At 34.7% G+C, this 57,671-nt stretch carries 57 protein-coding genes and 1 pseudogene (1 of these 58 running past the window's edge); 41 read left to right on the plus strand and 17 right to left on the minus strand.

Going from position 1 to position 57,671, the window contains the following annotated elements:
- Window positions 1–222 precede the first annotated feature (222 nt).
- The 11 genes from DSM00_RS15060 to DSM00_RS15615 all read left to right on the plus strand — a co-directional run bounded on the left by DSM00_RS15060 (window position 223) and on the right by DSM00_RS15615 (window position 8,033).
- The gene (locus DSM00_RS15060; RefSeq protein ID WP_128758810.1) at window positions 223–879 is read left to right on the plus strand and encodes a CPBP family intramembrane glutamic endopeptidase; all 657 of its coding nucleotides are present in this window, start codon (window positions 223–225) and stop codon (window positions 877–879) included.
- A gap of 629 nt (window positions 880–1,508) precedes the next feature.
- Window positions 1,509–1,886: a hypothetical protein gene (locus DSM00_RS15065; protein WP_128758811.1), complete on the plus strand. Its 378-nt coding sequence runs from the start codon at window positions 1,509–1,511 to the stop codon at window positions 1,884–1,886.
- Between the two features lie 256 nt (window positions 1,887–2,142).
- The gene (locus tag DSM00_RS15070) at window positions 2,143–2,988 is read left to right on the plus strand and encodes an SDR family oxidoreductase (protein ID WP_128758812.1); all 846 of its coding nucleotides are present in this window, start codon (window positions 2,143–2,145) and stop codon (window positions 2,986–2,988) included.
- A 13-nt stretch (window positions 2,989–3,001) separates the two neighbouring features.
- Window positions 3,002–3,250, plus strand: coding sequence for an Atu4866 domain-containing protein (locus DSM00_RS15075; RefSeq protein WP_128758813.1), 249 nt, complete (start codon window positions 3,002–3,004; stop codon window positions 3,248–3,250).
- Window positions 3,251–3,267: 17 nt separating this feature from the next.
- Window positions 3,268–4,182, plus strand: coding sequence for a helix-turn-helix domain-containing protein (locus DSM00_RS15080; RefSeq protein WP_128758814.1), 915 nt, complete (start codon window positions 3,268–3,270; stop codon window positions 4,180–4,182).
- A gap of 286 nt (window positions 4,183–4,468) precedes the next feature.
- Window positions 4,469–5,899: an alpha/beta fold hydrolase gene (locus DSM00_RS15085; protein WP_128758815.1), complete on the plus strand. Its 1,431-nt coding sequence runs from the start codon at window positions 4,469–4,471 to the stop codon at window positions 5,897–5,899.
- 15 nt (window positions 5,900–5,914) lie between these two features.
- Window positions 5,915–6,391, plus strand: coding sequence for a DUF305 domain-containing protein (locus DSM00_RS15090; RefSeq protein WP_128758816.1), 477 nt, complete (start codon window positions 5,915–5,917; stop codon window positions 6,389–6,391).
- Window positions 6,392–6,516: 125 nt separating this feature from the next.
- Window positions 6,517–6,651, plus strand: coding sequence for a hypothetical protein (locus DSM00_RS15730; protein ID WP_262707492.1), 135 nt, complete (start codon window positions 6,517–6,519; stop codon window positions 6,649–6,651).
- A 264-nt stretch (window positions 6,652–6,915) separates the two neighbouring features.
- The gene (locus DSM00_RS15095; RefSeq protein ID WP_128758817.1) at window positions 6,916–7,500 is read left to right on the plus strand and encodes a peroxiredoxin-like family protein; all 585 of its coding nucleotides are present in this window, start codon (window positions 6,916–6,918) and stop codon (window positions 7,498–7,500) included.
- A gap of 88 nt (window positions 7,501–7,588) precedes the next feature.
- Window positions 7,589–7,753 carry a hypothetical protein gene (locus DSM00_RS15690; protein WP_241652435.1) on the plus strand — a complete coding sequence of 55 codons (165 nt, stop codon included), beginning with the start codon at window positions 7,589–7,591 and terminating at the stop codon, window positions 7,751–7,753.
- A gap of 118 nt (window positions 7,754–7,871) precedes the next feature.
- Complete coding sequence (locus tag DSM00_RS15615; RefSeq protein ID WP_206633818.1) at window positions 7,872–8,033, plus strand: hypothetical protein; 162 nt, start codon at window positions 7,872–7,874, stop codon at window positions 8,031–8,033.
- Window positions 8,034–8,103: 70 nt separating this feature from the next.
- Here DSM00_RS15615 and DSM00_RS15105 read toward each other — a convergent pair whose 3' ends face one another.
- Window positions 8,104–8,751: an SDR family oxidoreductase gene (locus DSM00_RS15105; RefSeq protein WP_128758818.1), complete on the minus strand. Its 648-nt coding sequence runs from the start codon at window positions 8,749–8,751 to the stop codon at window positions 8,104–8,106.
- Between the two features lie 178 nt (window positions 8,752–8,929).
- Between DSM00_RS15105 and trxA the strand changes: the two genes are divergently transcribed.
- Window positions 8,930–9,226, plus strand: a complete 297-nt coding sequence (gene trxA, locus DSM00_RS15110) for a thioredoxin (RefSeq protein ID WP_128758819.1) — start codon at window positions 8,930–8,932, stop codon at window positions 9,224–9,226.
- A gap of 130 nt (window positions 9,227–9,356) precedes the next feature.
- Here the strand turns inward: trxA and DSM00_RS15115 are convergent, their stop codons facing one another.
- Complete coding sequence (locus DSM00_RS15115; RefSeq protein ID WP_128758820.1) at window positions 9,357–10,475, minus strand: DEAD/DEAH box helicase; 1,119 nt, start codon at window positions 10,473–10,475, stop codon at window positions 9,357–9,359.
- 118 nt (window positions 10,476–10,593) lie between these two features.
- Between DSM00_RS15115 and DSM00_RS15120 the strand changes: the two genes are divergently transcribed.
- The 8 genes from DSM00_RS15120 to DSM00_RS15155 all read left to right on the plus strand — a co-directional run bounded on the left by DSM00_RS15120 (window position 10,594) and on the right by DSM00_RS15155 (window position 18,938).
- Window positions 10,594–11,451, plus strand: a complete 858-nt coding sequence (locus tag DSM00_RS15120) for a ChaN family lipoprotein (protein WP_128758821.1) — start codon at window positions 10,594–10,596, stop codon at window positions 11,449–11,451.
- Window positions 11,452–11,578: 127 nt separating this feature from the next.
- Window positions 11,579–12,253, plus strand: a complete 675-nt coding sequence (locus DSM00_RS15125) for a TetR/AcrR family transcriptional regulator (RefSeq protein WP_128758822.1) — start codon at window positions 11,579–11,581, stop codon at window positions 12,251–12,253.
- A 10-nt stretch (window positions 12,254–12,263) separates the two neighbouring features.
- Window positions 12,264–13,931 (plus strand): peptidase domain-containing ABC transporter, encoded by a 1,668-nt coding sequence (locus tag DSM00_RS15130; RefSeq protein WP_128758823.1) that lies wholly within the window; start codon window positions 12,264–12,266, stop codon window positions 13,929–13,931.
- A 6-nt stretch (window positions 13,932–13,937) separates the two neighbouring features.
- Entirely contained in the window at window positions 13,938–15,287 is a 1,350-nt protein-coding gene (locus DSM00_RS15135) for an HlyD family secretion protein (RefSeq protein ID WP_128758824.1), read from the plus strand.
- Window positions 15,284–16,690 (plus strand): TolC family protein, encoded by a 1,407-nt coding sequence (locus DSM00_RS15140; RefSeq protein ID WP_317127844.1) that lies wholly within the window; start codon window positions 15,284–15,286, stop codon window positions 16,688–16,690. Before DSM00_RS15135 ends, DSM00_RS15140 begins: the two co-directional genes overlap by 4 nt.
- A gap of 99 nt (window positions 16,691–16,789) precedes the next feature.
- Window positions 16,790–17,608 carry a type I methionyl aminopeptidase gene (gene map, locus DSM00_RS15145; RefSeq protein ID WP_128758825.1) on the plus strand — a complete coding sequence of 273 codons (819 nt, stop codon included), beginning with the start codon at window positions 16,790–16,792 and terminating at the stop codon, window positions 17,606–17,608.
- A 26-nt stretch (window positions 17,609–17,634) separates the two neighbouring features.
- A complete protein-coding gene (locus DSM00_RS15150) occupies window positions 17,635–18,174 on the plus strand; it encodes an HNH endonuclease (protein WP_128758826.1) in 540 nt (179 codons plus the stop codon).
- Complete coding sequence (locus DSM00_RS15155) at window positions 18,174–18,938, plus strand: class I SAM-dependent methyltransferase (RefSeq protein ID WP_128758865.1); 765 nt, start codon at window positions 18,174–18,176, stop codon at window positions 18,936–18,938. Before DSM00_RS15150 ends, DSM00_RS15155 begins: the two co-directional genes overlap by 1 nt.
- A gap of 2 nt (window positions 18,939–18,940) precedes the next feature.
- On the opposite strand, the gene DSM00_RS15160 is transcribed toward DSM00_RS15155, so the two are convergent.
- The 8 genes from DSM00_RS15160 to DSM00_RS15195 all read right to left on the minus strand — a co-directional run bounded on the left by DSM00_RS15160 (window position 18,941) and on the right by DSM00_RS15195 (window position 26,475).
- The gene (locus DSM00_RS15160; protein WP_128758866.1) at window positions 18,941–19,942 is read right to left on the minus strand and encodes an FAD:protein FMN transferase; all 1,002 of its coding nucleotides are present in this window, start codon (window positions 19,940–19,942) and stop codon (window positions 18,941–18,943) included.
- Window positions 19,942–20,304, minus strand: coding sequence for a Na(+)-translocating NADH-quinone reductase subunit F (locus DSM00_RS15165; protein ID WP_128758827.1), 363 nt, complete (start codon window positions 20,302–20,304; stop codon window positions 19,942–19,944). Before DSM00_RS15165 ends, DSM00_RS15160 begins: the two co-directional genes overlap by 1 nt.
- A gap of 121 nt (window positions 20,305–20,425) precedes the next feature.
- Complete coding sequence (gene nqrF, locus DSM00_RS15170) at window positions 20,426–21,733, minus strand: NADH:ubiquinone reductase (Na(+)-transporting) subunit F (RefSeq protein WP_128758828.1); 1,308 nt, start codon at window positions 21,731–21,733, stop codon at window positions 20,426–20,428.
- A 1-nt stretch (window position 21,734) separates the two neighbouring features.
- Complete coding sequence (nqrE, locus tag DSM00_RS15175; RefSeq protein WP_128758829.1) at window positions 21,735–22,469, minus strand: NADH:ubiquinone reductase (Na(+)-transporting) subunit E; 735 nt, start codon at window positions 22,467–22,469, stop codon at window positions 21,735–21,737.
- Between the two features lie 49 nt (window positions 22,470–22,518).
- A complete protein-coding gene (locus DSM00_RS15180; RefSeq protein WP_128758830.1) occupies window positions 22,519–23,166 on the minus strand; it encodes an NADH:ubiquinone reductase (Na(+)-transporting) subunit D in 648 nt (215 codons plus the stop codon).
- A gap of 2 nt (window positions 23,167–23,168) precedes the next feature.
- The gene (locus DSM00_RS15185; RefSeq protein WP_371456814.1) at window positions 23,169–23,906 is read right to left on the minus strand and encodes a Na(+)-translocating NADH-quinone reductase subunit C; all 738 of its coding nucleotides are present in this window, start codon (window positions 23,904–23,906) and stop codon (window positions 23,169–23,171) included.
- Complete coding sequence (locus DSM00_RS15190; RefSeq protein WP_128758832.1) at window positions 23,906–25,117, minus strand: NADH:ubiquinone reductase (Na(+)-transporting) subunit B; 1,212 nt, start codon at window positions 25,115–25,117, stop codon at window positions 23,906–23,908. The genes DSM00_RS15185 and DSM00_RS15190 overlap by 1 nt, the downstream gene beginning before the upstream one ends.
- 5 nt (window positions 25,118–25,122) lie before the next feature.
- The gene (locus tag DSM00_RS15195) at window positions 25,123–26,475 is read right to left on the minus strand and encodes a Na(+)-translocating NADH-quinone reductase subunit A (protein WP_128758833.1); all 1,353 of its coding nucleotides are present in this window, start codon (window positions 26,473–26,475) and stop codon (window positions 25,123–25,125) included.
- 244 nt (window positions 26,476–26,719) lie between these two features.
- Here DSM00_RS15195 and DSM00_RS15200 point away from each other — a divergent pair, with 244 nt between their 5' ends.
- The 5 genes from DSM00_RS15200 (at window position 26,720) to DSM00_RS15220 (ending at window position 31,813) form a co-directional block, all read left to right on the plus strand.
- Window positions 26,720–27,979, plus strand: coding sequence for a type IX secretion system plug protein (locus DSM00_RS15200; protein WP_128758834.1), 1,260 nt, complete (start codon window positions 26,720–26,722; stop codon window positions 27,977–27,979).
- A gap of 28 nt (window positions 27,980–28,007) precedes the next feature.
- Window positions 28,008–29,237: a DUF3667 domain-containing protein gene (locus DSM00_RS15205; RefSeq protein ID WP_128758835.1), complete on the plus strand. Its 1,230-nt coding sequence runs from the start codon at window positions 28,008–28,010 to the stop codon at window positions 29,235–29,237.
- 4 nt (window positions 29,238–29,241) lie between these two features.
- Window positions 29,242–29,628, plus strand: coding sequence for a Co2+/Mg2+ efflux protein ApaG (gene apaG, locus DSM00_RS15210; RefSeq protein WP_128758836.1), 387 nt, complete (start codon window positions 29,242–29,244; stop codon window positions 29,626–29,628).
- Between the two features lie 128 nt (window positions 29,629–29,756).
- Window positions 29,757–31,385: an L-glutamate gamma-semialdehyde dehydrogenase gene (pruA, locus tag DSM00_RS15215; RefSeq protein WP_128758837.1), complete on the plus strand. Its 1,629-nt coding sequence runs from the start codon at window positions 29,757–29,759 to the stop codon at window positions 31,383–31,385.
- A 149-nt stretch (window positions 31,386–31,534) separates the two neighbouring features.
- Window positions 31,535–31,813 (plus strand): hypothetical protein, encoded by a 279-nt coding sequence (locus DSM00_RS15220; protein ID WP_128758838.1) that lies wholly within the window; start codon window positions 31,535–31,537, stop codon window positions 31,811–31,813.
- A gap of 35 nt (window positions 31,814–31,848) precedes the next feature.
- On the opposite strand, the gene rsmG is transcribed toward DSM00_RS15220, so the two are convergent.
- On the minus strand, window positions 31,849–32,478 hold the full coding sequence (gene rsmG, locus DSM00_RS15225; protein ID WP_128758839.1) for a 16S rRNA (guanine(527)-N(7))-methyltransferase RsmG: 630 nt from the start codon (window positions 32,476–32,478) through the stop codon (window positions 31,849–31,851).
- 139 nt (window positions 32,479–32,617) lie between these two features.
- On the opposite strand from rsmG, the gene DSM00_RS15230 reads away from it, so the two are divergent.
- Complete coding sequence (locus tag DSM00_RS15230) at window positions 32,618–33,724, plus strand: fatty acid desaturase family protein (protein WP_128758840.1); 1,107 nt, start codon at window positions 32,618–32,620, stop codon at window positions 33,722–33,724.
- Window positions 33,725–33,739: 15 nt separating this feature from the next.
- Window positions 33,740–34,936, plus strand: coding sequence for a pyridoxal phosphate-dependent aminotransferase (locus DSM00_RS15235; protein WP_128758841.1), 1,197 nt, complete (start codon window positions 33,740–33,742; stop codon window positions 34,934–34,936).
- Window positions 34,937–35,007: 71 nt separating this feature from the next.
- Here the strand turns inward: DSM00_RS15235 and DSM00_RS15240 are convergent.
- From DSM00_RS15240 to trkA, 4 genes and pseudogenes are all read right to left on the minus strand, one after another.
- A pseudogene (locus DSM00_RS15240) lies at window positions 35,008–35,535 on the minus strand (fasciclin domain-containing protein).
- A gap of 123 nt (window positions 35,536–35,658) precedes the next feature.
- A complete protein-coding gene (locus DSM00_RS15245; RefSeq protein WP_128758842.1) occupies window positions 35,659–36,636 on the minus strand; it encodes a YpdA family putative bacillithiol disulfide reductase in 978 nt (325 codons plus the stop codon).
- A gap of 116 nt (window positions 36,637–36,752) precedes the next feature.
- Window positions 36,753–38,261 carry a TrkH family potassium uptake protein gene (locus tag DSM00_RS15250; protein WP_164916357.1) on the minus strand — a complete coding sequence of 503 codons (1,509 nt, stop codon included), beginning with the start codon at window positions 38,259–38,261 and terminating at the stop codon, window positions 36,753–36,755.
- Between the two features lie 4 nt (window positions 38,262–38,265).
- Window positions 38,266–39,615, minus strand: a complete 1,350-nt coding sequence (trkA, locus tag DSM00_RS15255) for a Trk system potassium transporter TrkA (RefSeq protein WP_128758844.1) — start codon at window positions 39,613–39,615, stop codon at window positions 38,266–38,268.
- Window positions 39,616–39,741: 126 nt separating this feature from the next.
- Here trkA and ubiE point away from each other — a divergent pair, with 126 nt between their 5' ends.
- The 3 genes from ubiE to DSM00_RS15270 are packed head-to-tail and all read left to right on the plus strand — an operon-like array spanning window position 39,742 to window position 41,925.
- A complete protein-coding gene (gene ubiE, locus DSM00_RS15260; protein ID WP_128758845.1) occupies window positions 39,742–40,470 on the plus strand; it encodes a bifunctional demethylmenaquinone methyltransferase/2-methoxy-6-polyprenyl-1,4-benzoquinol methylase UbiE in 729 nt (242 codons plus the stop codon).
- A 4-nt stretch (window positions 40,471–40,474) separates the two neighbouring features.
- Window positions 40,475–41,176, plus strand: a complete 702-nt coding sequence (porT, locus tag DSM00_RS15265) for a type IX secretion/gliding motility protein PorT/SprT (protein WP_128758846.1) — start codon at window positions 40,475–40,477, stop codon at window positions 41,174–41,176.
- Entirely contained in the window at window positions 41,176–41,925 is a 750-nt protein-coding gene (locus DSM00_RS15270; RefSeq protein ID WP_128758847.1) for a class I SAM-dependent methyltransferase, read from the plus strand. Before porT ends, DSM00_RS15270 begins: the two co-directional genes overlap by 1 nt.
- A gap of 2 nt (window positions 41,926–41,927) precedes the next feature.
- Here the strand turns inward: DSM00_RS15270 and DSM00_RS15275 are convergent, their stop codons facing one another.
- Window positions 41,928–42,644 carry a TrmH family RNA methyltransferase gene (locus DSM00_RS15275; RefSeq protein WP_128758848.1) on the minus strand — a complete coding sequence of 239 codons (717 nt, stop codon included), beginning with the start codon at window positions 42,642–42,644 and terminating at the stop codon, window positions 41,928–41,930.
- A 41-nt stretch (window positions 42,645–42,685) separates the two neighbouring features.
- On the opposite strand from DSM00_RS15275, the gene tamL reads away from it, so the two are divergent.
- From tamL to rpe, 11 genes are all read left to right on the plus strand, one after another.
- Window positions 42,686–45,244 (plus strand): translocation and assembly module lipoprotein TamL, encoded by a 2,559-nt coding sequence (gene tamL, locus DSM00_RS15280; protein WP_317127845.1) that lies wholly within the window; start codon window positions 42,686–42,688, stop codon window positions 45,242–45,244.
- Window positions 45,245–45,310: 66 nt separating this feature from the next.
- Window positions 45,311–46,378, plus strand: coding sequence for a class II fructose-bisphosphate aldolase (gene fbaA, locus DSM00_RS15285; RefSeq protein WP_128758850.1), 1,068 nt, complete (start codon window positions 45,311–45,313; stop codon window positions 46,376–46,378).
- 198 nt (window positions 46,379–46,576) lie between these two features.
- On the plus strand, window positions 46,577–47,434 hold the full coding sequence (gene accD, locus DSM00_RS15290; RefSeq protein WP_128758851.1) for an acetyl-CoA carboxylase, carboxyltransferase subunit beta: 858 nt from the start codon (window positions 46,577–46,579) through the stop codon (window positions 47,432–47,434).
- Window positions 47,435–47,527: 93 nt separating this feature from the next.
- The gene (rpsO, locus tag DSM00_RS15295; protein WP_128758852.1) at window positions 47,528–47,797 is read left to right on the plus strand and encodes a 30S ribosomal protein S15; all 270 of its coding nucleotides are present in this window, start codon (window positions 47,528–47,530) and stop codon (window positions 47,795–47,797) included.
- A gap of 200 nt (window positions 47,798–47,997) precedes the next feature.
- Window positions 47,998–50,232 carry a polyribonucleotide nucleotidyltransferase gene (locus DSM00_RS15300; RefSeq protein ID WP_128758853.1) on the plus strand — a complete coding sequence of 745 codons (2,235 nt, stop codon included), beginning with the start codon at window positions 47,998–48,000 and terminating at the stop codon, window positions 50,230–50,232.
- Between the two features lie 368 nt (window positions 50,233–50,600).
- Window positions 50,601–51,407, plus strand: a complete 807-nt coding sequence (proC, locus tag DSM00_RS15305; RefSeq protein ID WP_128758854.1) for a pyrroline-5-carboxylate reductase — start codon at window positions 50,601–50,603, stop codon at window positions 51,405–51,407.
- A 4-nt stretch (window positions 51,408–51,411) separates the two neighbouring features.
- Window positions 51,412–52,182: a glutamate 5-kinase gene (proB, locus tag DSM00_RS15310; protein ID WP_128758855.1), complete on the plus strand. Its 771-nt coding sequence runs from the start codon at window positions 51,412–51,414 to the stop codon at window positions 52,180–52,182.
- A 78-nt stretch (window positions 52,183–52,260) separates the two neighbouring features.
- Window positions 52,261–53,460, plus strand: coding sequence for a glutamate-5-semialdehyde dehydrogenase (locus tag DSM00_RS15315; RefSeq protein WP_128758856.1), 1,200 nt, complete (start codon window positions 52,261–52,263; stop codon window positions 53,458–53,460).
- A gap of 262 nt (window positions 53,461–53,722) precedes the next feature.
- Window positions 53,723–54,586 carry a sigma-70 family RNA polymerase sigma factor gene (locus DSM00_RS15320; RefSeq protein WP_128758857.1) on the plus strand — a complete coding sequence of 288 codons (864 nt, stop codon included), beginning with the start codon at window positions 53,723–53,725 and terminating at the stop codon, window positions 54,584–54,586.
- A 191-nt stretch (window positions 54,587–54,777) separates the two neighbouring features.
- Entirely contained in the window at window positions 54,778–55,185 is a 408-nt protein-coding gene (locus DSM00_RS15325; protein WP_164916358.1) for a BLUF domain-containing protein, read from the plus strand.
- A gap of 24 nt (window positions 55,186–55,209) precedes the next feature.
- Entirely contained in the window at window positions 55,210–55,866 is a 657-nt protein-coding gene (rpe, locus tag DSM00_RS15330; protein ID WP_128758859.1) for a ribulose-phosphate 3-epimerase, read from the plus strand.
- A gap of 390 nt (window positions 55,867–56,256) precedes the next feature.
- On the opposite strand, the gene DSM00_RS15335 is transcribed toward rpe, so the two are convergent.
- Window positions 56,257–57,671 carry the 3' portion of an SLC13 family permease gene (locus DSM00_RS15335; protein ID WP_128758860.1) on the minus strand. The gene runs 46 nt beyond the window's last position, so only the last 1,415 of its 1,461 coding nucleotides appear in the window; the start codon falls outside the window, past its right edge — the gene reads right to left on this strand; it ends in the stop codon at window positions 56,257–56,259.

The following is a 57,671-nucleotide window of genomic DNA, read 5'->3' on the forward strand; positions in this document are numbered from 1 at the left end:
GTCACAAGCTTCACCGTATAACTTAACCTTAATCCTCTCTTTGTTCTTTCTAATTATACTATCAATTTAAAGAGAATCAAACTTAAGCCGTATAAAATTAATTGCTAGTTCTAGCCTACTTACGAAAGTCCTTGCGGACTTTCTATCTGTGATTTATTCCCTAAATTTAGTGCTTAAAACACGCAACTAATCTTATACAAACACGTTGGCGTGCATTTGAAAATGAAGTTACAGAAAGCAATTTTACATACCTTTTTATTTATCCTTTTATTAGAATTTATAGGATTATGGATTCTACTAATTCCTGATGAAATGGAAAGTGTAAGTTTAATAAAAGCTTCCCATTTTGTTAATTCGATTATTACTTTAGTTTCTTTAGTGTTTATATTTAAATGGCTTAAACAATCAGATTTACTAAAGTTAGATAAACCAGAACCTAAATATTATTTTATTGCTTTAATATCAGGAATTGGATTTGTTTTCTTCCAATCAATTCTAAATATCTTTTATCATCAAGAAATTTCGTCTGAATTATTTGATTATGACTTCACTCTTGAGCGATTAACATCTTTAAGTGTAATATCTTCAATTATCTTCGTACCGATAACTGAAGAATTATTCTTTCGGAATTATTTGTTACGTAGGTTAATTGAAAAGCACAAACCTATGAAAGCAATAATTCTATCATCTTTGTTGTTTGCATTTATTCATGTTCCATTGGTTTCATTGTTTTTTGAATTTATGGATTTCAGCTTTCATCACGCCTATATCGCTATGTTTGGAGGATTTATAGCTGGAATACTATTTTATAAATCAAAATCAATTATACCATCAATAATATTTCACATATTTTGGAATTTAACAAGCTATATTGTGTGAAAAACGACACGCCAACAACGTGTATAATTAATTGCTAATGATGGTTAAGAGGAAGATCGTTTCTTACAATTTACTATATTTTATTGCGGAAATGAATTGTGTACTTTTGCGCAACTAATCATACACGAACACGTTACAGGTGATTTAAGAGCAGCTTTTTGCTGTCAGCATATTCCCCTACTCTTTTGCTGAATTATGAGACTTAAAGTAAGAAAAAAAGCCGCTCTAGTGACGGACTTTACTCGGATGTAAGCAGAACGGATGAATGCTTTTTTTTGGCGTATTTGCCTATTTTGGCTTGCGGATAGCGGACTCTAGAAAGGTGGGAATGGATTTAGTTGTTTGGTTAGTTCTGTAACTATTCGATGCAAAAAAAAAGCTCACGGGTTAAGCGGACTTTACTCGAATCTAATCGATACCTAAGCAGCGCTTTTTTTTCTTTTCCCCTTTTGCCAGATTCCGGCACACCTTTAAAAATAAAACGACCTGTAACAGAAGGTATGGGTCATTGCTGCGGATTTTTCTACCGAAAAATCTCGAGAGTTTCGTTATCTTCACACAACGCGGAACGGTCCTACGGACTTGTTCCGCAACGACACATACCTGTAACGTTGTAACCAATTTGAGCAATGAAACGCATACTATTCGGAATTGGAATAATCTTAATCGTCGGAATTTTAATATTGCGATGTAATATTCCTATGACGAAAAATAGTGTAGTCGGAATTTATGCAAATACCAATTACAGAAACGAACCTTGCTGTGTTGAAACACCTCATAAAGCGGACACTCTGAATTTAAAATCTGACGGAACTTTTTCGAGCGAATTTTACGGAGACGGAACTTATGATGTAAACTACGGATTGCTAAACTCTGAAATTGAACTACATTATGAATATGAAATGGGAAAAGCAGGATATCATACGTACTTCAGCAATAAGATTTTTGAGAAACCTAAAATTATTTTGAATTACGATTTGAATCATTACTATGAAAAAGTGGAATAAAAAACTGGTTACAACAATGTATAACCGCAATTACGGCGGATTCGACTACGTCCGAATCCACTCGGAATTGTTAACGTAATTTCTTAACCGAAAATCATTAACTTTAATCCCGTAACTGACGGTTATACGAGATCGTGAGTGGTAGTACGATCAAAAATCTACAGATAAAATAGATTTGACCATATCATTCTTAGATTTGGAAAAGTGAAAAGTACTGGAATAAGTCAATTTTGTACCATAATCTAAATTTAAGAATATGAACACAAAAAAAGTATGGTTTATTTCAGGAGCATCTAAAGGTTTAGGATTAATATTAACTAAAAAACTTCTTTTAAAAGGTTATAATGTTGCCTCTACTTCAAGAAACAAACAAGCCTTAATTAATGAAATTGGAGAAGAAAATGAAAAATTCTTACCAATTCAAATGGATTTAACAGAAAATGAAAATGTTAAGATTGCTATCGAAGCTACGATTAGTCATTTTGGTAGAATTGATGTTTTAGTTAATAATGCAGGTTACAGCCAAATTGGAACTTTAGAAGAGCTTTCAGCAGAAGAAGTAGAAGATAATTTTAAAGTAAATGTGTTTGGTTCTCTAAACGTAATTAGAAATGCTACACAGTACTTGCGTAAACAAAAATCTGGACACATATTTAATATCGCTTCTATAGGTGGTTATACAGGAAATTTTGCAGGTTTCGGTATTTACTGTTCTACAAAATTTGCTGTTGCAGGTTTTACAGAGGCTTTAGCAGAAGAAATGAAACCATTTGGAGTATATACAACTTTGGTATATCCAGGATATTTTAGAACCAATTTTTTATCAGAAGGTTCTGTTAAAACACCTAATAGTTCAATTGAAGATTATAAAACAGCTCGTGAAATGGAACAAGCGCATTTAAAAGAAATTAATGGTAATCAACCCAACGATCCAGAAAATGGTGCTGAAGTTTTGATTACTCTGAGTGAACAAGAGCATCCACCAGTTCATTTTTTTATGGGAGAAGATGCATATCATTATGCTAACCTAAAAATAGATATAATCCAGAAAGCTATGAACGAAAACAACACTTTAGGAATATCCACAGGATTTAATATTTAAATTTTAAATGCATATGACGATAGAGGAAACGAGAGAATATATAGGAATGTGGGTAACCAAGGATGGAAACATACGTCACGAATTACTGCCCAACAACCGTTATAATGAAGCCAGAGGAAACCGAAAAAGTGCCTACCAGGGTGATTATTGTATAACTGGAAACCATATTGAATATAAAGATGATACAGGTTTTACTGCAGATGGAGAATTTAAAAACGGTATTCTTTATCACGCAGGTATGATATTATATAAAGAAAAATAATAATTTATATTTAACAAATGATAAACACATTCCGTTTTAAAGCGATAAGCGATTTTCACAAATACTGCAATCTACCAAAACCCGAACACCCTTTGATTAGTCTGGTAGATTACAGTAACGTAAAATATCCCACAGACACAAAAGAGATTAAATGGATTCAGGAGTTCTACTCTATTGGTTTAAAACGGAATGTAAATGAAAAATTCAATTATGGGCAACAGAAGTATGATTTTGATGAAGGTGTTTTGTCATTTATTGCACCTAATCAGGTTTTACAAATTCAAATAAATCAAAATATAGAAGTCAATGCATCTGGTTGGCTTTTACTTGTACATTCAGATTTTTTATGGAATACAAAATTGGGAAAATCAATAAAAAAATATGACTTTTTTGGCTATGCAGTAAATGAAGCTCTCTTTCTTTCCGAAAAAGAAGAACTCAATTTAGAACAATTACTAAAAAGCATACAACAGGAATATCAATCCAATATTGACAAGTTTAGTGAAAGTATAATTATCTCTCAAATTGAACTATTCTTAAACTTTGCTCAACGATATTATGAGCGACAATTCATAACAAGAAAGATTAATAATCATCAAATTTTAGCGAAACTAGAAGAACTACTAAACTTATATTTTGATGACAATGGAATCCTGGACAATGGAATTCCTACGGTTACTCAAATTGCAAACGATTTAAATCTTTCACCTAATTACCTGAGTAGTACTTTAAAAATTGTAAGCGGACAGAGTACAAAACAACATATTCAGAACAAAATAATTGAAAAAGCCAAAGAAAAATTATCAACTACCCAATTAAGCGTGAGTGAAATTGCCTTTGAATTAGGTTTTGAGTATCCTGCTTCATTTAGTAAACTATTTAAGAACAAAACTAATATTTCCCCTATTGAATTTAGACATTCTTTTTATTGAGTAAAAAGTACTACCGCTAACACCACATTTACGGCGAAATCCACTATATCCTAATCCACTCAGAATTGCATAACCGAAAAATTTTTGTGCTTTAATCTTCCTCTGTTCCGTCGAGAAATTATTACGCATCTCAATTTGATTTCCTTAATAAACTGTGAAAGTTATTGATCTCATATAATTACTCAAGAGTTATAATCACCAATAATAAATAAAAATTACGATATTACACATTTTATAAAATTTGAAATTACATAGGATACCCTTATTTGTGAAAATTGGTATTAAGATGAAATTTAAAAAAAATAAAATGTTAAAAAGTACTTCTCCGGCACTGTTACTAGTATTATTACTTGCAATAAACGTAAACGCTCAGTTTACAAAATGTAATGATTATAATGACACAGATGCAATCAATTCTTCACTCTGTACCTCAGTAAAAGTTCCATTAAATCATAAAGAATCAGACAACGATTCCATTGAAATATTTATCAGGAAATTCCCGGCATTAAAAAAAAGAGCTGGTTCCATTTGGTTAATTTCAGGAGGTCCTGGGGAATCTGGAGCTAGTTTATATCCGTTAATCACATTATTTTCAGAAACTTTTCCTCATTTAGATATTTATATTCCAGATCATAGGGGAACTGGACTTTCCGGAAAAATTTGCCCTAAAGAAGAATCTGTAGATTCACCCAATGGTATCGCCCTTGCAAATGATGAATGGGGATCGTGCTTTAACCACATGTATACAAATACTCCTTATGTACAAGCCTTCTCGATAACTAATGCAGCAAAAGATCTGAGCTTTTTAATCAATGATTTAAGTGGCAGTGGCAAGCGCTATGTATACGGAGTATCGTACGGAACACAACTTATAATGCGTTTACTTCAACTGGACAATACGAGCTTAGATGGTGTAATATTAGATTCTTTTGTGCCCTTGCAGGATGATACCAATTATGATTTGAGCCACAGATCGTTTATAGTAAATGAGGTAGGAAATTCTGTTTTAAAACGTTTTGATACGCTGATTTCTCAAGATGATAACTCATTAACTTCCCAATTAAAAAGCATAATTGAGAAATCTAAAACTGAACCGGATTTTGCCGAAAAATTACCAAAACAAGAACTGTCTATACTATTTGGAATGATGCTCGATATCCCAAAAGTCAGAAATAAAATTCCTTTGATTATTGATGCTTTGAATCATGAGAATGTTGAACCTCTAAATGATGCATTAAAGGAAATCGAAGAATTTTATAAAGATTATGGCAACAATTACAAATCGTCTCCCAGCTCTATACCACTTGTTCAAATAATATCTTCTTCAGAAAATAATTTGAGACCAACATTAAAACCAAAGGAGATTGTTGCAGAATCAGAAAATCTTCTGTTTACAAGTATATTGCCTAAAATTATGGCAGATAATGCAATGCCTACCTATCAGAAAGACAATTACTTTGCAAATGTGCCCAAGAGCATGCCACCGACATTAATTTTACACGGAACGCTAGACCCCAAAACTCCTCTTTCTGGAGCAATCAATCACTTTAATAAACTACCAAAGGATAATCCTTTAAATTTAATCAAAATTAAAGATGCTCCACACTTCATTGCGTTGTTTGCTCCTGAAAGTTTCAGCTCTTTAGCTTCTAAATTCGTGAATGGAAAACCCATTAAAAGCACTATAATAAACGATAAAGACACACTTTTAAAATAATTAATAATTGAAACTATGGAAAATCAGAAAAACAAATCATCCAATATGTACACTAAATTTTTATTAATGTTAGGCTGCTCATTCGTTGCGATGTACATAACAATGTATCTTAACACGTATGATATAAATCACGTCTACTTTAGTCTTACACGCTTTTATATGACGTGCCTTGGAGTTTCTACAATGGCTGTAATAATGTGGTTTTTTATGCGCGGTATGTACACCGATAAAAAGAAAAATATCGCAATTATAGCTGGTAGCTTTTTATTATTTGTATCTGCCTTATTTCTCGTAAGAACTCAAAAACCCATCGTAGGAGATAAATTATGGATGGAAGCTATGATACCACATCATTCTATCGCTATTTTGACTAGTGAAAGAGCTAACCTAACTGATCCTGAAGTAAAGAAACTATCTCAAGATATTATCAAAACTCAAAAAGAGGAAATTCAGAAAATGAAAGATATGCTTGAACGATTAAAGAACGAATAGTCAACATCTATATATTTTAAGTATATTTATAAATAATAAATTGATACTAAATATATCTTAAAATTATTATTAGTTATATTTAGCCGAATTATATTCATTAACTTTTCGGGATCAAAAAGCCCCAAATGATGATGAATTCTGAACGCCTAGATAATATTGAAAGACGCCTAGAGTCTATAGAGCGGAAACTAGAAACTATAAATAGGAAATACAGGGAAATGTTGCAGTTTTTAAAAGAACTAATTTCAGATAAAAATTAGAATCAACTCAACCTTATGTATTTTTAGCTGTAATCACCAATCAATTTATTTAATAGTATTAAGCCATTCCACAATTAACCTTTACTTGCTATCTTGTCAAATAAGTTTCATTAATGATTTCTTATACTAGTTTAGATACTAGATCTTTTGCAGAAACACAATAATGATATGCGTTAAAGAATCTTTTGAATATAAAACTAATGACAAAGTTAAGAGAGCAAACATGCAAAAATAGCTGCAGGTAGAAAGGCTAAGCCGGAATTTATGAAAGGTGTTGATGAAATTATCAATGAAGCCAAGGAAAAAGATCTGGGCAATAAGGCTATACAAACAAGTCAACAAGCCCCTCATTTTGAACTGCCAGACCAGGAAGGTAAACAAATACTTCTAGATGACTTGCTAGCTAAAGGACCTGTGGTTATAACATTTTATCGCGGTGACTGGTGCCCCTATTGCAATTTGCAACTTAGAGCGCTCCAAGCTCGATTGAATGATATTCATCAGTTAGGTGCTACGTTAGTTGCCATTAGTCCGCAAGTGCCGGATGGTTCTTTAACAGAAAGTGAAATTGCCAAAATGGAATTTATGGTATTGTCAGATCAGGATGCAAAAATTGCTTCAGAATATGGCGTCACTTGGGAAGTTCCAGAATTTTTACTCGATCATATGCGCGTAGATCGAAAACTCGATTTAGTACAAATTAATAATGGTAACGGCCTCATATTACCCATACCCGCTACTTTTGTAATTGGTAAGGATGGACTCGTAAAATGGAGTTATGTAAATGTTGATTATAGAACGCGTTCTGAACCAGATGATATTATAAAAGCTTTAGAAACTATATCTTAAATCAATTTTTTATTTGACTATATAAGATTGTCGAAGACTTAATTATTTCTGTAAATTCAAATTATTAAACACAAAGAATCTTATTTATATGAGTAAGCTTTCAAATATTCTGCTAGAAATAGAAAAATATAAATCTGAATCTAATCTCACTGAATATCAAATTATTGATAAACTGAAAGATTATTACTTCAATAAAGATGTAAATGAAAATCTTAAGCTCTATAAAAAGGGAAGAAAAAGGTTAGTGATATAACTAAAGATCTAAAAATTTCACCACGGAAATTCTATGCGATTTTAGAGAAGAAAAAAATTCAGCATAAAAAATATAAAAAGGATCAACCTGAAAGTAATTAACACCTAGAAATATGCTTATGAATACACTACAACTTAAAGGAATATCCATTATAGTTCTATCCATAATTGGTTATTTTCTATTAGATAACAATCTTATGCAAACAGTAGCTGGAATTTTATGTGCGCTAGGTGTTGCATATGTTTTGAAGTGGCTTCCTCTAAAAAGGAAAACCCTATAATTACATATTCTGAAACATATAAAAGGCCCTTATCTAAAATAAGGACCTTTTTTTACTTTGAGCTCAAATACTAGAATTGCTTAATTGCATCTTCTATTCGCTCTTCACCTTCAGTTATTTCAAACACTGCATTTTGAGCAATGTCATCATTAAGTACATGAACCAGAGTATATGCGACATCGTCTCTGCTAATTTTACCGTGTTCGACTTTATGAGCGGCATTTATTTTTCGCGTTCCTTCTTCATCTTTTAACGTTCCAGGTCTTACAATACTGTATAATAACCCGCTTTTCTTTAAGTGATCATCGGCATTTTTCTTAGCTTCTAAATAATGCTGTAGCTCTCCTCCACTCTCTGGCTTATCTGCATTAATAGAACTTAACATTACAAACTTTTTAATGCCTGCATTTTTAGAAACGTCTATTAAACCTTTAGCTCCTTCCTGATCTACAGCTGTCGTTTTTTCAGGACCTGTTTTGCCGCCAGAACCTGCAGCAAAAATTACCTTATCTATACCTTTTACCACATGTGAAAGATCTTCTTCTAAGTCACCTAATACTGTGTCTATATCTTGAATTTTAAATTGCTCACGTTGCTCTTCTTTACGCACCATTGCAACCGGATTATAATATTGTGATTCCTTTAGATAACTCACAATTTTCTTACCCGTGGTACCATTTGCTCCTGCTACTAATATATTTTCTTTGCTTGTATTCATTATAGGTATAATTATTTAAAGTCTCTAAGAGACATTTATTTAGATTATTCATTTGCAAATTACCTTAAATGCTTAGGCATCAAAACTTTCTTAACGCCCTTTAACGCTAGCTTTAGGATAGTATTAAGATGTAGTTAAAGCATTTTGTGAATTAAAATAAACTCCTAGCTTTGCAGGTATGAAAACAACCTTTGGCAACTTAACCGAATCATCAACGCCTGTTTTGATTGATTTTTATGCAACGTGGTGTGGCCCGTGCCAGACCCTTGCTCCTATTCTTGAAGATGTGAAAAAAGATCTTGGTGAAAAAGTTAAGATCATAAAAGTAGATGTAGATAAGAATCAAGCACTTGCACAAAAATTTCAAGTACGAGGTGTTCCTACTCTTATGTTATTTAAAAACGGAAAACAACTTTGGCGACAAAGTGGGGTTTTAAGCAGATCTGATTTAAAGCGTGTGATCGAAAGCCACTAATCCAGTGCCGTCGCATAAGCGAATAAATTGCAGTCTATTAAAAATAAGTAAGTCTATTCATTACAGATTAGCAAAAACAAAAAAGGAGTTTCTTAAATGAAACTCCTTTTTTGTTTTACTTATTACTGGTTTACTTGCTCTTTAATTCACCAAAGCCTATTTGCAACGATTTCTCATAACCTCTCAAAATTCGCAGCTCTTTAGTTGTCACTAAAGCAAGTGAAAGACCTTCTTTGCCGGCTCTTGCAGTTCTTCCACTACGGTGTGTATAATATTCCTCTTGATCGGGCATTTGATAATGAACTACAAAAGTCAAATCTTGAACGTCAAGACCACGAGCCGCAATATCTGTAGCTACCAATAATCGTAAACTTTCGTTTTTAAAGGCGCGCATAACTTTATCGCGCTCTTTTTGAAGCATATCTCCCTGAAGCGCTTCCGCAGCAATATTTTTTGCTATTAACTGTTTAGAAAGTTTAGTAGCAGCTGCTTTCGTTTTGCAAAAAATGATTCCCCGCTCCTCGTGTCTTGACCTTAAAAAGTCTAACAGAATTGGTAATTTATCGGTTTCCTCACACTGTAGAAATTTGTGATCTATGTTTTTATTTACAACATCCTTACTTATTTGAATACGGTGTGCCTCAGCAGACATATGCTCATTTACAATCTGTCGTATTCCGTGTGGCATAGTAGCAGAAAACAACCACTTGTTATCTACATTTTTTACCGTGTTAAGTATCTCATCTAATTGTTGCTTAAACCCCATACTCAGCATCTCATCTGCCTCATCCAAAACAACTGTATTCACGCTAGAAAGATCAATTACTTTTCGATTTAAAAGATCGATAAGTCTTCCTGGTGTAGCCACAATTATATGGGTAGGACGCATTAAATTTTTTATCTGAATATCTATTTTCTCACCTCCATAAATAGCTTCAGTAAAAATTTTATCTGTGTATTTTGTATATCTAAATAACTGCTTTGCCACTTGTTGACACAGTTCACGTGTAGGACAAAGTATGAGTGCCTGGATATATTTTTTCTTGGCATTCACCTGTTGAAGTATTGGCAATCCATAGGCTGCAGTTTTTCCGGTTCCTGTTTGTGCCTGTCCTACAAGATGTGTTTTTTCCTGTAACAAAATAGGAATAACTTCTTGCTGAATAGGTGTAGGATTTACAATACCTAATTCTGAAAGCCCTTTAACTATATCGGCTTTGATGCCTAACTCTTTAAACGTGTTTACCATGGTAAAAATTTGAAACGCAAATATAGTCAACCCTAAGTCTAAAAACTTCAATTAGAAATTAAGATTGAAAAGGAATAACACATATTTAATTCATATATTTTTAACTTAAAAAATTACAATGCGTATTTTATTAATTCTCTCTCTGATTTCTATTTTTTTAAGCTCCTCTTCTCAAGCTCAACACAAACCTGCATACGCTCTTTTTGATGCCACGGGTAATCAAGTAGAGTACTCAACTATGATAGACTCACTAATAACAAACGAAATTGTACTATTTGGAGAATTGCACGATAACCCTATCATACATTGGTTAGAACTTGAAATAACAAAAGATCTTGGCTACAAAAAGAGTCTTACACTAGGCGCAGAAATGATTGAGGCAGATAATCAGGAGGTGCTTCAAGCCTATTTAAATGATAGTATTACTATAAAAGAATTTACAAGTTCGGCTAGCCTGTGGGTTAATCATAAAACAGATTATCAACCACTTATTGATTACGCAAAATCTCAAAATTTTGATTTTATAGCAACAAATATTCCGCGTAAATATGCCTCGCTTGTTTATAAAAATGGATTTGAAGTTCTAGATACTCTTTCAATTTCTGAAAAGGATTTTATTGCACCGCTACCTATCCTCTTCAAACCTGAATTACCGCGATATCAGGAAATTTTAAAAATGATGGGAGATCACGGAAGTCCAAAGTTAGTTATGGCGCAAGCGATTAAAGATGCTACAATGGCGCACTTTATTATAAAAAATCGCAAAAATCAAAACCTCTTTATACACTATAATGGTTCTTTTCATAGTGATTTTCACGAAGGAATCGGCTGGTATTTAAAACAACTTGATAGCACACTTAAATGCGTAACGATATCCAGTGTTTCACAAAAGGAATTAGACTCCCTCGAAAATCAATACATCAATCAAGCCGATTTTATAATCGTGGTCGATGATGATATGACTACTACATATTAATTAAGCTGTTTTCTTACTAACTTAAAAAACCTAAATCAAAATACCACGAACTGGTTAGGAGTTAAATAAGTGTGAAACATTCTAAATTAATAGTATTACTATTATATTTGCAATCAAAATAATTTTTATGAATGAGTTGCTTAAGAATATAAAGATTACCATTAATGAAGGCATCTATCTTAAGGATCCGGAGTCTTCAAATCTGGGTAAGCGTATTATTCAAGATGGTATTATTCTTATTGACGAACTAGGGTTTGATAATTTTACATTCAAAAAGCTAGGAGAACGTATAGGTTCTAACGAAAGTTCTATATATAGATATTTTGAAAATAAACATAAGCTGCTGGTTTATTTAACTTCTTGGTATTGGGGTTGGAAAGAATATCAACTGGTATTTGCCACAATTAATATAAAAGATACTTCAGAAAAATTGAATAAAGCAATCGAAATTCTTACCCGTGAAGTAGAACAAGATCAATTATTCTCCCACATTAATGAGGTTGCTCTGAATAAAATTGTGGTTAATGAATATTCAAAATCCTATCTCACTAAAGAGGTTGATGATGAAAATAAGGAAGGGTATTTTGTAATATACAAACGTTTATCTGGAAGATTAAAAGAGCTTATAAGTGATGTAAATTCAGACTATCAATATCCCGCAAGTTTGGCAAGTACCATACTTTCTGGCTCTTTGCACCAGCATTTTTTAAAAGATCATTTTAAATCTTTGACAGATTGTAGCGCAAGCACAACTCCTACTCAATACTTTATACATCTTACTACAAAACTTTTAAATTCATAATTACCTACCTATGGATAAGAATACATACACGCCTTGGCAACGCTTTATAGGGCTATTAAAATTAGAGCGTAAAGATTTTTTACAGATCCTATATTATGCAATTTTCGCCGGGATTGTGAGTCTCTCGTTACCATTAGGTATTCAAGCAATTGTAAACCTAATACAAGGTGCACAGATAAGTACTTCCTGGATTGTTCTTGTAGTATTAGTAACATTAGGTGTTGCTTTTGTAGGAGCATTGCAGTTGATGCAAATACGAATAGTTGAAAATATTCAGCAAAAAATATTCACACGTGCTTCATTTGAATTTACATACCGCTTTCCTAAAATTAAAATGAGCGAGCTTAGAGATTATTATCCGCCTGAATTAGCTAATCGGTTTTTTGACGTTCTTACCATTCAGAAAGGTTTGTACAAGCTTGTGCTCGATTTTCCGGCAGCGATGGTTCAGATCATATTTGGGTTAATTCTCCTATCCTTTTACCATCCTTTTTTCATTTTCTACGGAATCTTACTCGTACTTCTTATTTATCTGGTTTTTAAATTTACCGGAAATACAGGATTGCAAACCAGCCTCTCTGAGTCTAAGTATAAATACAAAATTGCTCACTGGATTCAGGAAATTGCCCGCACCCTGTTAAGCTTCAAGCTTTCAGGAAAATCAAGTCTAGCTTTGAATAAAAATGACACATTAGTAAGTGATTATATTGATTCGCGTGAAAGTCACTTTAGAATTTTACGCATTCAGTTTATTCAAATGATAGGTTTTAAGGTTCTGGTAACTGCCGGTTTATTACTTATAGGTGGGATTCTAGTTCTTAATCAACAAATGAATATAGGACAGTTTGTAGCTGCCGAAATTATTATTCTTCTCATTATTAACTCGGTTGAGAAATTAATACTTGGTCTTGAAAATTTCTATGATTTACTTACTGCATTAGAAAAAATAGGTCAAGTTGTAGATAAAGAATTAGAGCCTCAGGATTTAGCAACTCCCTTTAATGATGATACCGCACTTACCCTAGAACTCAATAAAATAAGTTATATAGATAATCGCGATAATATCTCCATTTTAAAAGACATTTCATTTACTTTAAAACCTGGAGAACATTTGCTAATTAACGGACCCAATGGCTCTGGAAAATCGACTTTATTAAAAATTATTGCAGGAATTTTAGAGCCTACTGAAGGTGATTTATATGTAAATAACAAATCTCTAAAAGGTATAAATCTTAATCATTATCGTGCACTATTGGGACAATCATTTCCAGATGAGACTCCGTTTGAAGGTACACTTTTAGAAAACCTCACTTTTGGAGATACAACCATTCCGCAAGAAGATATTGATTGGGCAATAACTAATGTGGGCTTAACAGATTATATCAAGAATCAACCATTGGGAATAAATACCGCTTTAAAGCCTGAAGGAAAATTCTTGTCAGAAACAATCTCAAATAAAATCGTACTCGCCCGAAGTATTGTTCGTAAGCCTAAAGTGCTCATCTTAAAAGAACCCTTAACGCGTTTTTCAGCAGAAGAGAAAACACGTATAATAGAGTTTCTCTTTGATAAATCTAATAGCTGGTCTATTATCATTTCTAGTCAAAATCCACTCTGGAAAGAATACTGTGAACGTGTTATATGGCTTGAAAATGGAACATCTTCAACTTCAAATTAAACTGCTATGCTCAATATATCACACAATAAATTAAATAAAAAGGTGGATCTCTCGAGCTATAAATCTTCAAAAAAGGTTTTAGAGAAAGAGCACTACGCTTACTTTAATAGATTTTTAGCTGTTTTTGCAATTATACTTATTGTTATCGTATTCCTTCCGTGGACACAGACTATCTCATCTGTGGGTTATGTCACAACTTTAACTCCAGAACAACGTCCTCAAACTATACAATCCCCTATTCCCGGCAAGGTCGAAAAATGGTACGTACGTGAAGGTGATTTTGTAGAAAAAGGAGATACCATACTTTTTATTTCAGAAATTAAAAATGAATATTTTGACCCCGATCTGGTTGCCCGTACAGATTTACAAGTTCGAGCTAAAGCAAATTCTGTCGAGTCATACAGTCAAAAAGTGGCAGCCCTAGGTAATCAAATTGCAGCTCTTAATAATGAACGGATTTTAAAATTAAAACAGGCAGAGAATAAACGTATTCAAGCCGGTTTAAAAATTAAAAGTGACAGTATAGATTATGAAGCCTCAAAAACTAATTTAAGTATTGCGCAACGTCAATATGAGCGTACGCTAAGCTTACAACAAGAAGGCTTAAAAGCAGTCACAGATGTAGAAGAAAAACGTCTCAAATTACAGGAAACAGAAGCAAAACTAATCTCGCAAGAAAATAAACTATTAGCTTCCAGAAATGAGTTACTTAATGCACAAATTGAGTTGAGTCGACTTGAAGCTACTTATGCAGATAAAATATCAAAAGCACAAAGTGATAGAGCAACAGCACAATCTGCACAGTACGATTCTGAAGCTGCAGTAAGCAAACTTGAGAATAGCCGTACGAATTATGAAATACGTAATGATTTGTATTACATACGCGCTCCTCAAGCCGGTTATATTAATAAAGCGATTATTGGTGGTATCGGTGAGACTTTTAAAGAAGGTCAAAAACTCGTAGGTATCACCCCTTCAAACTATGATATAGCTGTAGAAACCTATGTTAAACCTATAGACTTACCTCTTATACATCTAGATGAAAAGGTTAGAGTTCAGTTTGATGGATGGCCTTCAATTGTATTTAGCGGTTGGCCAAATAATTCTCTTGGTACTTTTGGAGCGCGCGTGGTAGCAATAGAAAATTATATTAGCCCTAACGGAAAATACAGAATCTTACTAGCACCAGACAAAGAAGAACAATCCTGGCCAGAAGCTTTGCGCGTAGGTTCTGGAGCAAATACAATGGCACTATTAGAAGATGTTCCTATCTGGTATGAGCTTTGGAGAAAACTTAATGGATTTCCTCCAGATTATTATACCCCAAAAGCTGATGCCGAAACTACTAAGAAATGATGAAGAGATTTATACCCTACTTATTTATTTTTCTGGGGATGGCAGTAAATGCTCAGGAAGATTCTCTGGAAACGTTGACATTTAGAGATTTTCTAATTCTTGTAAAAGAAAATCATCCCATCGTTAAACAAGCTAATCTCCTAACTGAAACCGGGGCAGCTAAATTATTAAAAGCGCGGGGCGGTTTTGATCCTAAAATTGAAGTTGACTTTGACCAAAAGGTGTTTAAAGAGACCGAATATTACAATTTGCTTAATGCCACCTTTAAAATACCCACCTGGTATGGAATCGATTTGAAAGCGCAGTTTGAAGATGATGATGGATATTATCTAAATCCGCAAAATACGGTGCCTGAAAATGGTTTATATACTGCCGGAATATCTGCATCATTAGGCCAAGGTTTATGGATAAACGATCGTATGACTACTTTAAGACAAGCGAAAATTTATAGTCGTCAAGCTGAAGCTGATTTACAGATAGCAGTAAATACGGTTCTTTATCAGGCATCTATAACCTATTTTGAATGGCTTCAGGCTTATAAAAAAACGAAGCTTTATGAACGTTTTCTTGAAAATTCTCAAGTACGTTTTAGAGGAATCAAAAGTAGCGCACTAGCTGGCGACAAACCGCTTATAGATACAACGGAAGCAACAATAAGTGTGCAAAGTAGAGCACTTAATTTAAGAGAAGCTCAATTAGATTATTTAAAAAGCAAACTAGAGCTTTCTAATTTTTTATGGGTAGGAAATAATATTCCTGTCGAACTTCAAGATGGTATTTTTCCGCAGGACGATTTAGATCTCATTATTGATGAAGTTTTAAATACAACAGGTTTTGATTTGCAAAACTTTCAACTCGAAGAGCATCCTAAAATACGCAGTCTTAATTATAAAATTGAAGCCCTTCAACTTGAGAGACAGTTAAAAGCTAATAGTCTCCTACCGGTAATTGACCTTAATTACAACTTTATAACCTCTGAGGCAGATAATTTAGATTCCTTTTATACGCAAAATTATAAAGCCGGTCTTCGTTTTAAAATGCCGCTATTTCTTAGAAAAGAACGCGGTGATTTAAAACTTGCAAAATTAAAAGTGCAAAATTCAGAATTTGATTTTGCAAACTCAAAATTAGAACTTCAAAATAAATTAAAAGCGGTCACTACAGAGCTTCAGGTTCTTAAAGAACAAAATGAGTTAGCCGCTGATCTAGTAAATAATTATGAAACGATGTTATATGCCGAAGAGCGTAAATATCAAGTAGGAGAAAGTTCGATTTTTTTAATAAATACCAGAGAGTTAAAACTTATCGATTCTCAATTAAAAAAAATTGAAATCACAAACAAATATTATAAAGCAAAGGCAAATCTATTTAAGACATTAGTTACTGATCCTGATTCAATTTAAGTACGTTTTGTTCCTCATAATGACCTTGAATCATTCTGAATATTTGTTTCAACTAAAATAGGTATTCTTTGTACCTTTGCGCCTGTAAAATATACACACATGATTATAGCAAAAACCAGAGAAGAAATAGAGCTAATGCGAGAAAGCGCCCTAATAGTTTCTAAAACTCTGGGAGCTCTCGCATCTGAAGTTAAACCGGGTGTAACCACATTACATTTAGATAAAATTGCTGAGACTTGCATTAGAGATCACGGGGCAATCCCGGGTTTCTTAGGTTTATATGATTTCCCAAATTCGTTATGTATGAGCCCCAATGAGCAGGTGGTTCATGGTATTCCCAACTCAAAGCCTTTGGAGGAAGGAGATATAATATCCATAGATTGTGGAGCGTTAAAAAATGGATTTTATGGAGATCATGCTTATACCTTTGAAGTAGGTGAAGTAGATCCTAGAACAAAAAAATTACTTGAAGTAACAAAAGAGTCGCTCTATAAAGGTATAGCCGAATTCAAACACGGAAATCGCGTAGGCGACGTAGGTTACGCAATTCAGAAATATTGTGAAGATCACGGTTATGGCATCGTACGAGAATTAGTAGGGCACGGTCTGGGAGCAAAAATGCACGAAGATCCAGAAATGCCTAACTACGGTAAGCGTGGTCGTGGTAAAAAATTTATTGAAGGAATGGTCGTAGCCATAGAGCCAATGGTAAACCGAGGTACTCACCGCATAAAACAGCATAATGATGGTTGGACTATTACTACTCGTGATGGAGAGCCAAGTGCTCATTTTGAGCATGATGTTGCATTAGTAGATGGTAAACCAGAACTTCTTTCAACTTTTAAGTATATTTATGATGCCTTGGGCATAACAAGTAACGAAGAAGATGCTTTTAGAGCACAGGCTATTACAAATTAGCATATTAATAACACCCCCTACATACAATGCAATTAGAAACATGGATCAAATACCGTGAGGATAATTGGGAAGAAAATTATACTATAGGACTTTCTAATTATGGTCGCATACGTAGTTACAACAAAAGCCCGGAAGGCACTCTTATAAAGGGAGGACATATTCACGGCTATGTAACTGTAAGTGCAAAACTGGCAAATGGTAAGCGTAAAAATTACTACTTACATAAATTATTAGCCAAAGCTTTTTTAAAGGCAACAGATGAAGAGACCGCTGTTCTTCATCTTAACCACGATAAAAAAGACAATAGAATTGAAAATCTAAAATGGGCAACGCATCAAGAGCGCTATGCACATCAGAAAACAAGTCCGCTTGACATTAAAAGGCGTACCTCTGGTGAGCGGCACTATACGAAGTTAACGTATGCTGAAGCTACCATTTTAAAAAAGAAATTGCTAGATCCTAATCGTCGTACGCGTCTTAAGGTATTAGCTAAACAATTTGGAGTTTCAGAGATGCAATTACATCGAATTAAAACCGGAGAAAACTGGGGTGATCTAAAAGTATGATTGCACAACTCTTTAAGCGTATCCTCAACGTGGTCCCTCGTCCACTTCTTATAAGATTAAGCTATATAGCTCGACCTATTCTTGCTTTAGGTCTAAAAGGGGAGCGTTATGAAGATCCTATAGATGGAAAAACATTTCGAAAGTTTTTACCTTATGGTTATGGAAAACAACGGGAAAATGTACTCTCTCCCTCTACATTATCTTTAGAACGACACAGACTGCTCTGGTTATACCTTATTCAAAAGACCGATTTCTTTTCAGCAAAATCAAAGGTGTTGCATTTTGCGCCTGAACAAGCTTTTTATAAACGCTTCAGAAATATGGAGAACTTAGATTACACGACTACGGATCTAAATTCTCCCCTTGCCGACGTGAAAGCAGATATTTGCGATCTGCCTTTTGATGATAATACGTATGACATTATCTTCTGTAATCATGTTTTAGAACATATACCGAATGATGAAAAGGCAATGCTTGAGCTTTATCGCGTTTTAAAACCTGGTGGAATGGCTATTTTACAAATACCTCAAGATTTAAACCGTGCAACTACTTTTGAGGATAATAGTATCACAGATCCTAAAAAACGTGCTGAAATTTTTGGTCAGTACGATCACGTGCGTGTTTATGGTCTTGATTATTTTGATAAATTAAGATCTATAGGTTTTAAAGTAGAAGAGGTTGATTATACAAACCAATTAACTCCAGAAAAAACCGATAGATACCGCCTTGCAACTGGTGAAATTTTACCTGTATGCTATAAGTAGATTTATTTAACTATGAAATTTGAGAAGCCTTTAGACTTAAAAATCGCTGTGCTATCCTTATCGGCATATATAAAATAGGCTTCAATATCCTGATGCCTATTTAAAACTTGTTTTGACTTCTCTAATCCCAGCGCCATAAAGGCTGTAGCAAAACCATCTGCTTCAGCACAAGTTGTTGCGATAACTGTAGCGCTCAATATGTCGCTTTTTTCGGCTTTACCAGTTAGCGGATTGATAGTATGCACATAACGTTTTCCTGTAGTCGAGTCAATTCTAAACTTCCTGTAATTACCAGAACCTGCCATTCCTCTATTCTGCAATTCTACAGCTTCAGTAAATTCACGGTTATTTAAAGGAGAATCGATATTTTCAATACCCACACGCCACGTCTGATTTTTATCTAAATTTTTCCCTTTTGCAAATAATTCTCCTCCTAATTCAATGAGGTAATTTTCAACACCGTTATTTTCAAGCATTTTCCCTAACCTATCGATGCTGTACCCTTTAGCAATGCTATTAAAATCAAGATATACTGCTTTATTCTCTTTTATAATTCTTCCTTCGCGCGATAGCTTAATCTTATCTAATCCGACATAAGCCCTTAAAGAATCTAATACCACGCTATCAAGCACCTTTATTTGCTTCTCTGGACCAAAACCATATGCATTGACTAATATTCCCACTGTGGGATCAAAATAGCCATCCGTTGCATTATATATTTTGCGAGAGAGTGCAAGAACATCTCTAAACATAGGCTCAATAACAATAGTAGTATCGCCATCATTTATTTTTGAGATATCAGAATCTTCGAGATACGTACTCATCGATTTATTTATTGCTGCAATAGTAGAATCAAACTTCTCAACAACTTCAAAACGTTCTGAGCTATAAAATTGAACGCGATAGCCTGTTCCTAAAGCTTCACCTGCTAACTCGACCAATTGAGGTTCTGAATCACAGCTTATAAGAAAGCTAAAAATAAATCCTAATAAAACTAATCTCATCATTTAATTACTTGAAGTCCGTTGTATATAACTGTATATGAAGTTCCTTTCTCTACAGGCTTACCATAGTCGTCTGCACTACCTAAACCTACTCCGGCATAAAATGTTTTAGCATTAAACTTATCTGCGTGTTGTTTAATCTCATTCATAAAAAAAGGATCATAATCATTAGCGTCCTCAGGATAACTGACAGCTCTAACAATGACAAAATGTAATTTCTTATCTCGTAATGCTACAAATTGCGGATTCCGCTTTAGCTGAGAATTCACACCTAAAAACTCAAAACCTTGCTCTTCCAGATCTTTACCTACGATATTCATCGCAAGATTATGAAGCTCCTGTTTATCTAATAGTTCTGCCATAAAACAAAGATAGCATGTCTAAATTTATAAGTGAAAAATCCTTTGCAAAACAATATATATATATCACATAAAAAAGCCGCTACATTGGTAGCGGCTTTTTTTATAGTTTGAAGTTTGAAAATTAACCTCCGAAATCATCAAAACGAATATTCTCGTCTGGAATTCCAAAGTCTTCACCCATTTTCTGAACAGCTTTATTCATAAGTGGAGGTCCACAGAAATACAATTCAATTTCTTCTGGCTCCTCGTGCTTACTTAAATATTGTTCTATTACTGCATTATGCACAAATCCTACAAAACCATCTCCTTCTCCGTGGATATCTGATTTTTCTTTCCAGTTATCTTCTTCTAAAGGTTCAGATAAAACTAAATAGAATTTAAAGTTATCAAACTCTTCTTCAAGATCACGGAAGTGTTTAAGGTAGAAAAGCTCACGCTTAGAACGACCACCATACCAATAAGTTACTTTACGACCTGTCTTTAAGGTTTTAAATAAATGATATAAGTGCGAACGCATAGGCGCCATACCTGCTCCACCACCTACGTATAGCATTTCTGCTTCAGACTCGTTGATGAAGAATTCTCCGTAAGGACCAGAAATAGTAACCTTATCACCTTCTTTTCTACTGAAAATATATGAAGAAGCAACACCAGGATTAACATCCATCCATCCACCCTTTGCACGGTCAAATGGAGGCGTTGCAATACGCACATTCAACATAATCTCACGACCTTCTGCCGGGTAAGATGCCATAGAATATGCACGCTCTACAACTTCGGTATTCTTCATTACTAGTGGCCAAAGCTTAAACTTCTCCCACTCATCTTTAAATTTATCTGGATCACTGTGCTCTTCTGGATGCGCGGTAATATCCATATCTGAAAACTTAACAGTAGTTTCAGGAATTTCAATTTGAATATATCCACCGGCTTTGTAATCCATATCTTCAGGAATCTCAACAACGAATTCCTTAATAAATGATGCCACATTATAATTTCTAACAACAGTTGCTTCCCATTTTTTAATACCAAAAACCTCTTCTGGTATCGTAATGTTCATATCCTGCTTTACCTTCACCTGGCAAGCTAGACGTGCACCTGATGCTAGTTCTTTACGTGTAAAATGTGGAGTCTCTGTAGGCAATGCTTCTCCACCACCTTCAAGTACGTGGCATTCACATTGAATACAAGTACCACCACCACCACAAGCTGATGGTAAAAATACTTTTTTACCTCCTAATGTAGAAAGTAGTGAACTACCAGAATCTACTTCAATTTTCTTTTCTCCGTTTATAGTAATAGTAACGGGACCTGATGGAGAAAGCTTCTCTTTTGCAAAAAGTAGTAAACCTACTAATACAATAGTCAACACTAAAAAGGCTACTACGGTTGCCGCTACTACTCCTCCTGTACTTGCTGCTAAAAACATATTATTTAGTATTTATTTCTTTAGAAACTTCGGCTAAAGGCACTTCTGTTTCAGAATCAGTAACTGTGTTTTGAACTTGAGATTTTGCTAGTTCATCTGTTTCTTCAGTAGTTTCATCACCACCTGTAAGCATTCCACCAAAACTCATAAACCCAATCGCCATTAAACCTGTGATAATAAATGTAATTCCTAAACCTCTTAATGGAGCGGGTACATTTGAATATCTAATTTTTTCGCGAATAGCTGCAATAGCAAGAATAGCAAGAAACCAGCCTATACCTGAAGAAAGGCCATAGTTAAAGGCTAAACCAAGGGTCTGAATATCTCTTGATTGCATAAATAGTGATCCTCCAAGAATAGCACAGTTTACAGCAATAAGAGGTAAAAATATACCTAATGATGTGTATAAAGCCGGCGCAAATTTCTCAACTACGATCTCTACTAATTGAACCATTGTAGCAATAGTGGCAATAAAGAGAATAAATGATAAGAAACTTAAATCAAAGTCTGCATACTCAGCACCTAACCATTTAAGAGCTCCCGGACGCAATACATATTGATCTAGCAGCCAGTTCATAGGTACGGTTACCGCTAGTACAAATATTACAGCAGCTCCAAGTCCTACAGCTGTAGTAACTTTTTTAGATACCGCAAGATAAGAACACATTCCTAAGAACGTTGCAAATACCATATTGTCAATAAAAATTGACTTAAAAAATAACTCTACGTGTTCCATTTTTTTTATTTAAGAAGTTAGAAAGGAGTATTAACTCCAATCAGAATCTTTAATTTTCTTCAATTAGTGCGCTATTCCTAGAACGCTGTATCCAAATGATAATTCCCACCACAATAAGAGCCATTGGAGAAAGAAGCATAAAGCCATTATTCTCATAACCTATAGCGTACAAACCAGTTTTAGTAATAGGGTCTCCCAGAACTTTAAATCCTAATAAAGTACCAGAACCTAATAGTTCTCTAAAGAAACCTACAATAATTAAGATCAATGCATAACCGGCAGCATTTCCTATACCATCAAGGAAAGATCTCCAAGGCTTATTTCCTAAAGCAAAAGCTTCAAAACGCCCCATAATAATACAGTTAGTAATTATAAGTCCCACAAATACCGAAAGCGTTTTACTCAACTCGTAAGCAAAGGCTTTTAATACTTGATCTACAATAATTACCAAAGCCGCTACAACAACAAGCTGTACAATAATTCTAATCTTAGAAGGAATAATATTTCGCATAAGCGAAATAACCACGTTACCCATTGCCAATACAAACACCACAGAAAGTCCCATTACAATAGAAGCTTTAAGCTGTGCAGTAATTGCTAATGCTGAACATATACCCAATACTTGAATTGTAATAGGGTTGTTATCTGCAAGAGGATCTAAAAGTAATCCTCTATCTTTTTTAGATAATAATGCCATAATTATATTTTTAAATCTTTAAGGTATGGGATATATAATTTCACCGTACTATTGATCATAGCGGTAACTCCGTTTCCAGTAATTGTTGCACCGGCAAGAGCATCAACTTTACCATCATCTTTACGATCGTTAAGTGGATCATTATTACCTTTTGCTACGCTGATACCTTCAAACTGAGTCCCAGACATAATCTCTTCACCAGTAAAATCATCCATAAAATAGCGCTCTTTAATATTTGCACCTAAGCCTGGAGTTTCTCCTTTATGGTCAAAATAAACACCTTGAACTACAAAGTTTTTATCTAATGATACAAACCCCCAGATAGCATCCCAAAGACCTTTACCGTATAAAGGAATTATATAGTAGCTCTCACCCTCTTTTTCACCAATGAATAAAGGAAGTTTACGATCTTCTTTATCTTCTGCAAGCTGACCTTTAAGATCTATTAAATATGCAGCAGTATCTTTAGAAATTTTACCGTTTTGAATTACTAATTGTTCCTTTATGTATTTGCTGAATTCTGCTTCTACCTTATCTGTAGGAATAAAATTCACTGCACCTTCAACATTCTCATTTATGCCCATTGCATAAAGGATGTTTTGTTGCTTTTCAAAACGCTCGTTTTCTGTAATTGCAGGCTTTAAACTAGATGCTGTAAAAGCAAGTAGCGATCCTACCACAAGCACCATCACAACTGCGAAGATGATTGTGTAACTATTTTTATCTGTATTTGCCATGATTAAGCAGTTTTAAGTTTTAGACGTTTCATACGCTTCTTCACATTTGCCTGAACAACATAATGATCTATCGTAGGAGCAAAAACATTCATTAACAAAATTGCTAAGAATACACCTTCAGGAAACGCCGGATTGAATACACGAATCATAATAGAAAAGAAACCTATTAAAAATCCGTACCAGTATTTACCTGTATTGGTTTGCGATCCAGACACTGGGTCTGTTGCCATATAAACAATTCCGAATGCAATACCACCTATTACTAGATGCTCCCAAAATGGAGTACTCATAAGACCGTAAAACGTGTTTCCTTCACCTATCCAACCTTGATCAACAACTCCATTGAAAATTAATCCCATTACTGCTGCACCTACGATGGCACTTAAAATTATTCTCCAGCTTGCAATTTTTGTAAACATTAAAAACAAACCTCCCAGAATAATTAGAAATGTTGAAGTCTCACCAATTGATCCTGGTATAAAACCAAAGAATTTATCTGAGAAGTCATAAACTACCGAAGAGTTTTGAGCATAAGCCCCTAAGATTGTTTCTCCAGATATTGCATCTGCTCCACCTTCTGCTGCTTTAGCACCGTGAACCCATACTTTATCCCCACTCATCCAGGTAGGATATGCAAAGAATAAAAATGCTCTAATAGTCAAAGCAGGATTTAGGATATTCATCCCTGTACCTCCAAAAACTTCTTTACCTATAACAACTCCAAAAATAACTGCTACAGCAAGCATCCATAATGGAATATCTACCGGTACAATCAAAGGAACTAGCATCCCGGTCACTAAGTAACCTTCTTCAACCTCATGTCCTTTAATAACAGCAAATATAAATTCTACTCCCAGACCTACAGCATAAGATATTATTACAAGAGGAAGAACTGTCCAAGCTCCCATTATAAAATTATCCCAAGTAAAAAAGTTGCCAAATAAACTAGCCTCTCTAATAACTCCTTGCGCTGCATCTACAGCTGAATAATGCTGATACCCTGTATTAAAAATACCCCATATAAGCACTGGTATAAGTGCCATAATAACTGTATTCATAGTACGCTTAAGATCATCAACCGCTCTTACGTGACCACCACTATGCGTAGTTTCATCAGGCGTATATAAAAATGTATGCAACGCATTAAATGCAGGAGCCATTTTCTTGCCTTTGAAATCTTCTTTAATTCCGTGTAATTTTTCTTTTAATCCCATTGCTCTTATCCTATTTCTTCGTGCATTAAGTCAAGTCCTTTACGAATGATTGCTTGGTGTGGTTGTTTTGAAACACATACAAACTCGGTCAACGCAAAATCTTCTGGAGCAACCTCATACATACCCAAAGCTTCCATTGCATCAAGATCTTGAACCATACAAGCCTTTAGTAATTGAAGTGGATAAATATCTAGAGGAAAAACTTCCTCGTAGTTTCCGGTTACCACAAATGCTCTGTGCTCACCATTTGTATTTGTATCTAAATCGTATTTTTTATTTGGAAATAACCAAGAGAAGGTTAACGCTCTTGATGAAGAAATTTTATTAAAAACTGGCTTATTCCAGCCAAAGAATTCATAATCATTTCCTTCAGGAATGGCTACAAATTCATTATGATAATATCCTAAGTGACCTTCTGCAGAAACTTGATTTCCAGTAAGAATATTACCAGATATCATACGCACATTATCACCCTCGATTCCTGCTGAATAAGCAAATGTTGAAACCTCAGCTCCTATCTTAGTTCTATAATATTTTGGCGCTTTAACACGTGATCCAGAAACTGATATGATACGCTCAGAATTGAATTTACCTGTAATAAACAACTCACCTATTATCGCTAAATTTTCTGGAGTAATTGTCCACACAGTTTCTCCTTTATTAATAGGAGATACTTTATTAATAAGTGTACCTACATTTCCACTAGGATGTGGACCGACAACTGTATGCATTTCAACGTTACTCAACTTAGAGAAAACAGAATTTGCAACTTGCGCTACTCCTAAATGAATTCTACCTGAAGTTAATTTACTTAACGCAGTAAACCCTGCCTGTAAAGCAGCTTCTTTACCCTGAAGAATAAAATTGTAGTCTGGCGCTAGAGGTGCACTATTATGACCCGAGATATAAATTGCAGAAGGTTCTGTTTTAGTACTAGCAATAACATCATATGGACGTTGCTTAATAAATGGCCACAGACCAGATTCTAAAATACGCTCCTTAATAGTTGCGGCATCTGCAGTATTCACATCAAGCATAGGAAATTCCACCGTAGTATCTCTACCATCTGCTTCAATTACAATACTTACAATAACTCGTTTTGCACCGCGTTTAATCTCTCTAAGAATTCCACTTACGGGAGAAACAAATTTGATACTAGGGTCTTTCTTTGCATAGAAAAGCGGTTCTCCTGCTTTAATAGTAGCTCCTTCTTTAAAAAGCATCTTAGGAGTTACAAGATGAAAATCTGAAGGCTTGATCACATAGGTTCTTGACCGGGGCGCATCTGAGATAATATGCTCAGCCTCACCCACTAACTTAATATCAAGACCCCTTTTGATCTTAATGTCTTTTGACATAGGAAGTATATGTTAAAGTTCTTGTTAAACTCAACCCATTATATGCTGGAATTGAGGAGTGCGAATTTACAAATTTTACATGCTCATAACACAAAGTACAGGTTAAAAATATTTATTATTAATGCCTATTTCTTAAACTTTACGCGACAAAGGCTTACAAGATGCATATTTACCCCTTATTGAGATTGTTTACAAATAAGCAATATAATTCGCTACATTTGACATATAATTTCACCTTGCACGTATGAAAACGTTTTCGTTACTAATTGCCTTATTTTCATTCTGTACAATTCATAGTCAAAAAGCTCAAGAAGTTCCTGCTCCGCCCTACATAAAATCTGTACAGTTTTATGGTAATACAGCTCAAAGTCAATTACCGCTAATTCAACTTGGCCAACCCTTAAATTTGAGTTTTGATGATATAATAGGTGATGAGGCTAATTACTATTATAGAATCACGCATCATAATTATGACTGGACGCCTTCAGTGCTGGCTAAGACCGAATATTTAAGTGGCATTGACGATGTGCGTATTTTCAATTACACAAATTCGGTAAGTACACTTCAGCTATATACTCATTATGAGTTGCAAATTCCCAATAGCAATACCACCGCATTATTAAAGAGCGGCAATTACCTCTTGGAAATTTATAATGAAGAGGATGAGATTGTATTTTCAAGAAAATTTATGATCTACAACTCCCTAGTTTCAGTAGGTGTAGAAGTTTTGAGAACGAGAGATCTTGAATTTATAGAAAATAAACAAGCGATAGCCATCACAGTAGATCTTGGTGAGAACATTATTGTTAATCCCGATCAAACTATCAATACGCTCATTCTTCAGAATAACAATTTAAATACAAGCATCTCTAATATAAAACCTCAATATAGTTTAGGAAATCAATTGCAATACCTTTACGATGAGAAAACGTCCTTTTATGCCGGCAATGAGTTTTTTGACTTTGATAATAAAGACATTAGGGCTGCGACAAATAGGATTCAATTTGTAGAACTCTTAGATCTCTACCATAATTATCTCTACGGAAATAATACAAGAGCAGAAACTACTTATACATATAATCCAGATTTAAACGGAAACTTTGCCATACGCACATTACAAGGCGCAGACCCCAAAGTAAACGCCGAGTATGCTTGGATTCATTTTAATCTTCAACATCCTAAACGCCCCGCAGGAGAATCCATTTATGTCTACGGAAATTTCAATAATTATACGCTTGAAGAATCTACAAAAATGATTTACAATGAAGAAACTCAATTGTACGAGTTGCCACTTCTACTAAAACAAGGTTATTATAATTATCGATATGTAGTAGCAAAAGATGGAATTAAGTTAAATCACAATCCAATAAGTGGAGATTTCTGGCAAACTGAAAATGAGTACACCGTACTTATTTATTATAGGGCGCCTGGTGCTCGTTTTGATGAATTAATAGGTACTGGCAACGCATTATCGACTTCAATTTCTAATGTGCGCCGCAACTAAATATAAAAATTCAGTTTATATTTAAAACTTGAAATTAAAACTATCCGTTTCTTCACAAAATAAGCTCCAGCATAGATCTAATATCTGCTTAAACTGTGAGCGTACACTAAAAATAACTCATAAATATTGTCCGTATTGCGGACAAATTAATTCAACTAAAAAACTTTCTTTAGGTAACTATTTCAATGAGTTTATTGTAAGCCTTATCAATTACGATTCGCGTATTTATTACACGCTTAAGGATATATTATTTAAACCAGGTAAAATCACACTGCGTTATGTAAATGGCAAGCGACTCACTTATGCCAATCCATTTCGGTTTTACTTAAGCATCAGTATAATTTACTTTTTATTGAGTGGATTTTTAGATTTTGTATTACCAAAGAAATCATCTACAGAACTGGAGGGTTTTCAGGAAGTATTTTCAGAATTTACCACAGAAGACTCAAAAATACCGCTAGATTCAATTAAATACTACCGAGAAAATTATAAAGAGATCAATAAAACCGACTCTATAAAAACACCTTTTTCATATTTACCTGAAGAAAAAATTAATCAAAACACCTTTTATAGTAGAACTAAAAATAAACTAGCGCTCTTTAAAGATTTTGCCACGAGCACAGATATCAAAAATGCTCCACAAGCACTTGATAGTTTGGCGTACGATAAAAGTCGAATTAATCTTTGGCTCTACGACCGCAGCACCACATACAATCGTATATTAGAAGAGCCGCTTCTATTTGCGTCTTATTTATCTAAAAAGATTCCGCTATTCCTATTCTTCTTCACTCCTATATTTGCATTATTTTTTATGCTTATATACTTTAAAAGGGAATCGTATAAAACAGCGAAATCTACCCTACTAAATACAGATAGCAAAACTCTAAGAAAAATTTTTATCATCCCATACATCGGCCCCATCATTCTATCAACACTAAGTTTTGCAAGAAAAATCTTTGTTATTTATAGAAAACGCACATATATAGAACATGTAATTTTTATATTTCACGTTTTCACCTTTCTATTTTTGGTTCTTTTATTAGCATTAATACCAGATAGCTTTCTTGGTAATGCTGTTGTAGCAACCATTTTATTTATGATTGTTGCACCAATATATTTTTACATAGCTCTTAAAAATTTCTATTCTGAAGGACATATTAAGACACTTTTAAAATTTTTATTTTTAAATATTGTATTTTTAGTTCTCACATCATTTACAGGCATTTTATTTCTTATTATAACTGCCGCAACCTACTAAGACGATGGTAGAACAAATCACAAAAGGCATTCGAGTTTCTGTAGATACTCACTTTGAAGGTTCATTTATGAAAAATAATGAAACCTATTATGCATATGGTTACCAAATATCGATTACAAACAATAGCAGAGATACAGTACAACTCTTAAGCAGATCTTGGTTTATTTTTGATGCCCTTAACAATCCCGAACGGGTTGTAGGTGAAGGTGTCATTGGCAAGAAACCGGTTCTAAAAACCGGAGAAACTCATACGTATTCATCAGGGTGTTTATTAAAATCTCCTTTCGGTTCAATGCGAGGCTATTATATTATGATAAATTTTGCTACTTCAGAACAATTTAAAGTTGAGATACCTTCATTTAATCTCAATGCAATTCATACACTTAATTAATTGAGTTAACTCACTAAAAATTTATAGTCCTATTTTACTAAAATTAGCACGTAAAACGGCATAGGGCATCCCTCTAATATTTTGTATCTTTCAATCCTAAAAATTGAATTCGAATAAAATATTTAAGCATGTCAAAAGGATTTTTTGAAGTACCAGTAGCCATAAATGAACCGGTAAAATCATACGCACCGGGATCTCCAGAACGCGAAGAAGTTCTTAATTCTTATAAAGAGTTATACAATAGCAAAATTAATGTTCCTATTTATATCAATGGAGAAAAAATAGAAACCGGTAACACAAAACCGATGTCTCCTCCACACGATCATCAACATATATTAGGAGAATATCATCTTGCTGAGAAATCTCATATTGATTCTGCCATTTCTACTGCTTTAGAAGCTCGCAAAAAATGGTCTAAAATGCCTTGGGAGCATCGCGCTGCAATATTTTTAAAAGCTGCAGAGCTTATACAAGGTCCTTACAGATCAAAAATTAATGCTGCAACTATGCTTGCACAGTCAAAAAATATCTTTCAAGCCGAAATTGATGCTGCTTGTGAGCTTATAGACTTCTTGCGATTTAACGTTCAGTATATGAGTGAAATTTATGCAGAGCAGCCAGAATCATCTTCTGCAGCCTGGAACCGTGTAGAGTATCGCCCGTTAGAAGGATTTGTTTATGCAATTACTCCATTTAATTTTACAGCAATTGCCGGTAATTTACCGGCTTCAGCTGCATTAATGGGTAATGTAGTAGTATGGAAACCTAGTGATAGCCAAGTTTACTCGGCTAAAGTTATAATGGATGTTTTTGAAGAAGCAGGAGTTCCCGCAGGTGTAATTAATATGGTAATGGGAGATCCTGTAATGATTACAGACACTGTTTTAGCTAATCCAGATTTTGCAGGAATACATTTTACAGGTTCTACCCACGTTTTTAAAGATATTTGGGCAAAAATAGGTGCTAATATCCACAACTATAAAACGTATCCGCGTATTGTAGGTGAGACTGGAGGTAAAGATTTTATTGTTGCGCATCATACTGCAAACCCACAACAAGTTTCTACTGCAATTGCACGTGGAGCTTTTGAGTTTCAAGGACAAAAATGTAGTGCGGCAAGCCGTATTTATGTAGCTAAATCTATATGGCCTGAGGTTAAAGATTCTCTTCTTGCAGACATCAAGTCTTTTAAAATGGGATCCCCAGAAGATATGAGCAACTTTATCACTGCAGTTATTCACGAAGCCTCTTTTGATAAACTTGCTAAATATATCGATCAGGCAAAATCTGATGAAAACGCAGAGATAATTGCTGGAGGTAACTACGACAAGACAAAGGGCTACTTTGTAGAACCTACGGTCATCTTAACTACAGATCCTAAATATACCACTATGGAAACAGAACTTTTTGGGCCTGTTGTTACCATTTATGTATATGAAGATGAAAAGTGGTCAGAAACTTTAAAATTAGTTGACGGTACGAGTGAGTACGCATTAACAGGTGCTGTACTAGCTACAGATCGCTATGCGATCACCGAAGCTACAGATGTACTTCAAAATGCAGCAGGTAATTTTTACATTAACGATAAATGTACTGGTGCAGTTGTAGGGCAACAACCTTTTGGTGGTGCTCGAGCTTCTGGAACCAATGACAAAGCAGGAAGTGCACTTAACTTATTGCGATGGGCATCTCCTCGACTTATTAAGGAAACTTTTGTGACTCCAGTGGACTATAGATATCCATTTTTAGGAGAATAATACAGGTTTAATTACCTCTAAAAGCTGCTAGAAATTCTAGCAGCTTTTTTATTAAACATATTTTGAATGTTACCTAAATGTTAACTGAACATAAATTTAAGGTTAATTGAAAGCTATTTTCTATATTTACCAATCAAAATATTAGGACTATGACGACAGAAGAAAACAAAATGTATGTTTTGAAGGTAAATTACTCGGTAATTGATGTTTCAAAAAAAAAGAGTAAACGTAAAATCACTCGAAAAAAAGAAAAGTTATATTTAGTTAAAGATCCTGAGACGATAGAAGAAAAACTGAGAGATCTAGAGTATACACTTTTAGAAATTCAATCTGATCAGAAAACTACTTTAATAGAAAAAGCTCAAGATCTTTTAAGAAGATTTGGTAGTCGTTGCAATACAACTTATTACAATATGCTACGTACTTAATTAATAAAAGCGACTTATTACAGTCGCTTTTATTATTATCCTTTAAACTTAAGTGGTAGATGGACTACCTTTTTAGTGTCGAAGAAATCTTCTTCAAAATAATCCTTTAGATCATATATTTTAGCTGTTGTATATAGCTTTAATTCTTCAGAAAGGTCTCCTCCTTTTAAATATAAGATTCCGTTTTTCAATTCGTGCTCACTTTTCTTCGCAATTTTACCCTTTACCCAATGAACAAATGTTTCCATTTGAGCTACTGCTCTACTTACAATAAAATCATATTGACCATCTACATTTTCAACACGATCATTTGTGATCTTCACATTTTTAAGACCTAAACCCTCACTTACCTCTTCTACAACCTTAATTTTCTTTCCTATACTATCTACTAGATGAAATTGTGTTTCAGGGAATAATATTGCTAATGGAATCCCAGGAAATCCACCACCGGTACCTACATCTAAAATCGAAGCACCCGGATTAAACTTTTGAATTTTAGCAATACCTAGAGAATGCAAGACATGTCTAAGGTAAATTTCATCAATATCTTTGCGAGAAACTACATTGATTTTCAAGTTCCAATCCTGATACAATTCATTTAATTTTTTAAACTGAAAGATCTGATTTTCATCAAGATCTGTAAAATATTTGTCTATTAGAATCATAATCAACTTTTATCGCAACAAAATTAGGTTTTACAGCGTTAAATTACAGTATTAATATGCCTTAAAAAGATATAAATCTTATTTTTGAGGTTGCGTTGTAAAGTGCTTTTTAAGCGCTTTTATATTAAGCAGAAAGTATATGACAAATCAAAAGACAATTAAGTTTTCACGCGTAGATTCAGCTAATTTTTTTAGAACATTGAACAAACGCGTAAATAGTTATTTCAAAGAAAATAATGTAGAACGCACCGGTAACTGGAAGTTATTTATAAAAACTGCAGTTATGTTTTCAATATTTCTAGCACCTTATTTTTTATTATTAACTCTGGATTTACCAGGTTGGTCTCAATTACTACTTACTATCGTGATGGGTATAGGTATGGCAGGTGTGGGAATGAACGTGATGCATGATGGAAATCACGGTTCATTTTCTAAAAAAAAATGGGTTAACAAAATAATGGGAGGCAGTATTTATATACTTGCGGGTAATGTATACAACTGGCAGGTTCAACATAATGTGTTGCACCACACGTATACAAATATACATGGTCACGATGAAGATCTTGAAGCGGGTAGAATACTTCGTTTCTCAAAACATTCACCGTGGTACAAACACCACCGTTTTCAGCATTATTATTCTATTCTGCTATATGGTTTATTGACCTTTAATTGGGCCATAACCACAGATTTTCTTCAAATGAAGCGATATCTAAAACGAAAACTTTCTTATGGTGAGTTTCCGAATCCAAAAGTAGAATGGACAAAACTAGTTATTACAAAAATCATTTATGTTAGTATCTGGATAGTTCTACCACTTTTAATTTTAGACATAGCTTGGTGGAAAGTGCTTATAGGATTTTTTGTAATGCATTATACTGCTGGTGTGATCTTAAGTATGGTATTTCAACTTGCACACGTGATTGATGAGGCAGACATGCCATTACCAGACAATTCAGGAACAATGAAAAACACATGGGCTATTCATCAGTTATTTACAACGGTAAATTTCTCTACAAAAAATAGAATTGTAAACTGGTTTACGGGTGGTCTAAATCATCAGGTTGAACATCATATCTTCCCTAATATTAGTCATATTCATTATACTAGCATTTCTAAGATAGTTAGAGAAACGGCTAAGGAATTTAATTTACCTTATAACGAGTACAAAACCACACGTAAAGCAATAATTGCTCATTTCAAATATTTAAAGGAGATGGGTATGCAACCCGCTCTACAATCAGCCTAAATTCTAAGTTATTTAATGGAAACAACTACCAATCAACTCTCTGATCGTATAAACAATCTGGCAACTTCTGCTACTCTTGCAATGGCGGCAAAAGCTCGTGAGCTTAAAGCTGAAGGTAAAGATATTATAGGTTTAAGCCTTGGTGAGCCAGACTTTAATACACCAGATTTTATTAAAGATGCTGCGATACAAGCCGTAAACGACAATTACAACAGCTATTCTCCTGTAGATGGTTATGTTGAATTAAAAGATGCTATTATTACAAAATTTAAACGTGATAACAATCTTGTTTACGATCGTACACAGATAGTTGTTTCTACCGGAGCTAAACAATCCCTTTATAATATTGCACAGGTTTGCCTAAACCCTGGAGACGAAGTTATATTACCTTGTCCTTATTGGGTAAGTTACGCAGACATCGTACAACTTGCAGAAGGTGTTCCTGTTGAAGTGCAAACTTCACTGGATACCGATTTTAAAATGACTCCAGAGCAATTAGAGGCAGCTATAACTCCTAAGACAAAAATGCTTTGGTATAGCTCGCCGTGTAATCCAAGTGGATCTATTTATAGTGAAGCAGAACTACGCGCTCTTGCAGACGTGCTTCAAAAATATCCCGAAATTATAGTTGTAAGTGACGAGATCTATGAGCACATTAACTATGTAGGCGGTCACGCAAGTATGGCACAGTTTGATGATATGTTTGATCGCACAGTTACAGTAAACGGTGTTGCAAAAGCATTTGCTATGACAGGCTGGAGAATAGGTTACATTGGAGCTCCTTCTTATATCGCTAGAGCTTGTAATAAAATACAAGGTCAAGTAACCAGTGGTGCAAACTGTATTGCTCAACGTGCTGTGATTACTGCATTAGAGGCACCAGTTAGCAAAATTCAATTTATGGTTGATGAGTTTAAAGAACGTAGAAAATTGATTCTTGGTTTATTAAGCGATATTCCCGGTTTTGAATGTAATGAACCTGAAGGTGCGTTTTACGTTTTTCCAAATGTATCCTATTATTTAGGCAAGACTCTTAATGGTACTGAAATTAAAAATGCATCAGACTTCGCTCTTTTCTTATTAGAGGAGGCTAACGTTGCTACGGTTACAGGAGAAGCTTTTGGTAATCCTAACTGCATACGCATATCTTATGCTGCAAGCAAAGAACAAATTATTGAGGCAATGTCTCGCATTAAAAAGGCAGTTTCATAATCTGAATCTCCAAAATACATATAAAAAAAGCGACCATTTCTGGTCGCTTTTTTAATTTCTATATTAAGCCCTTACATCTTTGGAAGCAGCACCGTATCAATTACGTGAATAACACCATTTGATTGATTAACATCGGCGATTGTTACAGTTGCAACATTCCCAGCTTGATCTTTAATTTTCACTTTTCCATCAGCAACCATACCCGTTAATAATTGACCATTAACTGTAGTCTATTCTGCAGTACCATTCCCAGCTTCAATATCTTTCATGATATCTTCTGCAGTATGCTTACCTGCAATTACGTGATAGGTTAATACGCCTTGAAGAGCAGTTTTATTTTCAGGCTTTAAAAGTGTTTCAACAGTACCTTCAGGTAAATTATTAAACGCATCATTAACTGGAGCTAACACCGTAAAAGGACCTTCACTCTGTAGAGTTTCTACTAATTCTGCAGCAGTAACTGCAGCAACTAATGTTGTGTGATCTTTAGAATTAACTGCATTTTCAACAATATTCTTTGTAGGATACATTTCTGCACCACCTACCATTTTAGTTTCCTGAGCAGTGGCTAAAGCACCTACAGCCATAAAAGCGATCATAAAAACTTTTGTAATTGAATTCATCTTTTTCATATGTGTAATTTTTTTAGTTACACTACACATACGAGCGAGATGTACGAAGAGGTTTTTTCTAGAATAGACCTTTATGAAAACATTAACCATCTACGCTAATTGGCTAAGTTCTTTTTTTAGGTGCGTTATAATCATATCAGCATGTACTCTAGTGTTCTCTATAAATAATTTACTGGTATTTAAACCGCTGTTGATAACCCCAGCAACATATACATTTTGAAGAGGCGTCTCCAGCGTTTCTGGATCGTGTATGGGTTTCTTTAAATCAGTTTCATCCACTGGAAGTCCTAATCGAGAAAACAGACTGTAATCTGGAGTATAGCCTATCATCGCTAAAACAAAATCATTTTCGATCTCAATTTCTCCATCGGGAGTATTAAGGATAACGCTATGAGATTTAATTTCTTTAACTGAAGTTTCAAAATAGGCTTTAATAGAACCTTCCTTAATTCGGTTTTCTATATTTGGCTTTATCCAGTATTTGGTTTTTGGATAGATTTCATTACTGCGTATTGCCATCGTTACCTCAGCACCCTTATAAAAAGTTTCTAAAGCTACATCACAAGCAGAATTAGCTGCACCGACAACGAGTACTTTTTGATTGACATAGGGATGTGGACTATCATAAAAGTGCTTAACCTTTGGCAGATCTTCCCCAGGGATGTTCAATTTGCGCGGTGTATCATAAAATCCAGTTGACACAATTACAGATTTTGTAGAAAATTCACCTTTAGGAGTCACTAAAATATACCCGTCATCAGATTTATTCATACTCATTACCGGCGTATAAAGCTGCACCTTTAGTTTCCAGCTGTCATATACTCTTCGATAATATTCTAAAGCCTCCTTACGTGTAGGTTTATCATTATGCGCAACAAATGGGACATCCCCTATTTCTAATAAATTTGAGGTAGAGAAAAAAGTCATATTCTCTGGGAAATTGTATAACGAATTAACGAGAACTCCTTTTTCTAAAATAACATAATCAAGTCCGGCTTTTGTAGCTGCAATACCACAGGCTAAGCCTATAGGACCACCTCCTACTATAATAAGATCGTAATTTTTCACAGTTCTTTTTTTTTTTGAATTAAAGATTTTTTTAATTCAATCGTTCACTCACATAGGGTTTTTAAATTAGACAACATGCTCACTAAAACCTTACGCTCTTGTAAATTTAACTGTTACTAGCGATTACGCCAAAAGAAGGGTGTAAAGAGAATAAGAACCGTAAATAGTTCTAATCTTCCTATCATCATTAAAAATGCACACCACCATTTACCAATTGCAGGAAGCGCATCAAAATTATTCACCGGACTTAACATCCCAAAGGCTGGCCCAACGTTTCCTAATGAAGACGCAGAACCTCCTAAAGCTGTGGGGAAGTCTAATCCCATAGATGCTAATCCGCAAGCTCCTATTATCCATGCCAAAAGATAAAGAATAAAGAATCCGAGGATATTAAATACGATCTCTTTAGAAACCGATTTTCCATTATGACGCACCGGTAAAATAGCGTTAGGGTGTAATGTTCGCTTAAATTCTAGAATACCATTACGTATAATCATCAAATGCCGCACAACCTTAATTCCTCCGGAGGTTGATCCCGCTGAACCACCTAAGAACATCAGACCAAAGAAAATCATTGTTGCAAATGGCGCCCACATCGTAAAGTCTGCAGATACAAAACCGGTCGTAGTGATTACCGAAATCACCTGAAAAAGACCATGTCGTATAGCACTTTCATACTCTCCTAAAACCATAGGATGATTTATGGAAGAAATAGAAACGTCTGCTTTTAATATGATTATAAATACTACTAATATGGTAAAACCTACAGTAAAGGCCGTATAAAGTTTGAACTCTTCATCTTTCCAAACATTGCGGAGTTTACCCTTAAATGCAAAATAACTTAAGACAAAGTTTGTCCCTGCGAGAAACATAAAGATGATAATAATATACTGCACTGCGGGATTATCATTCCAATATGCGACACTAGCATTCTTAGTACTAAATCCACCAGTAGACAGGGTGCTCATTGCGTGATTTATGGCATCTAAAAAAGACATGCCGGCAAGTTTAAGTAGTATAGTTTCGGCAACTGTATATCCAAAATATATTAGCCATAGTCGCTTTGCCGTATCTGTAATACGTGGATGCAGTTTATCTGCATTGGGACCGGGTGCTTCAGCTGCAAAAAGCTGCATTCCGCCAATACCTAATAAGGGTAAAATGGCAATTGCTAAAACAATTATTCCCATCCCTCCTATCCAATGTGTAGTACTTCGCCAAAATAAAATGCCATTTGGTATAGCTTCAATATCATTTAGTATCGAAGCTCCTGTAGTGGTATAACCACTCATTGTTTCAAAAAAGGCATTAGTAAATGAAGGAATACTTCCCGTTAGTAAATATGGCAAGCATCCACTTAAGGACATAAATATCCATCCAAACGTAACAACTATATATCCTTCCCGCTTTTGAATTACTTTTTTATGATCTCGCGTAAAGAACATAAACATTAATCCGGTAAATAGCGTGATCAACCCAGAAGATATAATTCCTAAAGCTATAGATATATTATCATAAAAATAACCAATTATGGCTGAGATAAGCATAAAACCACCATTAAATAGCAGTAATACACCCATTAGGTGAAATATGATCTTATAATTAAGTCTTGGTCTGTTTGGCATCTTATTAGATAAACATACGTTCTACTTTATTAATAGAGCGTAATAAGCAACATACTACAATACGGTCTCCCACTTTAATCTTATGATCTCCTAAAGCAATTATACCGCGTCCCTCACGTACAATTCCACCTATAGTTGCTGAACGTGGAAAATCTAAATCACGTATGCGCTTGCCTATTACTTGAGAATTGGGTTTTGCTATAAATTCCAGAAGCTCTGCATTCATATTGTTGAGCTTCGTCATTGCGACTACATCTCCTTTACGTATATACCTAAATATATTATTTGCTGCGAGAAGTTTTTTATTTATTAATGTATCAATACCTATGCTATGAGAAAGCTGAAAATAATCCATATTTTCAACTAAGGCTATTGTCTTTTTAACACTCTTTGACTTAGCGACTAAGCAAGACATTATGTTGGTTTCACTATTTCCGGTGACTGCTATAAAAGCATCCATATCATAGATATTTTCTTCTTCTAACAGTTCTACATTGCGACCATCGCCTTGTATAACAAGAGTTTTAGGTAACTTTTCAGCAAGATCAAAGGCTTTATCACTGTCCTTCTCAACTAACTTTACGTGAAAATTGTGAGTACAAAGGTCACGTGCTGTCTTATAACCAATTTTACTTCCACCTAAAATCATCACATTTTTGATGCGCTGTTTTGCTTTACCAGTAAGTTTATATAACTCATCCACTCCACCTTTAACAGTCATAAAATACACCTGATCTCCTTCTTTAAAAATCGTATCTCCACGAGGGATGAGTGTATATTGTGTTCCTTCACGTTGAATAGCGATAGGCATAAAATGTAATTCTGGAAATATAAGTGCTGCCTCCTTAACACTCTTCCCTACAAATGAAGCTGTACGGCTTAAAGAGGTACCCACCATTGTTAAAGCTCCGTTCTCAAACTCATAGCTATCGTTAAAAGCAGACTGATTTAATAACAGTTCGATTTCTGAAGCAGCTAAGCTCTCGGGAGATATGAGTTCGTCTATCCCAAATTTCTTGAAACCCGCGACCTCTTGATTTTCGATAAATTCAGTATTCGATATTCTTGCAATCGTACGCTTAGCTCCCATTTGTTTTGCGAGTACACAAACTGTAATGTTTGTCGTTTCACTTGCGGTCACCGCGATAATAAGATCTGTATTTTCGATACGCGCTTCTTTTAAGGTGGCAATAGAAGTCGTGTCTCCACGAATTGTGCGTATGTCAAGATGAGTATCTGCATAGGCGATACTGTCCTTATCTATATCAATGAGGGTGATATCTTGTGATTCAAAAGAAAGAAGTTTAGCTAAATGAAAACCAACTTCTCCTGCACCGGCAATAACAATCTTCATACTTTAATTTGAGGTAAAACCTTGCAAAGGTACACGTTTTAATAGAGATATATTTAAAATAACTGCCAACTAAAAGAGAACAGGTGCATCTCATAACAAATACTATATTTGCCAATAAAAAAAGTTATGAGCGGTAACATTAATCCATATAAGAACTCTGACCAGTCAAAACGTGTTCAAGTTGAAAAAATGTTTGACACTATTTCTAATGAATATGATGGCTTAAACCGCGTAATATCATTTGGGATAGATATTAAATGGCGTAAAAAAGTAGTCGCGATGATCGCAGCTACAAATCCGCAAAATGTTCTTGATGTAGCTACAGGTACAGGGGATCTAGCAATAAATCTTGCTGAAACCGGTGCCAATAAAATAATAGGATTAGATATCTCTGCCGGAATGCTTTCGGTAGGAAAGAAAAAAATAAAAGAAAAGAATCTTGATCAAACCATAGAAATGGTTCAGGCAGATTCTGAAAATCTTCCGTTTGAGGATAATCACTTTGATGCAATTACAGTAGCATTTGGTATTCGCAATTTTGAAACATTAGAAAAAGGATTAGCCGAAATTTTAAGAGTCCTTAAACCAGGCGGCCTTTTTGTTATTCTAGAAACTTCTGTTCCTACTAAAACTCCATTTAAGCAAGGATACACCTTTTATTCAAATCAAATTTTACCTCTTATAGGTCGTTTGTTTTCAAAAGATAAAGATGCCTATGCATATCTTAGTGAGAGTGCATCTGTTTTTCCATATGGTGAGAAGCTCAACAATATTTTGCGCAAAATAGGGTTTACTACTGTTGAAGATCATCCTCAGACATTTGGGGTTGCAACTATCTATACGGCATCAAAGTAATACTATGCGCAAAATTATAGTTTATTTAGTTTTCTTTATTTGGTTTATACCGAATCTTCAAGCTCAGTTCCTGAGTAGAGAGCGCATTCTTAATGATGAAAACTTTGATAAGAAACCCTGGAGTTTTGGGTATTACTTTGGGATAAACCGTTATGATTTCAACTTTGATTATAAAGAACAACGACCAGATATTTTTGTAGAACAGAGCTACGGTTTCAATGTAGGCCTGCTTGTTAATAAACGTATTAATGAATATCTAGATCTGCGATTAGAACCGGGGCTAGTATATAATGGTCGTAATCTCTACTATCAAGATATTGCTGGTGAAGAAAATGACCGATTACGAGAACTCAACTCTACTTATATACATATTCCGCTACTCGTAAAATTTTCAACTAAGAGACTTAACAATTTCAAACCATTTGTGGTAGGCGGTTTGTCATACTCCTATAATTTATCGAGTAACGAGAACAATCCCGACGATAATAGTGCTGGTCAATTTAGAATGAAAGACAACACCTTCTATTACGAAGTAGGTTTTGGAATCGATTTATATCTACCCTATTTTAAATTTTCACCTAGCATTCGTGGAGTTTTTGCTTTAACTGACGAACTTGTACCCGATGAAAATTCGAATAGCGTATACACTTCAAATATTGAAGTAATGCAGTCACGAGGAATATTTTTAAATTTTACCTTTCAATAATGTGGGAAGCTAATTTATATAGACAAAAGCACGGTTTTGTGTTTGATTACGGGAAAGACCTTATAAGTATGCTTAACCCTAAAGCCGGAGAACGCATTCTTGATTTTGGCTGCGGTACCGGCGAACTCACAGCAGAGATTGCACAGAGCGGTGCAGAACTTGTAGGTATTGATGCTTCCTCAGAAATGATTAAAGCTGCTCAAGAGCAATTTGAAGGCATCAATTTTATTGAAGCGCGTGGAGAAAGCTTTATAGACAGCAAACAATATGACGCCATATTTAGTAATGCAACTTTACATTGGATATTAAATCCCGAAGCTGCAATTTCCGCTATGTATAGTAACCTCAAGCCTGGCGGAAGGTTACTGCTTGAGATGGGCGGTAAAGGTAATGTGGCTACTATAATTGAAACTCTGCAGGATGTTCTGGAAGAGCACGGTTATGTAAAACAGTCAAAAACCGTAAACTGGTATTTCCCTAAACTTGGCACTTATTCCTACTTTCTAGAAAAAAACGGTTTTAAAGTTACCTTCGCTCATTTATACGACAGGCCTACAAAACTTAATGATCCCAATACAGGAATTATAGATTGGCTGACTATGTTTGCCGGTAAATATTTTACAGGCATACCAGCTGAAGACGTGTCATCGATACATAAAATCGTACAAGATCGCGTAAAAGAGCGACTATATAAGGATGGGCATTTTTATGCAGATTATAAACGTTTACGCATCTGCGCAATCAAATAATTTTAACCTCTTTTAAATTCACTAACTAAAATTGCTCCTGCAATTGCCACATTTAAACTCTCTGTATTAGCATTCCCAAATTGAGGGATGCTTATACGATGTGTAACTTTCTCCGCTATAGTATCTGATATTCCATTTGCCTCATTACCTAAAATTAATAAAGCATTGTCTGGTAATTGTGACTCGTACACAGATACCCCATCCATAAATGCACCATATACCGGCAGATTCTGTTGACTTATGTAATTATTTAAATCTGTATACGTAATATTCACTCGTGTAATAGAACCCATTGTTGCCTGTATAACTTTTGGGTTAAAACAATCTACGGAATGATTTGAGCAAATAAGATTTTCAATATTAAACCAGTCGCATAAACGTATTAAAGTCCCAAGATTTCCAGGATCACGCAGATCATCGACCAGCAGTTGCAAACCTTGTTTCTTTTTTTCTTTAAATATGGGAATGGCAAAAAGCGCCAGAGCTTTCTGAGGTGTTTTTAGAAAACTTATTTTTTTTAATTCAGTTTCTGAAACTACAGTAATATCGGTAACATCAGTAAAAAAACCTTCAACCGTAAATAGACTATGTAACTTAAAATCTGATTTTAAAAATTCTTGAATACCTTTAATTCCTTCCACTACAAACAACCCGTGCTGTTGTCTGTACTTTTTTTGACTAAGGCTCGTTATTAATTTTATTTGGCTTTTGCTAACCACGCTTAATGTGTATTTTTGAAGTTATTTTGAGAAAAGCTCACTTGCAACAACTATCAGCAAAAATAGGATTAATTATCCTACTCCTAGTCACCATTGCTTCGTGCAATGCAGTAAAACGAGTAGAAGATGGTCAATTACTACTCACTAAAAATACCATTCGTGTAAACGGGGAAGTTAACGACGCGTATAATATTAACAATATACCGTATCAACAACCTAACTCGAGACTACCGCTCCTAAATTCTCCTTTGCGCCTCTATATCTATAACTGGGCAAGACCTAATATAGATTCTATTATGCAAGCCCGCTTTATAGAGAATGAAAGCGCTCGTAAATTCTGGACAGGCGTTCTCTCTCGAAAACAATTAGATAAGTATATAGAGTTTCGCGAAAATTTTAATCAAACACTTAAAAACACTGGCGAACCTCCTGCGATAATTTCAGAAAACCTTTCAAAGAGATCTGCTGCACGCCTTAAAGAATACTATAACAGTAAAGGATGGTTTAATGCGGAAACCGATTATACAATTATAAAAGACAGCCTCGATAAACGCGGTAATGTAATTTATGATGTTAAAACGGGAAATCCTTACATAATAGATTCAGTTTCAACATTTATCGCTTCTTCAGCAGTAGATTCAATTTATAATAATTACAAGAGAGATTCTTTTATAAAAAAAGGATCACAATATGAATTGCTCGACATTAATTCTGAAACTACACGGCTCACCGAGCTTATGCGTAACAACGGTTTATTCTATTTTGACCGAGAGTATATAAATTTTATTGGTGACTCGGTAAATACCGGAAATAAAGTAAATCTTGAATTGTATATAAAAAACAGAGAAATACGTGCTCGAGATTCGGTATATGAAGTACCTCTAAATGTTCACAAAATAAGTCGCGTAAATGTTACTACAGATTATGGTTATTCTATACGTAATAACACACTTAAAGACAGCGCATCTTTAAATAATTATCATTTATATGCCTATGACAAGATTCGCTACAAGCCAAAATACTTAACAGACGCTTTATTTATTAAACCAGGAGATACTTATAGTGATGATTCCCGCAACAAATCCCTTATAAGACTAAGTCAGCTAAGCACATTTAGGTATCCCGATTTGCGTTTTACTGAAGATCCCGAAGATCATAAAGGAACAGACTTAATTGCAAATTTTTATCTCATCCCCCTACCTAAGTTTAATCTTCGAGTCGACTTTGATGTATCTACTTCTAATATTCAAAAATTTGGTATTGCCGGTGGAGGATCATTGCAGATACGTAATGTTTTAGGAGGAATGGAAACATTGCAAATTTCTGGTCGCGGTAGCATAGGCGCTTCTAAATCACCTACTGAAAATAGCACAGGCTTTTTTGATATTACTGAGATAGGAACAGATTTAAGTCTTACAATTCCCCGTATATTTTTTCCGCTAAAAACTAAAGGTTTTATCACTCCCGAAATGTCGCCTTCCACCAGCTTCACAACCGGTATAGGTGTGCAACAAAATATCGGACTTGATAAACAGAATATCACCGGAGGTGTAAATTATAAATGGTCACCATCTAATAATCTTAATTATCGGTTTGACCTTTTTGACATACAATACGTTCGTAATTTAAATGTTGATAATTATTTTAAAGTATATGAAAATTCATATAACGAACTCGATGAGATTGCCCAAATCTACCTCGATGAAAATAGTTCGTTTAATGATCCGGAAACAAATCAATTAGCAATTCCTGATGGCGCATTAGGTTTTATAAGTGCTGTACAAACAAATGCTATAGCGGTTACAGAAAGTGAATTTGCAGATGTATTTAATATTGAAGAACGCCGCCAGCGTTTAACAGAAGACAATTTAATTTTAGCATCGAGTTTTACTTACTATAAAAATACCCGGGATAATCTATTTGATGATGAATTTACAAGTTTCCGCACAAAACTGGAGATAGCAGGTAACACGCTGAGTGCCTTAGGCAATATTATAGGATTAGATAAAAATGATGATGATGCATACAGAGTTTTAGGCGTACGTTTTTCTCAATATGTGAAAACTGAAATAGATTTTATAAAACACTGGGATTTTGGGAATGATAACATTTTAGCTTTTAGAGCTTTTGGTGGTATCGCAATCCCCTACGGCAATTCTAAAAGCATCCCTTTTATACGCAGTTTTTTTGGCGGTGGATCTAATGATAATAGAGCATGGCAGGCATACAGACTAGGACCCGGAAGCACAGATAGTCCTAATGATTTTAATGAGGCAAATATGAAACTCTCCTTTAATGTTGAACAACGTTTTACCTTATTAGGCGATTTAAAAGGAGCTATTTTTACCGATGTAGGTAACATCTGGAATGTTCTGGATAATGTTACAGAGCCTCAGGCGACATTTACCGGACTAAGTAGTTTAAAAGATATTGCGGTAGGAACCGGTTTTGGGTTTAGATATGATTTTAACTTCTTTGTCTTGCGATTTGACATCGGCTTAAAAACCTACGACCCTGCATTACCAGAGGGAGAACGCTGGTTTAAAAATACAAACCTGTCAAATGCTGTTTATAACGTAGGTATTAACTATCCTTTCTAGGAAATATAAAGACTAAACCCCAAATATTTATTAATTTTACGTTTCAAACTAAGTAAACAATAACTTATGAGTCATAGTATCAAACCGGGAGTTGCAACCGGAAGAGAAGTTCAAGCGATTTTTAAACACGCCAAAGAAAATGGGTATGCATTACCTGCAGTAAATGTTATAGGATCTAGTACTATCAACGGGGTATTAGAAACTGCTGCTAAATTGAATGCACCTGTTATTTTACAATTTTCTAATGGTGGTGCTCAGTTTAACGCAGGTAAAGGTTTTCCTAATGATGATCAAAAAGCTGCAGTAGGTGGTGCAGTTGCCGGAGCTAAGCACGTACATGAACTCGCTAAGCGTTACGGCGCAACAGTTATTTTACATACAGACCACTGTGCCAAGAAACTTTTACCTTGGATAGATGGTCTTCTTGATGCTTCTGAAGAATATTATAAAATTCACGGGCATTCTTTGTTTAGTTCACATATGATTGACCTTAGTGAAGAATCTCTAGAAGAAAATATAGAGATTTGTAAGACTTATTTAGAGCGTATGAGCAAAATGGATATGACTCTAGAAATTGAATTAGGTATAACAGGTGGTGAAGAAGATGGTGTTGACAATACAGATGTTGATGATTCTAAACTTTACACACAACCAGAAGAAGTTGCTTATGCATATGAAGAGTTAAGTAAAGTAAGTGATCAATTTACCATCGCTGCTGCTTTTGGAAACGTTCACGGTGTTTATAAGCCTGGAAACGTAAAACTAACTCCGAAAATTCTTAAAAATTCACAGGAATTTGTTTCAGAAAAATACAATCTTGGACCTAATTCTATAGATTTTGTTTTCCACGGAGGTAGTGGTTCTACTGTTGAAGAAATACGCGAAGGAATAAGTTATGGCGTAATTAAAATGAACATTGATACAGATTTACAATGGGCATTTACTGAAGGTGTACGTAAATACTTTGATGCTAATAAAGATTTCTTACAGTCGCAAATAGGAAATCCTACCGGCGAGGATAGCCCTAATAAAAAATATTACGATCCACGTGTTTGGTTCCGTAAAGGAGAAGAATCATTTAATGCGCGTTTAGAAAAGGCATTTGAAGATCTTAATAATGTAAATACACTTTAGTGTTTATTCTTTCTGAAAAATAATACATAAAACCTCGAAAGTTTTACTTTTCGAGGTTTTTCACCCTTAATAGTTATCTTTTAAAAAACTGACGCTTTATTTGAGATAAGTAGAAAGAGTCTTCTCAAATTAAATTTATTTTCAAGAGAAGATTGATTTAAATCTGAAAATAGAAGTCAAATTAAAAAGCACAAATTTATGGCTTGGTTCAAACGAAAGGAAAAAGGTATACAAACTGCTACCGAAAATAAAAAAGATGTTCCTAAAGGTCTTTGGTATAAATCACCTACCGGTAAAATAATTGATGCAGAAGAGCTTGCAAAAAACTTCTATGTTAGTCCCGAAGATGATTATCACGTACGTATAGGTAGTGAAGAATACTTTTCTATTCTTTTTGATGACGCAAAATACAAGGAGCTAGATAAGAATCTAACTTCAAAAGATCCATTAAACTTTGAAGACACTAAGAAATATGTAGATCGACTTAAAGATGCCGAAGCAAAAACCGGACTCAAAGATGCGGTACGTACAGCAGTAGGTAAAAGTTTTGGAAAAGATCTTGTTGTAGCTGCAATGGATTTTAAATTTATAGGTGGTTCTATGGGATCTGTAGTAGGAGAAAAAATAGCACGTGCTGCAGATTATTCTCTTAAGAACAATGTTCCTTTAGTAATTATCTCTAAGTCTGGTGGCGCACGTATGATGGAAGCTGCTCTTTCATTAATGCAGCTTGCTAAAACATCTGCTAAACTTGCGCAGCTTGCAGACGCTAAAATCCCTTACATATCATTATGTACAGATCCAACTACAGGTGGTACTACAGCCTCTTTTGCTATGCTGGGAGATATTAATATTTCTGAGCCAGGTGCCCTTATAGGTTTTGCAGGACCACGGGTAGTACGCGATACTACAGGCCAAGAATTACCTGCAGATTTTCAAACTGCAGAATTTCTTAAAGAACATGGGTTCTTAGATTTTATAACGCATCGTAAAGAACTGAAAACCAATATTAATTTATATATAGATTTAATTCTTAATCAGGCAATTCGTAATTAAATTAATAGTTCAACATTAATAATTAATTGTATCTTTGCCGGCTCAATGGGATAGACTCATTGAATACATAAAAACTATTTAAATAATATTGGCATGTATCTTACTCAAGAAAAGAAAGATGAAATTTTTGGTAAATATGGTAAAGACAAAAACGATACTGGTTCTGCAGAAGGACAGATCGCTTTATTTACACACCGTATCAACCACTTAACCGGTCACTTAAAACAAAACCGTAAAGATTTTAACACAGAGCGTTCTCTAGTTAAATTAGTAGGTAAGCGTAGATCATTACTTGACTACTTGATAAAGAAGGATATTACAAGATATCGTGCTATTGTTAAAGAATTAGGTTTAAGAAAATAATTCTTATTTTTAAAGGGGGCAATTTTTGCCCCTTTTATTTTAGTAATTACCCAAAGTCCCGCAAGGGCAAAGAAAGCTACCTAGAGGTTTTTCACAGGTCACACACTACACACAACACAACAACAGACCTAGTCCTTGACTTAACTACTCAAGGCAATTGATTTAATCGCACGCCTCGCCGTGCAACTGAAAAACATTTTATGATTCCAAAAACTTTCAAAGAGGTTATAGACCTCGGTGACGGTAGAGAGATTTCTATCGAGACCGGTAAACTTGCAAAACAGGCACATGGTTCTGTTGTTGTACAGTCCGGTAAATGTATGATGCTTTGTACTGTAGTTTCTAATTACAAGCAAAGTGATGTTGATTTTCTTCCTTTAACGGTTGATTATCGTGAAAAATTTGCGGCAGCTGGCCGTTATCCTGGTGGTTTTTTCAAAAGAGAAGCACGCCCAAGTGATGGTGAAGTTTTAACTATGCGTCTTGTTGACCGTGTACTTCGCCCTCTTTTCCCAAAAGATTACCACGCAGAAACTCAGGTTATGATTCAGTTAATGTCTCATGACGACGATGTTATGCCTGATGCAATGGCAGGACTTGCTGCATCTGCAGCTATTCAACTTTCAGACTTTCCGTTTGAATGTGCTATTTCAGAAGTACGTGTGGCACGTGTTGATGGTGAATTTATCATTAATCCTTCTAGAACACAATTGGCAGAATCTGATATCGATATGGTAATAGGTGCATCTGCAGATTCTGTAATGATGGTTGAGGGTGAAATGAATGAGATTTCTGAAGAAGAAATGACTGAGGCTATCAAAGCTGCTCACGAAGCTATTAAAATACAGTGTGCTGCACAGATTCGTTTAGCTGAAGCTTTTGGTAAAAAGAAAACTCGCGAATATGAACCAGAGCGTGAAGATGCAGATCTTGCAAAGAAAATTCACGAGATGGCTTATGACAAAGTATATGCAATAGCTCAAGCAGGTTCTGCTAAACATGAGCGTAGTGCATCCTTTGACGCGATTAAAGAAGAAATTAAAGCTACTTTTTCTGAAGAAGAATTAGCAGATTTCGGAAGCCTTATCTCTAAGTATTACTATAAAGCTGAAAAAGCTGCCGTACGTGATTTAACTTTGAATGAAGGTTTACGTTTAGATGGTCGTAAGACAACAGAAATACGTCCTATCTGGTGTGAAACAGATTATTTACCTTCTGTACATGGTTCTTCAATCTTTACTCGTGGGGAAACTCAAGCATTAGCAACAGTAACTCTTGGAACTTCTCGTGAAGCAAATCAAATTGATATGCCATCATACGAAGGTGAAGAGACCTTTTATTTACATTATAACTTCCCTCCTTTCTCTACTGGTGAAGCACGTCCTATACGTGGTACTTCTCGTCGTGAAGTAGGTCACGGGAATCTTGCGCAGCGCGCTTTAAAAGGTATGATCCCTGCAGACTGCCCATATACTGTACGTGTAGTTTCTGAAGTGCTAGAGTCTAATGGCTCTTCATCTATGGCAACTGTTTGTGCGGGTACAATGGCTCTGATGGATGCTGGTGTTCAACTTAAAAAGCCGGTTTCTGGTATTGCTATGGGATTAATTTCTGATGGCGATTCTGGTAAATATGCTGTGCTTTCTGATATTCTGGGTGATGAAGATCACTTAGGAGATATGGACTTTAAAGTTACTGGTACTGCAGATGGTATTACTGCTTGCCAAATGGACATTAAAGTAAAAGGTCTTTCTTATGAAATACTTGTTAATGCTTTAAAGCAAGCTCGCGATGGTCGTTTACATATATTAGATAAACTTACCGAAACTATTAGCGCTCCTCGTGAAGACGTTAAAGAATACGCTCCTAAAATGGTATCTGTACGTATTGCAAATGCATTTATAGGTGCTCTTATAGGTCCAGGTGGAAAAGTAATCCAAGAACTTCAAAAAGCAACAGGAACAACTATTGTAATCAATGAAGATCCTGTAACTGAAGAAGGTGTAGTAGAAATTTTAGGTACTGGTCAAGAAGGTATCAATGCAGTTCTTGCAAAAATTGATTCTATTACATTTAAACCTGTTGTAGGAAATAGCTACAAGGTTAAGGTGATTAAGATGCTTGATTTTGGTGCTGTTGTAGAATACCTTGATGCTCCTGGCAATGAGGTTCTATTACACGTATCTGAGTTAGCTTGGGAACGTACTGAAAACGTAAGTGATGTTGTTAATATGGGTGATGAATTTGAAGTAAAATACTTCGGTATTGATTCACGTACCCGTAAAGAGAAAGTATCTCGCAAGGCATTACTTGAAAAACCAGAAGGTTATAAAGAACGTGCTCCTCGTGAAAATAATGATCGTGGTAGTAGAGATAAAGACAATCGCGGTAGAGATAATCGCAATCGCGATTCTAGAGATCGTAAAAGAGACTAATCTTTAGTTTATATGATTTTAAAAAGGAGCCCTCGGGCTCCTTTTTTTGTTCTATTTCGTTTTAAATTCTACTTGAAAACTTCAATTAAAATATTACCTAAAAAAATATTTAATATTTAAAAATACTACCTTACTAACCGCTCAACCTGCCATATATACAGACTTTGTCAGATTTACTGCCAAAATTTTAAAATCTCAAAACACTGAATATTCAATCTCAACTTTAACATTTCTTTTTAAAAATTGCTTAGACGTTACTATTATAGCGCTAAGCGGGTTTAATTTTTAGTATTGGCTACAGATTATCAATAAAATTAAATGTCGTACGATACTTGCAGCTAATAGAGCGAACCAATAAAGAAAACTTAATGAAAGTATTAGTATTAGGTGCAGGAAATATGGGATTGACCTATGCAGAAGGCATGGCGGAGTCTCCATTTTTAAATAAGCGTAAGCTTATGATATTTGATGTATCGCCAGAAAAAACTGAAGCATTATCTACAATGGCTCAGTTTGAAGCATATGACAGTATCGATGAATGTGTACCGAAAGCTGATGTGATATTTATAGCTGTAAAGCCTTATCACAGTCAATCACTATTTAAATCTATGCAACCCTATATAAATGACCAGCAAATTTTTGTGTCATTAATGGCAGGAGTTACAATTAAGACTATTCAAGATGGTTTAGGTGTGAGTAAAGTAATTAGAACTATGCCTAATTTACCAGCTAAAGTAGGTAAAGGTGTTACTTCATTTACAGAGTCTAAAAGTGTAAGTCGTGTAGAATTACTTACAGTACGTAATTTATTAGATACAACAGGAGCGTCAATTCACGTAGAAAATGAAAATTTTATTGATGCATCTACCGGAATTTCTGGAAGTGGACCTGCATATATCTTTTATTTTATGCAGTCTATGCTAGAGGCAGCCCTAAAAATGGGCTTCTCCTCAAATGATTCTAAGGTATTAGTTTCTAAAACTTTCGAAGGAGCAGTAACCTTATTTAATGACTCTAACTTATCACCAGAAACCTGGATGGATCGTGTAGCTTCTAAAGGGGGCACAACGCGTGCTGCCCTAGATTCTATGGAGGATAATAATGTTAAAGAATTAATTAAAGAAGCAGCATATGCTGCATTTAACCGAGCAACAGAACTTGGTAAAGAAAAATAATTTTATGAGCTCAAAACGTGTAGTTATAAAAGTAGGAACAAATGTAATGACCAACCGCAATAATAGAATTGTTGGTCCTGTTCTTCACGAATTAGTACGACAAATAGCTGAATTGTATGAGAAAGGATACCAACCCGTTCTTGTCTCTTCAGGATCTGCAATTGCAGGAAAAGAAGTTTTAGGCGATTGTAATTATAAAGACCCCTCTACGAGAAGGCAAATATTTTCTTCTGTAGGACAACCGCGAATGATGCGTCATTACTATACCCTGTTTAATAGTTTTGGTATGCACTGCGCACAATTACTAGCGACAAAACGTGATTTTGCACCCGGTAAACATCGTGAAAATATGATTAATTGTTATGAGGGTTTACTTTCAGAAGGTATTATTCCTATAGCGAACGAAGATGATGCAGTTTCCCTAACTATGTCTATGTTCACTGACAATGATGAACTGGCGAGTTTAGTGGCAGAACTTATAGGTGCAGACGCACTTATACTGTTGACAGATACAGACGGTTTATTTACAGGACACCCGGATGATGATGCCAGTAGAAAACTTACCGAAGTGCATCCTGAAGAAAATGTTGAACAATATGTTCAGGAAAATAATAAAGCGGAAGGTGAAGGCCGTGGCGGTATGAAATCAAAATTAAAAATCGCTAAAGAAACTGCCCGTAAAGATATAACCTGTTATATCGCAAATGGTAAGAAACCTAATGTGATTGTAGATTTACTTGAAGGTAAAAATATAGGAACTAAATTTTCATCTTAGATATACGATGTTAGTTCCCTCAAAGCAGGTTTCAACGTTCAAAAAATTGAACAATTATTAACCGAAAAATTTTAGAAAATGAAATTACTCTCAAAAGAGATAAAAAATAAAGTTCTTGACGCTATGATGCAAATCATAAAATCAAGAAAAACCGAAATTTTAGAAGCTAATCAAAAAGATCTAGATGCTTTTGATCGTGATGATCAGGCTTTATACGACCGTCTGGTTGTAAATGACGTTAAGATCGCTGGGATGATTCAAGCGATTCAAGAAGTTCGTAATCAAGATGATCCTGTAAGTCAGGAAATATCTAATATCACCCTTGATAGTGGTCTAAAAATCATTAATAAAACGGCACCCTTTGGTACCATAATGATTATTTATGAATCCAGACCAGATGTTACTATTGAAGCAGCTGTTTTAGCTTTTAAAGCAAATAATAAGATCTTATTAAAAGGTGGTAAAGAAGCTTATCATAGTAATGTGGTATTGGTAGATTGCTGGAAACAAGCACTGCGAGAAAATGATCTTGATGAGTCGTGGATTACTATGCTGCAAATGAATAGAGCTGAAACTCAGGAATTCTTACGAAATCCTGACCAGCCTCTAGACTTAATTGTACCTCGTGGTGGAGAACGTCTTATCGATTTTGTTAAGCAACACGCTAAATGTGCAGTGCTAGTAAGTGGTAGGGGAAATAATTTCTTATATGTACATCCTGAGGCAGACTGGAAGAAGACAATAGAGGTTATCATTAATGCAAAAACCGATAAAATTTCGGGATGTAATGCACTTGACAAAGTGTTGGTCGATAAAAATCTTCCCGAATATGAAAGCAGAATTAAGGAGTTAAATCAAATTCTAATTGCTAAAGGTGTTGAAGTTCTAGCTGATACTAACTCTAAAGAGGCACTTCCTGAAAACGAAGTTGTTCCTACAGAAGACACTTGGTATGAAGAATTTCTAGCTATGAAAATTGTTTTAGGTGCAGTATCGGGTATGGATGAAGCTATGCAAAAAATTAATACGTATAGTGGAGGTCACTCCAGTGCAATTATGACTCAAGATGTAGAAGCAGCGACAAAATTTATGGAAAATATAGATACTGCTGCTGTTTACCATAATGCTTCCACACGCTTTACAGATGGTGGACAAATGGGTGTAGGTGCAGAATTAGCGATAAGCACAGATAAATTGCATCACCGCGGACCGCTCGGTTTAAAGCAATTGGTTACAAATAAATACTATGTATATGGTGATGGTCACGTGCGTGTATAAAAATTTGATATAATTGAATAAAAAAGCCCGGCAATGCCGGGCTTTTTATTTGTATAGCCCTAATAAAACTCTTAATTAATAAATTTAGCTAAGATGTTTAAGACTGTATTTAACTAATTTTCAGTGTACTATGTAAATCTAACTAGTATATATCATTGAAATTGTTAATATTTTCTAAAAATAGTGTATTAAGTTTGTAACCTTTTCGTAGATAGTAACGTATAAGATATAGGTTGAACAACTTAATACACGTAATAGTCCTATGAGACAATTAAAAATTACTAAACAGGTTACAAATAGAGAAACTGCTTCTTTAGACAAGTATCTTCAGGAAATAGGGAAAGTTGACCTTATTACTGCAGATGAAGAGGTAGAACTGGCACAGCGCATAAAAGCGGGGGATCAAAGAGCTCTAGAGAAATTAACTAAAGCAAACTTAAGATTTGTTGTTTCTGTTGCTAAACAATATCAAAATCAAGGTTTAACATTACCTGATTTAATTAACGAAGGTAATTTAGGTTTGATTAAAGCAGCTCAACGTTTTGATGAGACCCGTGGTTTTAAGTTTATATCTTACGCTGTATGGTGGATTAGACAATCTATATTACAAGCCCTGGCCGAACAATCTCGTATTGTACGACTACCTCTTAACAAAATAGGCTCCATCAATAAAATAAATAAAACATTTGCTTATTTAGAGCAATCACACGAACGCCCTCCTAGCCCTGAAGAAATTGCAAAGGAGTTAGATATGAGCATTAATGATGTAAAAGAATCATTGAAAAATGCGGGACGTCACGTAAGTATGGATGCACCATTAATTTCTGGTGAGGACTCTACATTATATGATGTATTACGATTTGGAGAATCTCCTAATCCTGATCGGGAATTGCTTAATGAGTCTTTATGTACCGAAGTAGAACGTGCCTTAGATACCTTAACACCCAGAGAGGCAGATGTTGTTCGTTTGTATTTTGGTCTTGGCAATCAACACCCTATGACTTTAGAAGAAATAGGTGAAACATTTGATCTTACGCGTGAGCGTGTACGACAAATTAAAGAAAAGGCAATACGTAGATTAAAGCACACATCCAGAAGTAAAATTTTAAAAACATACTTGGGATAATTTTACAAGAAATCGTTAAAAATGGGGGTCTGCAAAGACTTTTTTATTAAATTGCCTCTTATTAGTTACCCCAAAATAAAGCATTTAAGATAACAACAGTTTATCATAACTGTTCGTTTTTTGATTGATGAATGAATCCCCGGCTGATTACCGGGGATTTTTTGTTAAATTATTATTACAGCCATTACCCTATGATTTATACCCTAACTTATGTAAGTACTGCGGTAAATCTTTTTGACAATACAGAGATTAATTCAGTTTTAAATGCTGTTAAAGAGCAAAATAAAGTTTTAAACATTTCTGGTTTTTTAGTGTATAAAGAAGGAACATATCTTCAACTTCTGGAAGGTGACAAAGAAGTTGTTTCTAAATTATATGAAAAGATAAGAAGCGATGAGCGTCATAAAAATGTACTTACCTTACAACAATCCCAAGTTAGTCAACGTGTTTTTGATGATTATGAAAGTGGATTTTTAGTACCAAATAATACCAATTTAATTTTTGATCTCAATAGTTATTTAAAGTATTTGCGTTTACTGGAGGATAAGGAAGTAAATCAAATTATTACCATAGTTGAATCTATATATTCTAAAATGTAAATTTGTTTAATAAAACTTATACCAATGAAACCTACTTACCTTGCTCCATCGATATTAGCAGCAAATTTTGCAAATCTGGAACGCGATATAAAAATGATTAATGATAGTGAAGCAGACTGGTTTCATATAGATATTATGGATGGGATTTTTGTTCCTAATATCTCATTTGGTTTTCCCGTGTTAAAATCAATTACAAAACATGCCAAGAAAACGATAGATGTTCATCTTATGATTGTAAATCCAGATCGCTATATAAAAGAATTTGCTCTATTAGGATCTACAAACTTAATCGTTCATTATGAGGCGTGTACTCATTTGCATAGAACTTTACAAGCTATAAAGGCCGAAGGTATGAAGGCTGGTGTCGCTCTTAATCCACATACTCCTGTAAATCTACTTAAAGATATTATTGCAGATATTGACCAGGTTATTATAATGAGTGTGAATCCCGGTTTTGGGGGTCAGTCCTTTATTGAACATACTTATAAAAAAATAAGAGAGCTTAAAGAAATTATTCTAAATGCAAATGCTTCAACTCTTATTGAAATAGATGGTGGAGTTACAGATCAAAATGCTGAAAAACTTCTCGCAAGTGGTGCAGATATCTTAGTGGCCGGAAGCTTTATTTTTAATTCTAAAGATCCTAGCCATACTATCAAGGCTATGAAAAATATAATGTAGACCTTTAAAATGAGAAGAGGTACGCTGTTAAATAATTTTAAATAATAGTATTCAAAAAAATAAGGCAGAACGGGCGTGTAAGATAGTAAAATACGTAACGCCCCCTACAGCTCACGGATCCACCATACAAAACAGAGGCCAATTCTACCCTATATGCATTATATATTTTGCAGCAATTTATAAAACATTAATTTTAATTGCCATTGTTATCATTGAAAATGATATTCTTTAACACTTCTATCAAATTCTGCTCAAAGTAAGCTAAAACAAATCAAAAAATTTTATAGATTTCCTCATTTTGATGAATTTTTAACAAATAATTAAAATTTAACTACAAGGTTATCATTACTAATAATTGTAGAATTTACATTCAATATTTTAGGATAAAAATTAGGGCCTTCTATAAGTGTAAATTGGAAAATCCCATATTAAAGGAAGCACAAAATATACCATACACGTAAGTATTAGTATCGATATTATATTCATCCATATACCAGCTTTTACCATATCCGGTATACGCAAATATCCTGATCCAAATACCACGGCATTAGGAGGTGTAGCAACCGGTAACATAAATGCGCAAGATGCTGCAACCGTTGTTGAGACAAGTAACAAATAGGGGTTTAAATTTAGGTTTAGAGCAATAGGCGCCAAAATAGGCAAAAGCATTGCGGTTGTAGCTAAATTAGAAGTTAATTCAGTAATGAAGTTCACACTAAATATAATAATTAGTAGAAGCAGAAAAAGCGGAAGAGCTTCTAATAATACCATCTGATTACCGAACCATTCTGCAAGACCTGTAACTTCAAAACCAGATGCTAAAGCCATACCTCCTCCAAATAGCAAAATAATGCCCCAGGGAATTTTTATAGCATCATCCCAGTTTATCAGACGATCCTCTTTGTCCTTTGTAGGTATTGTAAACAAAAGAATTCCTGCAGCTATTGCTATAATAGTATCATCTATTTGCGGTAAAAAGAGTTCTAGTAAAAAAGCACGTGAAATCCAGCAAAAGGCAGTTGCTACAAATACGATAAGTACAATTTTTTCCTCTTGTTGAATAGGTCCCAACTCTGCCAGAAGTCTATCAATTTCCTTTTTACCTCCCGGAAATTCCTTCTGTTTAAATTTAAAAGCAACATTAGTTAAATACAACCAGGAAATAGCTAATAAGAAAATACTTATAGGCAAACCAAACTTAAACCACTGAAAAAAACTAATATCAATATTATAAACTTCCTGAATATATCCCGCAAAAACTAAGTTAGGCGGTGTACCTATCAAAGTGGCCATCCCTCCTATCGAAGCACTATAAGCAATACCTAACATTAAGGCTTTTCCAAAAATCTGATTCTCATCTGAAATCGTGTATGGGTTATCTTTTAATTGTGATATAATAGACATCCCTATAGGAAGCATCATTACCGCTGTAGCCGTATTAGAAATCCACATAGAAAGAAAGGCGGTTGCAACCATAAAGCCTAGAATTATTTGCTTAACATTTGTTCCTATAGCCTTTATAAGATGCAAAGCTATACGTTTATGTAGGTTCCATTTTTCAATTGCAATAGCTAACAAAAATCCTCCTAAATATAAAAATATATACTTATGCCCGTATGATTCAGTTGTTGTAGAAATGTCAAGAGCGCCAGTAAGCGGAAACAATACTATAGGAAGTAATGCCGTTACCGCAATAGGTGCCGCCTCGGTAACCCACCAGAGTGCAATCCATAATGTTGTACATAAAACAGAATACGCCGGCGCACTCATGCCTACAGGTGGATTTAGTTGCTGTAAACAAAAAA

It is taken from the genome of Leeuwenhoekiella aequorea, assembly GCF_004104375.1.
Taxonomy (GTDB): domain Bacteria; phylum Bacteroidota; class Bacteroidia; order Flavobacteriales; family Flavobacteriaceae; genus Leeuwenhoekiella; species Leeuwenhoekiella aequorea.

Coding starts and splice junctions, on each gene's coding strand:
- DSM00_RS15060 (WP_128758810.1), top strand. CDS start 223: ATGAAGTTACAGAAAGCAATTTTACATACCTTTTTATTTATCCTTTTA.
- DSM00_RS15065 (WP_128758811.1), top strand. CDS start 1,509: ATGAAACGCATACTATTCGGAATTGGAATAATCTTAATCGTCGGAATT.
- DSM00_RS15070 (WP_128758812.1), top strand. CDS start 2,143: ATGAACACAAAAAAAGTATGGTTTATTTCAGGAGCATCTAAAGGTTTA.
- DSM00_RS15075 (WP_128758813.1), top strand. CDS start 3,002: ATGACGATAGAGGAAACGAGAGAATATATAGGAATGTGGGTAACCAAG.
- DSM00_RS15080 (WP_128758814.1), top strand. CDS start 3,268: ATGATAAACACATTCCGTTTTAAAGCGATAAGCGATTTTCACAAATAC.
- DSM00_RS15085 (WP_128758815.1), top strand. CDS start 4,469: ATGAAATTTAAAAAAAATAAAATGTTAAAAAGTACTTCTCCGGCACTG.
- DSM00_RS15090 (WP_128758816.1), top strand. CDS start 5,915: ATGGAAAATCAGAAAAACAAATCATCCAATATGTACACTAAATTTTTA.
- DSM00_RS15730 (WP_262707492.1), top strand. CDS start 6,517: ATGATGATGAATTCTGAACGCCTAGATAATATTGAAAGACGCCTAGAG.
- DSM00_RS15095 (WP_128758817.1), top strand. CDS start 6,916: ATGAAAGGTGTTGATGAAATTATCAATGAAGCCAAGGAAAAAGATCTG.
- DSM00_RS15690 (WP_241652435.1), top strand. CDS start 7,589: ATGAGTAAGCTTTCAAATATTCTGCTAGAAATAGAAAAATATAAATCT.
- DSM00_RS15615 (WP_206633818.1), top strand. CDS start 7,872: ATGAATACACTACAACTTAAAGGAATATCCATTATAGTTCTATCCATA.
- DSM00_RS15105 (WP_128758818.1), bottom strand. CDS start 8,751: ATGAATACAAGCAAAGAAAATATATTAGTAGCAGGAGCAAATGGTACC.
- trxA (WP_128758819.1), top strand. CDS start 8,930: ATGAAAACAACCTTTGGCAACTTAACCGAATCATCAACGCCTGTTTTG.
- DSM00_RS15115 (WP_128758820.1), bottom strand. CDS start 10,475: ATGGTAAACACGTTTAAAGAGTTAGGCATCAAAGCCGATATAGTTAAA.
- DSM00_RS15120 (WP_128758821.1), top strand. CDS start 10,594: ATGCGTATTTTATTAATTCTCTCTCTGATTTCTATTTTTTTAAGCTCC.
- DSM00_RS15125 (WP_128758822.1), top strand. CDS start 11,579: ATGAATGAGTTGCTTAAGAATATAAAGATTACCATTAATGAAGGCATC.
- DSM00_RS15130 (WP_128758823.1), top strand. CDS start 12,264: ATGGATAAGAATACATACACGCCTTGGCAACGCTTTATAGGGCTATTA.
- DSM00_RS15135 (WP_128758824.1), top strand. CDS start 13,938: ATGCTCAATATATCACACAATAAATTAAATAAAAAGGTGGATCTCTCG.
- DSM00_RS15140 (WP_317127844.1), top strand. CDS start 15,284: ATGATGAAGAGATTTATACCCTACTTATTTATTTTTCTGGGGATGGCA.
- map (WP_128758825.1), top strand. CDS start 16,790: ATGATTATAGCAAAAACCAGAGAAGAAATAGAGCTAATGCGAGAAAGC.
- DSM00_RS15150 (WP_128758826.1), top strand. CDS start 17,635: ATGCAATTAGAAACATGGATCAAATACCGTGAGGATAATTGGGAAGAA.
- DSM00_RS15160 (WP_128758866.1), bottom strand. CDS start 19,942: ATGAGATTAGTTTTATTAGGATTTATTTTTAGCTTTCTTATAAGCTGT.
- DSM00_RS15165 (WP_128758827.1), bottom strand. CDS start 20,304: ATGGCAGAACTATTAGATAAACAGGAGCTTCATAATCTTGCGATGAAT.
- nqrF (WP_128758828.1), bottom strand. CDS start 21,733: ATGTTTTTAGCAGCAAGTACAGGAGGAGTAGTAGCGGCAACCGTAGTA.
- nqrE (WP_128758829.1), bottom strand. CDS start 22,469: ATGGAACACGTAGAGTTATTTTTTAAGTCAATTTTTATTGACAATATG.
- DSM00_RS15180 (WP_128758830.1), bottom strand. CDS start 23,166: ATGGCATTATTATCTAAAAAAGATAGAGGATTACTTTTAGATCCTCTT.
- DSM00_RS15190 (WP_128758832.1), bottom strand. CDS start 25,117: ATGGGATTAAAAGAAAAATTACACGGAATTAAAGAAGATTTCAAAGGC.
- DSM00_RS15195 (WP_128758833.1), bottom strand. CDS start 26,475: ATGTCAAAAGACATTAAGATCAAAAGGGGTCTTGATATTAAGTTAGTG.
- DSM00_RS15200 (WP_128758834.1), top strand. CDS start 26,720: ATGAAAACGTTTTCGTTACTAATTGCCTTATTTTCATTCTGTACAATT.
- apaG (WP_128758836.1), top strand. CDS start 29,242: ATGGTAGAACAAATCACAAAAGGCATTCGAGTTTCTGTAGATACTCAC.
- pruA (WP_128758837.1), top strand. CDS start 29,757: ATGTCAAAAGGATTTTTTGAAGTACCAGTAGCCATAAATGAACCGGTA.
- DSM00_RS15220 (WP_128758838.1), top strand. CDS start 31,535: ATGACGACAGAAGAAAACAAAATGTATGTTTTGAAGGTAAATTACTCG.
- rsmG (WP_128758839.1), bottom strand. CDS start 32,478: ATGATTCTAATAGACAAATATTTTACAGATCTTGATGAAAATCAGATC.
- DSM00_RS15230 (WP_128758840.1), top strand. CDS start 32,618: ATGACAAATCAAAAGACAATTAAGTTTTCACGCGTAGATTCAGCTAAT.
- DSM00_RS15235 (WP_128758841.1), top strand. CDS start 33,740: ATGGAAACAACTACCAATCAACTCTCTGATCGTATAAACAATCTGGCA.
- DSM00_RS15250 (WP_164916357.1), bottom strand. CDS start 38,261: ATGCCAAACAGACCAAGACTTAATTATAAGATCATATTTCACCTAATG.
- trkA (WP_128758844.1), bottom strand. CDS start 39,615: ATGAAGATTGTTATTGCCGGTGCAGGAGAAGTTGGTTTTCATTTAGCT.
- ubiE (WP_128758845.1), top strand. CDS start 39,742: ATGAGCGGTAACATTAATCCATATAAGAACTCTGACCAGTCAAAACGT.
- porT (WP_128758846.1), top strand. CDS start 40,475: ATGCGCAAAATTATAGTTTATTTAGTTTTCTTTATTTGGTTTATACCG.
- DSM00_RS15270 (WP_128758847.1), top strand. CDS start 41,176: ATGTGGGAAGCTAATTTATATAGACAAAAGCACGGTTTTGTGTTTGAT.
- fbaA (WP_128758850.1), top strand. CDS start 45,311: ATGAGTCATAGTATCAAACCGGGAGTTGCAACCGGAAGAGAAGTTCAA.
- accD (WP_128758851.1), top strand. CDS start 46,577: ATGGCTTGGTTCAAACGAAAGGAAAAAGGTATACAAACTGCTACCGAA.
- rpsO (WP_128758852.1), top strand. CDS start 47,528: ATGTATCTTACTCAAGAAAAGAAAGATGAAATTTTTGGTAAATATGGT.
- DSM00_RS15300 (WP_128758853.1), top strand. CDS start 47,998: ATGATTCCAAAAACTTTCAAAGAGGTTATAGACCTCGGTGACGGTAGA.
- proC (WP_128758854.1), top strand. CDS start 50,601: ATGAAAGTATTAGTATTAGGTGCAGGAAATATGGGATTGACCTATGCA.
- proB (WP_128758855.1), top strand. CDS start 51,412: ATGAGCTCAAAACGTGTAGTTATAAAAGTAGGAACAAATGTAATGACC.
- DSM00_RS15315 (WP_128758856.1), top strand. CDS start 52,261: ATGAAATTACTCTCAAAAGAGATAAAAAATAAAGTTCTTGACGCTATG.
- DSM00_RS15320 (WP_128758857.1), top strand. CDS start 53,723: ATGAGACAATTAAAAATTACTAAACAGGTTACAAATAGAGAAACTGCT.
- DSM00_RS15325 (WP_164916358.1), top strand. CDS start 54,778: ATGATTTATACCCTAACTTATGTAAGTACTGCGGTAAATCTTTTTGAC.
- rpe (WP_128758859.1), top strand. CDS start 55,210: ATGAAACCTACTTACCTTGCTCCATCGATATTAGCAGCAAATTTTGCA.